This is a genomic window from Microbispora bryophytorum, from assembly GCF_043197435.1.
Lineage (GTDB): Bacteria > Actinomycetota > Actinomycetes > Streptosporangiales > Streptosporangiaceae > Microbispora > Microbispora bryophytorum.
This window is the reverse complement of record NZ_JBICTF010000002.1, coordinates 673347-730065: the sequence shown is the minus strand read 5'-3', so window position 1 is coordinate 730065 and position 56719 is coordinate 673347. Positions and strand designations below refer to the sequence as shown.

General features: G+C 71.9%; 47 protein-coding genes, 1 tRNA gene and 1 riboswitch (2 of these 49 only partly in view). Of the genes, 26 read left to right on the top strand and 22 right to left on the bottom strand.

Going from position 1 to position 56719, the window contains the following annotated elements:
• The 5 genes from ACGFIB_RS08360 to ACGFIB_RS08340 form a co-directional block, all read left to right on the top strand.
• Window positions 1-246, top strand: partial view of a PP2C family protein-serine/threonine phosphatase gene (locus tag ACGFIB_RS08360; protein WP_393369594.1) — the 3' end only. 1254 nt of this gene lie to the left of the window's left edge; the window shows 246 of its 1500 coding nt (coding positions 1255-1500); its start codon lies off the left edge, out of view; it ends in the stop codon at window positions 244-246.
• A complete protein-coding gene (locus ACGFIB_RS08355) occupies window positions 246-629 on the top strand; it encodes an STAS domain-containing protein (RefSeq protein WP_393369591.1) in 384 nt (127 codons plus the stop codon). The genes ACGFIB_RS08360 and ACGFIB_RS08355 overlap by 1 nt, the downstream gene beginning before the upstream one ends.
• Before the next feature lie 125 nt (window positions 630-754).
• Complete coding sequence (locus ACGFIB_RS08350; protein ID WP_393369588.1) at window positions 755-1228, top strand: hypothetical protein; 474 nt, start codon at window positions 755-757, stop codon at window positions 1226-1228.
• Complete coding sequence (locus tag ACGFIB_RS08345; RefSeq protein ID WP_357238166.1) at window positions 1225-2400, top strand: zinc-dependent alcohol dehydrogenase; 1176 nt, start codon at window positions 1225-1227, stop codon at window positions 2398-2400. The genes ACGFIB_RS08350 and ACGFIB_RS08345 overlap by 4 nt, the downstream gene beginning before the upstream one ends.
• A gap of 462 nt (window positions 2401-2862) precedes the next feature.
• The gene (locus tag ACGFIB_RS08340) at window positions 2863-5139 is read left to right on the top strand and encodes a HelD family protein (RefSeq protein ID WP_393369584.1); all 2277 of its coding nucleotides are present in this window, start codon (window positions 2863-2865) and stop codon (window positions 5137-5139) included.
• Between the two features lie 70 nt (window positions 5140-5209).
• Here ACGFIB_RS08340 and ACGFIB_RS08335 read toward each other — a convergent pair whose 3' ends face one another.
• Window positions 5210-5710: a hypothetical protein gene (locus ACGFIB_RS08335; RefSeq protein ID WP_393369582.1), complete on the bottom strand. Its 501-nt coding sequence runs from the start codon at window positions 5708-5710 to the stop codon at window positions 5210-5212.
• Between the two features lie 140 nt (window positions 5711-5850).
• On the opposite strand from ACGFIB_RS08335, the gene ACGFIB_RS08330 reads away from it, so the two are divergent.
• Together ACGFIB_RS08330 and ACGFIB_RS08325 are read left to right on the top strand one after the other, a co-directional pair.
• A complete protein-coding gene (locus ACGFIB_RS08330; RefSeq protein WP_142567956.1) occupies window positions 5851-6381 on the top strand; it encodes a peptidylprolyl isomerase in 531 nt (176 codons plus the stop codon).
• Between the two features lie 122 nt (window positions 6382-6503).
• Window positions 6504-7370: a rhomboid family intramembrane serine protease gene (locus ACGFIB_RS08325; protein ID WP_357238159.1), complete on the top strand. Its 867-nt coding sequence runs from the start codon at window positions 6504-6506 to the stop codon at window positions 7368-7370.
• Between the two features lie 144 nt (window positions 7371-7514).
• On the opposite strand, the gene ACGFIB_RS08320 is transcribed toward ACGFIB_RS08325, so the two are convergent.
• Complete coding sequence (locus ACGFIB_RS08320; RefSeq protein WP_142567954.1) at window positions 7515-7760, bottom strand: cell division protein CrgA; 246 nt, start codon at window positions 7758-7760, stop codon at window positions 7515-7517.
• 195 nt (window positions 7761-7955) lie between these two features.
• Here ACGFIB_RS08320 and ACGFIB_RS08315 point away from each other — a divergent pair, with 195 nt between their 5' ends.
• Entirely contained in the window at window positions 7956-8534 is a 579-nt protein-coding gene (locus tag ACGFIB_RS08315; protein WP_393369579.1) for an anthranilate synthase component II, read from the top strand.
• 266 nt (window positions 8535-8800) lie between these two features.
• Here ACGFIB_RS08315 and pknB read toward each other — a convergent pair whose 3' ends face one another.
• The 7 genes from pknB to ACGFIB_RS08280 form a co-directional block, all read right to left on the bottom strand.
• Window positions 8801-10717, bottom strand: coding sequence for a Stk1 family PASTA domain-containing Ser/Thr kinase (pknB, locus tag ACGFIB_RS08310; protein ID WP_393369576.1), 1917 nt, complete (start codon window positions 10715-10717; stop codon window positions 8801-8803).
• A 67-nt stretch (window positions 10718-10784) separates the two neighbouring features.
• Window positions 10785-12266 (bottom strand): serine/threonine-protein kinase, encoded by a 1482-nt coding sequence (locus ACGFIB_RS08305; protein WP_393369574.1) that lies wholly within the window; start codon window positions 12264-12266, stop codon window positions 10785-10787.
• 7 nt (window positions 12267-12273) lie between these two features.
• Window positions 12274-13731, bottom strand: a complete 1458-nt coding sequence (locus tag ACGFIB_RS08300) for a peptidoglycan D,D-transpeptidase FtsI family protein (protein ID WP_393369571.1) — start codon at window positions 13729-13731, stop codon at window positions 12274-12276.
• Window positions 13728-15077 carry an FtsW/RodA/SpoVE family cell cycle protein gene (locus ACGFIB_RS08295; RefSeq protein ID WP_357238769.1) on the bottom strand — a complete coding sequence of 450 codons (1350 nt, stop codon included), beginning with the start codon at window positions 15075-15077 and terminating at the stop codon, window positions 13728-13730. The genes ACGFIB_RS08300 and ACGFIB_RS08295 overlap by 4 nt, the downstream gene beginning before the upstream one ends.
• Before the next feature lie 26 nt (window positions 15078-15103).
• Window positions 15104-16378 carry a Stp1/IreP family PP2C-type Ser/Thr phosphatase gene (locus ACGFIB_RS08290; RefSeq protein ID WP_142567948.1) on the bottom strand — a complete coding sequence of 425 codons (1275 nt, stop codon included), beginning with the start codon at window positions 16376-16378 and terminating at the stop codon, window positions 15104-15106.
• Window positions 16375-16839, bottom strand: a complete 465-nt coding sequence (locus ACGFIB_RS08285; protein ID WP_142567947.1) for an FHA domain-containing protein FhaB/FipA — start codon at window positions 16837-16839, stop codon at window positions 16375-16377. Before ACGFIB_RS08285 ends, ACGFIB_RS08290 begins: the two co-directional genes overlap by 4 nt.
• Window positions 16840-16856: 17 nt before the next feature.
• On the bottom strand, window positions 16857-17597 hold the full coding sequence (locus ACGFIB_RS08280) for an FhaA domain-containing protein (protein WP_142567946.1): 741 nt from the start codon (window positions 17595-17597) through the stop codon (window positions 16857-16859).
• A 157-nt stretch (window positions 17598-17754) separates the two neighbouring features.
• On the opposite strand from ACGFIB_RS08280, the gene ACGFIB_RS08275 reads away from it, so the two are divergent.
• Window positions 17755-17840 (top strand) — tRNA-Leu (locus ACGFIB_RS08275).
• A gap of 506 nt (window positions 17841-18346) precedes the next feature.
• Here the strand turns inward: ACGFIB_RS08275 and ACGFIB_RS08270 are convergent.
• Both ACGFIB_RS08270 and ACGFIB_RS08265 read right to left on the bottom strand, forming a co-directional pair.
• Entirely contained in the window at window positions 18347-19363 is a 1017-nt protein-coding gene (locus tag ACGFIB_RS08270; protein WP_357238149.1) for a hemolysin family protein, read from the bottom strand.
• The gene (locus tag ACGFIB_RS08265; RefSeq protein WP_357238147.1) at window positions 19360-20829 is read right to left on the bottom strand and encodes a hemolysin family protein; all 1470 of its coding nucleotides are present in this window, start codon (window positions 20827-20829) and stop codon (window positions 19360-19362) included. Before ACGFIB_RS08265 ends, ACGFIB_RS08270 begins: the two co-directional genes overlap by 4 nt.
• Before the next feature lie 253 nt (window positions 20830-21082).
• Here ACGFIB_RS08265 and ACGFIB_RS08260 point away from each other — a divergent pair, with 253 nt between their 5' ends.
• The gene (locus ACGFIB_RS08260; RefSeq protein ID WP_393369566.1) at window positions 21083-22348 is read left to right on the top strand and encodes an LCP family protein; all 1266 of its coding nucleotides are present in this window, start codon (window positions 21083-21085) and stop codon (window positions 22346-22348) included.
• A 160-nt stretch (window positions 22349-22508) separates the two neighbouring features.
• Here ACGFIB_RS08260 and ACGFIB_RS08255 read toward each other — a convergent pair whose 3' ends face one another.
• Window positions 22509-23159, bottom strand: coding sequence for a GOLPH3/VPS74 family protein (locus ACGFIB_RS08255; protein WP_393369564.1), 651 nt, complete (start codon window positions 23157-23159; stop codon window positions 22509-22511).
• A gap of 43 nt (window positions 23160-23202) precedes the next feature.
• On the opposite strand from ACGFIB_RS08255, the gene ACGFIB_RS08250 reads away from it, so the two are divergent.
• The 4 genes from ACGFIB_RS08250 to ACGFIB_RS08235 all read left to right on the top strand — a co-directional run bounded on the left by ACGFIB_RS08250 (window position 23203) and on the right by ACGFIB_RS08235 (window position 26654).
• A complete protein-coding gene (locus ACGFIB_RS08250) occupies window positions 23203-23808 on the top strand; it encodes a TenA family protein (protein WP_393369562.1) in 606 nt (201 codons plus the stop codon).
• A gap of 21 nt (window positions 23809-23829) precedes the next feature.
• The gene (locus ACGFIB_RS08245; protein WP_393369561.1) at window positions 23830-24708 is read left to right on the top strand and encodes an Fpg/Nei family DNA glycosylase; all 879 of its coding nucleotides are present in this window, start codon (window positions 23830-23832) and stop codon (window positions 24706-24708) included.
• 105 nt (window positions 24709-24813) lie between these two features.
• The gene (locus ACGFIB_RS08240) at window positions 24814-25137 is read left to right on the top strand and encodes a rhodanese-like domain-containing protein (protein ID WP_142567940.1); all 324 of its coding nucleotides are present in this window, start codon (window positions 24814-24816) and stop codon (window positions 25135-25137) included.
• Window positions 25138-25206: 69 nt separating this feature from the next.
• A riboswitch (TPP riboswitch) is annotated at window positions 25207-25323 on the top strand.
• Window positions 25314-26654, top strand: coding sequence for a purine-cytosine permease family protein (locus tag ACGFIB_RS08235; RefSeq protein WP_142567939.1), 1341 nt, complete (start codon window positions 25314-25316; stop codon window positions 26652-26654). Its footprint overlaps the riboswitch before it by 10 nt.
• Before the next feature lie 55 nt (window positions 26655-26709).
• Here the strand turns inward: ACGFIB_RS08235 and ACGFIB_RS08230 are convergent, their stop codons facing one another.
• Window positions 26710-27270 carry a methylated-DNA--[protein]-cysteine S-methyltransferase gene (locus ACGFIB_RS08230; RefSeq protein ID WP_357258289.1) on the bottom strand — a complete coding sequence of 187 codons (561 nt, stop codon included), beginning with the start codon at window positions 27268-27270 and terminating at the stop codon, window positions 26710-26712.
• Window positions 27271-27512: 242 nt separating this feature from the next.
• Here ACGFIB_RS08230 and ACGFIB_RS08225 point away from each other — a divergent pair, with 242 nt between their 5' ends.
• Together ACGFIB_RS08225 and ACGFIB_RS08220 are read left to right on the top strand one after the other, a co-directional pair.
• On the top strand, window positions 27513-29363 hold the full coding sequence (locus ACGFIB_RS08225) for a PAS domain-containing sensor histidine kinase (RefSeq protein ID WP_357258964.1): 1851 nt from the start codon (window positions 27513-27515) through the stop codon (window positions 29361-29363).
• 148 nt (window positions 29364-29511) lie between these two features.
• On the top strand, window positions 29512-29964 hold the full coding sequence (locus ACGFIB_RS08220; RefSeq protein ID WP_357238141.1) for an ATP-binding protein: 453 nt from the start codon (window positions 29512-29514) through the stop codon (window positions 29962-29964).
• Window positions 29965-30072: 108 nt separating this feature from the next.
• Here the strand turns inward: ACGFIB_RS08220 and ACGFIB_RS08215 are convergent, their stop codons facing one another.
• The 6 genes from ACGFIB_RS08215 to ACGFIB_RS08190 all read right to left on the bottom strand — a co-directional run bounded on the left by ACGFIB_RS08215 (window position 30073) and on the right by ACGFIB_RS08190 (window position 34838).
• A complete protein-coding gene (locus tag ACGFIB_RS08215) occupies window positions 30073-30735 on the bottom strand; it encodes a YidC/Oxa1 family membrane protein insertase (protein WP_357258291.1) in 663 nt (220 codons plus the stop codon).
• 74 nt (window positions 30736-30809) lie between these two features.
• Window positions 30810-31091 (bottom strand): DUF6412 domain-containing protein, encoded by a 282-nt coding sequence (locus ACGFIB_RS08210; RefSeq protein WP_357238137.1) that lies wholly within the window; start codon window positions 31089-31091, stop codon window positions 30810-30812.
• A gap of 1 nt (window position 31092) precedes the next feature.
• Window positions 31093-31260, bottom strand: a complete 168-nt coding sequence (locus ACGFIB_RS08205) for a hypothetical protein (RefSeq protein WP_357238135.1) — start codon at window positions 31258-31260, stop codon at window positions 31093-31095.
• A gap of 136 nt (window positions 31261-31396) precedes the next feature.
• Complete coding sequence (locus ACGFIB_RS08200) at window positions 31397-32668, bottom strand: ATP-grasp domain-containing protein (protein ID WP_357238133.1); 1272 nt, start codon at window positions 32666-32668, stop codon at window positions 31397-31399.
• 32 nt (window positions 32669-32700) lie between these two features.
• Window positions 32701-33702: a proline dehydrogenase family protein gene (locus tag ACGFIB_RS08195; protein WP_357238131.1), complete on the bottom strand. Its 1002-nt coding sequence runs from the start codon at window positions 33700-33702 to the stop codon at window positions 32701-32703.
• 17 nt (window positions 33703-33719) lie between these two features.
• Window positions 33720-34838: a fatty acid desaturase family protein gene (locus tag ACGFIB_RS08190; protein WP_357238129.1), complete on the bottom strand. Its 1119-nt coding sequence runs from the start codon at window positions 34836-34838 to the stop codon at window positions 33720-33722.
• A 254-nt stretch (window positions 34839-35092) separates the two neighbouring features.
• On the opposite strand from ACGFIB_RS08190, the gene ACGFIB_RS08185 reads away from it, so the two are divergent.
• Together ACGFIB_RS08185 and ACGFIB_RS08180 are read left to right on the top strand one after the other, a co-directional pair.
• The gene (locus ACGFIB_RS08185; protein ID WP_393369555.1) at window positions 35093-36316 is read left to right on the top strand and encodes a helix-turn-helix domain-containing protein; all 1224 of its coding nucleotides are present in this window, start codon (window positions 35093-35095) and stop codon (window positions 36314-36316) included.
• Window positions 36317-36486: 170 nt separating this feature from the next.
• On the top strand, window positions 36487-37737 hold the full coding sequence (locus tag ACGFIB_RS08180) for an ATP-grasp domain-containing protein (protein WP_357238125.1): 1251 nt from the start codon (window positions 36487-36489) through the stop codon (window positions 37735-37737).
• A gap of 144 nt (window positions 37738-37881) precedes the next feature.
• Here the strand turns inward: ACGFIB_RS08180 and ACGFIB_RS08175 are convergent, their stop codons facing one another.
• Both ACGFIB_RS08175 and ACGFIB_RS08170 read right to left on the bottom strand, forming a co-directional pair.
• Complete coding sequence (locus ACGFIB_RS08175) at window positions 37882-39093, bottom strand: aminotransferase class V-fold PLP-dependent enzyme (RefSeq protein ID WP_393369552.1); 1212 nt, start codon at window positions 39091-39093, stop codon at window positions 37882-37884.
• Window positions 39090-41078, bottom strand: coding sequence for an alpha/beta hydrolase family protein (locus ACGFIB_RS08170; RefSeq protein ID WP_393369549.1), 1989 nt, complete (start codon window positions 41076-41078; stop codon window positions 39090-39092). Before ACGFIB_RS08170 ends, ACGFIB_RS08175 begins: the two co-directional genes overlap by 4 nt.
• Window positions 41079-41261: 183 nt before the next feature.
• Here ACGFIB_RS08170 and ACGFIB_RS08165 point away from each other — a divergent pair, with 183 nt between their 5' ends.
• The 5 genes from ACGFIB_RS08165 (at window position 41262) to ACGFIB_RS08145 (ending at window position 47785) form a co-directional block, all read left to right on the top strand.
• Entirely contained in the window at window positions 41262-42530 is a 1269-nt protein-coding gene (locus ACGFIB_RS08165) for an ATP-grasp domain-containing protein (RefSeq protein WP_357238119.1), read from the top strand.
• 1 nt (window position 42531) lies between these two features.
• The gene (locus ACGFIB_RS08160) at window positions 42532-43917 is read left to right on the top strand and encodes an MFS transporter (RefSeq protein WP_357238117.1); all 1386 of its coding nucleotides are present in this window, start codon (window positions 42532-42534) and stop codon (window positions 43915-43917) included.
• Window positions 43918-43952: 35 nt separating this feature from the next.
• Window positions 43953-44951: an enolase C-terminal domain-like protein gene (locus ACGFIB_RS08155; RefSeq protein ID WP_393369545.1), complete on the top strand. Its 999-nt coding sequence runs from the start codon at window positions 43953-43955 to the stop codon at window positions 44949-44951.
• Between the two features lie 117 nt (window positions 44952-45068).
• Entirely contained in the window at window positions 45069-47036 is a 1968-nt protein-coding gene (locus ACGFIB_RS08150) for a non-ribosomal peptide synthetase (RefSeq protein WP_357238113.1), read from the top strand.
• The gene (locus ACGFIB_RS08145; protein WP_393369541.1) at window positions 47033-47785 is read left to right on the top strand and encodes a thioesterase II family protein; all 753 of its coding nucleotides are present in this window, start codon (window positions 47033-47035) and stop codon (window positions 47783-47785) included. Before ACGFIB_RS08150 ends, ACGFIB_RS08145 begins: the two co-directional genes overlap by 4 nt.
• Before the next feature lie 166 nt (window positions 47786-47951).
• Here ACGFIB_RS08145 and ACGFIB_RS08140 read toward each other — a convergent pair whose 3' ends face one another.
• Entirely contained in the window at window positions 47952-51113 is a 3162-nt protein-coding gene (locus tag ACGFIB_RS08140) for a type I polyketide synthase (RefSeq protein ID WP_393369538.1), read from the bottom strand.
• A 131-nt stretch (window positions 51114-51244) separates the two neighbouring features.
• On the opposite strand from ACGFIB_RS08140, the gene ACGFIB_RS08135 reads away from it, so the two are divergent.
• The 3 genes from ACGFIB_RS08135 to ACGFIB_RS08125 all read left to right on the top strand — a co-directional run.
• Complete coding sequence (locus ACGFIB_RS08135; protein ID WP_357258298.1) at window positions 51245-54397, top strand: amino acid adenylation domain-containing protein; 3153 nt, start codon at window positions 51245-51247, stop codon at window positions 54395-54397.
• The gene (locus ACGFIB_RS08130; RefSeq protein ID WP_393369534.1) at window positions 54394-55575 is read left to right on the top strand and encodes a cytochrome P450; all 1182 of its coding nucleotides are present in this window, start codon (window positions 54394-54396) and stop codon (window positions 55573-55575) included. Before ACGFIB_RS08135 ends, ACGFIB_RS08130 begins: the two co-directional genes overlap by 4 nt.
• Before the next feature lie 73 nt (window positions 55576-55648).
• A protein-coding gene (locus ACGFIB_RS08125) for an ATP-grasp domain-containing protein (RefSeq protein WP_357258302.1) crosses the window boundary here: on the top strand, window positions 55649-56719 show its 5' portion. The gene runs 135 nt beyond the window's last position; the window shows 1071 of its 1206 coding nt (coding positions 1-1071); it begins with the start codon at window positions 55649-55651; its stop codon lies off the right edge, out of view.

Below are 56719 nucleotides of genomic sequence, written 5' to 3'. Positions count from 1 at the left end.
GCCGAGATCCAGCTGGAGCCGGACGATCTCCTCCTCATGTTCACCGACGGTCTCATCGAACGCCCGGGCCGGGACCTGTTCGAGGGCCTCGACATCCTCAGCGCGGCGATCGCCGAGACCGTGCCGAAGGTGCCACCGCAGGATCGGGTGGCGGCGGTCATGGAGACCCTGGCCCCGAGTAACACCGGCGACGACACCTGCATCCTGGTCGCGCGAATTCTGCCGAACTCCTTGGAAGTGTCCTGATGGCTGAGCGTCACAACATCTCGACAGCCGAGACCACGTTCGCCGCCGAGAGCAGCGGAAGCATGGGCGTGCTGACGGTGCGGGGAACGCTCGACTTCACCACGCACGAATCGGCCACCGAATTCTTCGACAAGGCATTCGCCCAGTTCGGGCCGCACCTCGTGGTGAACCTGCTCGGGCTCGACTTCCTCGACTCCAGAGCGACGGGGCTGCTGGTCACCTGCTGGAAGCGCGCGCTGGACGACGGAGGCTGGCTGGGCCTCGTCGCGGTCGAGCAGGGCGCGGCCCGCGCGTTGTGGATCACCGGGCTGGCGTCCCACGTCCCGATCTTCCCCACCGTCGCGGACGCCCTCGCCGCCGCGCCGTCTCCCGACGCCGAATAGCCCGCGACCGTCGTCCCGCGACCGTCACCTGGCGTCCAACTCCTCCTCACATGCCCGCCTTGGGCGGATAGAGCCCATGAGCGGGGGTAGCACCCGAGGAAGTCGGCCGTGGAGGGGGCGAAGCAATGAAACGTCTCGTTGCCGGAGCGGCGCTCGCGGCTGCCGGCCTGGCGGTGGCGCGATGGGTGGCCGCGCGTGGCCGGGTGCCGGCCGCGGCGAAGGACCCGCTGGAATCCAGCCGCTGGCTGGGCGTCACCGTCAACCGGCCGCCGGACGAGGTCGCCCCGGCCGGGCACCTGCCCGAGCCGCTGGCCCAGGTGGACGCCGAGGTGCGGATGAACCGGGCGCCCGGCGACCGGGGCACGGAGATCTACGCACGGCCGAGGGAGCACCGGACCGGCGCCGACGGCGTCCTCGCCCGGCTGCGGGGTGAGGATCCCCGCACGGGGATCCGTACGGCGCTGCGCGAGACGAAGTCACTGCTGGAGACCGGCGACGTGCTGCGCTCGGACGAGGAGATCGCGACGACCCGGCCGACGCTGCCGGGTAAGGTCCTCGACATGGCGCTGGGACGCGCGGCTGAAGGGGGGCGGCTGTGAAGGCGCTGTGCTGGCAGGGCGTGAACGACCTGTCGGTCGAGCAGGTGCCCGACCCCGCGATCCTCAACGCCCAGGACGCGATCGTGAAGGTGACGGCGAGCACCACCTGCGGTTCCGACCTCCACCTGCTCGGCGGCTACATCCCGGCCATGCGGGCCGGCGACGTCATCGGGCACGAGTTCATCGGCGAGATCGTCGACGTCGGCCCCGAGGTGAACCGGCACCGGCGGGGCGACCGGGTGGTGGTCTGCTCGATCATCGGATGCGGCCGCTGCTGGGCCTGCCGTCACGACGAGTGGTCGCTGTGCGAGAACAGCAACCCCAAGCCGGGCGTCACGGACCTGATGTGGGGTGGCACGACCGCGGGCATCTTCGGCTACTCCCACGCGATGGGCGGCTTCCGGGGCAGCCACGCCGAGTACATCCGGGTGCCCTTCGTGGACTACAACGCGTTCACCATCCCCGAGGGGGTCGCGGACCTCGACGCCCTGTTCGCCTCCGACGCGGCCCCGACGGGCTGGATGGGCGCCGAGCTCGGCGGCGTACGACCCGGAGACGTGGTCGCGGTGTGGGGATGCGGCGGCGTCGGCCAGATGGCCGCCCGGGCCGCCATGCTCCTCGGGGCCGAGCGGGTCATCGCGATCGACCGCTACCCGGAACGGCTGGCGATGACCGCCCGGCATGTCGGCTGCGAGGTGATCGACTACACGAGCACCGACGTCACCGCCGAGCTGCGCGAGCGCACCGGCGGCCGGGGCCCGGACGTGTGCGTCGAGGCCGTCGGCATGGAGGCCGACAGCACAGGGATCCAGCGCGTCTACGACGGCGTCAAACAGCAGCTGCGCCTGGAGCAGGACCGCCCGATCGCGGTGCGGGAGGCGATTCACGCCTGCCGCAAGGGCGGCTCGGTGTTCGTGCTGGGGGTCTTCGCCGGCTTCGTGGACAAGTTCCCGCTCGGTGCGCTGATGAACAAGGGCCTCACACTGCGCGGTGCGCAGCAGCACGGCCAGCGGTACATCCCGAAGCTCCTCGAACGCATCGCGAAGGGCGATCTGAAGACCTCCTACCTCGCGACGCACACGATGACGCTCGACGAGGGGCCCAAGGGCTACGACATGTTCAAGCACAAGAAGGACGGCTGCGTCCGCGCGGTCTTCCGCCCCTGGGCCTGACCTGCCGGGGGCTGACCCGTGGAGAGCGCCCGCCGCCCCCGTGTGAGGCGGCGGGCGGGTGATCTCAGCGGACGGCCGGGGCGGCCAGCCGTTCCGCCTCGTGGTGCAGCGCCTCGATGACGACGAGCTCCAGGCGGAGCTCGTCGTCCACGAGGCTTTCGAGGACGTCCATCCGGGCCTCCTTGTTTCCAAAGACGTTCCGCGGCGCGCGACGGTTGACCCTGGAGCGATGCGAATCGGGACGGAAATGTGGCGATGCGTCCCGGTGATCGCGCCGTACGGCGGCTACCCAGGACGGAGGCGACATCACTCACTTCAGTCACAGAAGTCTCGGAAAACAAAAAATCCACCCCGGAACGGAGTGGATGGAAGCGCGCCGCACCACAGAGGCGCGATGCCCTATAGTGAGAGATTCCCAGTTATCTGAAAAGCAGACGCTCTCACTAGGAGTTTATCACGGGAATGGGTGACCGTCAATCTGAATCCGCTCGCGCCGAGGCCCTGCGGATCGAGCAGTCACATGTCTCCATGCTGTACGGCCGTCTCGACATCGCCCGTGAACGGGCCGAGCGTGGCATGCGGGAAGTCCTGGCCCGTGGCGGCACGGGAACCCGGCAGGCCGTCGTGGAGCGCGAGGCGGCGGCGGCCGAGCACGCCCGCCGCCACGCGCAACTGTCGGCCGTCGAACGCGGCCTGTGCTTCGGCCGCATCGACGACGCCGGGGGCGAGACCCTCTACATCGGCCGCGTCGGGCTGCGCGACGACGACCACACGTCCGTGCTCATCGACTGGCGTGCCCCCGCCGCCCGGCCCTTCTACGTCGCCACCCCCAGCGACCCGGGCTCCCTCGTACGCCGCCGGCACCTGCACACGCGGCACCGCGACGTCGTGGGCATCGACGACGAGGTCTTCGACCTCGACCGGATGGCCGACGGAGACCGCCGTACGCTCGTCGGCGAGGCCGCGCTGCTCGCGGCGCTGCGCCGGGGGCGCACCGGACGCATGGGCGAGGTCGTCGCCACCATCCAACGCGAGCAGGACCGGGTGATCCGCGCCGGCCTGGCGGGGGCGCTCGTCGTGCAGGGCGGGCCGGGCACGGGCAAGACCGTCGCCGCCCTGCACCGGGCGGCGTACCTGCTCTACACCCACCGCGACACGCTGGAGCGGCGCGGCGTTCTCGTCGTCGGCCCCAACGCGACCTTCTCCCGCTACATCGGCCAGGTGCTGCCCGCGCTGGGTGAGACGCAGGTGGTGCTGACGAGCATGGGCGGGCTCCACCCCGGGGTGCGGGCCACCGCCGAGGACGAGCCGGCCGTCGCCGTCGTCAAGGGCGACCCGCGCATGGTCCGGGTGGTCGAGGAGGCGGTCCGCGACCGCGAGCGCGTGCCCGAGGGCGGCCTGGAGGTGAAGATCCCGATCCGCACGTCGGTGCGCGGCGGCGTGGAGGTCGTGGTCGAGGAGATGACGCTGCGGGTGGACCACGCCACCTGCCTGCGGGCCCGCGACCGCGCCCGCGGCCTGCGGCGGCAGCACAACATCGCCCGGTGGACGTTCATGGACCGGGTGCTGCTGGCGCTGGCCCGTGACGAGGCGGCACAACTCGACCGGCCGCTGGAGGACGGCGACCTGCGGTACGCCGCCACGACCCTGTGGGAGCACCGGTCGGTGCGCGACGCGCTCGACGCCCTGTGGACGGAGATCACCCCTGAGCGGCTCGTCCGCGAGCTTCTGTCGGACGAGGAGCGGCTGCGTACGGCGGCCGGGCCCTACCTGACGGAGGAGGAGCGCGCGCTCCTGCTGCGGCCCCGCGAGGCGCCGTGGACGGTCGGCGACGTCCCCCTGCTGGACGAGGCCGCCGAACTGCTCGGCGAGTACGACTACGGGGCCGGGGCCAGGCGGCGCCGTGCGGAGGACGAGCGCCGCGAGGAGGAACTGTACGCGCGGGAGGTCCTGACCATCACCGACGTCGATCCGGTGCTCGACGCGACCCTGCTGGCCGGCCGCAACCGCGACGACGGGCCGTACGTCACGACGGCCGACCGGGCCGGCCGCGACCGCACCTGGGCGTACGGGCACGTGATCGTGGATGAGGCGCAGGAGCTGTCGGCGATGGCCTGGCGGACGGTGATGCGGCGGGTCCCGGCCCGCTCCCTGACGGTCGTCGGCGACATCGCCCAGACCGGCTCGGCGGCGGGCGCGCGGTCGTGGGGCGAGATGCTCGACCCGTACGTGAAGGGACGCTGGCGGGAGGAGCGCCTGCTGGTCAACTACCGGACGCCGGCCGAGATCATGGAGGTCGCCGCCGACGTGCTGCGCGCCGTGGCGCCCGGGGAGGAGCCGCCCGAGTCGGTCCGGTTCGGCGGCGCCCGCCCCCGCGCCGTGCCCGCCGACGGCACCGACCTGCGCCGGCTCGTGGAGTCGGAGCTGCGCGAGATCGGGGAGGGGCGGGTCGGCGTCGTCACGCCGGACGCCCGGCACGCGGAGGTCGCCGCGCTGTTCCCCGAGGCCGTCGACCCCCTGGACAGCCCGGTGGCCGTCCTCACCGTGCGCGGCTCGAAGGGCCTGGAGTTCGACGCCGTGGTGGTCGTGGATCCCGAGGGCATCCTGCGTCAGTCGCCGAAGGGCGGCCAGGACCTGTACGTCGCCATCACCCGGGCGACCCGGCGGCTCACCGTGGTCTACGAGGACCGTCTCCCCGCCGTACTGCACCGCCTGGAGACCGCTCCAACACCCCTATGAGTGAAGCGGGAAACACAGTACGGCCGGCGTTGGGGGAACGCCGGCCGTACTGGTGGCTGTGAGGGATGTGTCAGGGCATTTTCCCCGAGATCTCGTCGGCGGCCTTGTCGGCCTTCTCGCCGGCTTCCCCGGCCTTGTCTCCGACCCACTTGCTGGCGTCGGAGCCGGTGTGACGCATGCTCTCCCGCATCGTCTCGGTCCAGCGCTGGGCGTTGTTGCGGTACATCGCCACACCCACCGCGCCGATCGCGACGCCGCCCAGCAGTGCGACAACCGGCCAGCGCCTGCGGGGCTTCCTGGTGCTGCCCACATCGATCCGGCGGGCCAGTTCGGCCAGGAACGCGCTCACGATCGGAGCGATCTGCTCCTCGACCGACTGCGCCGCCTGATCGAGCTTCGGCGCCGCCCAGACCCTGGCGTCCTCGATCCGGTGCGAGGCGAGATCTCGTGCGGTCTCCGCGACCGGACTCATCCGGCCGCCGGCCTTCGTCGCCTGGTCTCTCATCCTGCTCAGCCACGTTTGCGGGATGACCACCTCGGCACGCTGCCTTCTGTTCATTGTCAGGGACACGATCAACCTCCCCAATCGACGGGGCCCCGGAACGACCCCTTCCCGGATGGTTGTGCCTCAATCACGAGCGGTGCTTGAAGGCATGCTCGATACCCTGTTCCCCGGACAACTAACACGAGCTACCAAAGGGGGCGGCCCTCGTGGCTGACAACCTCATCGCGAATCTGCGCACGAACCACGGCACGATCCGTGTCCAGCTTTTCCCCAACAAGGCGCCGAAGACCGTGCGCAACTTCGTCGAACTCGCCGAGGGCACCCGGGAGTGGACCCACCCGGAGACCGGTGAGAAGACGAACGCCAAGCTCTACGACGGCACGATCTTCCACCGTGTCATCAGCGGCTTCATGATCCAGGGCGGCGACCCGCTCGGGCAGGGCGTCGGCGGCCCGGGCTACAGCTTCGACGACGAGATCCACCCGGAGAACCAGTTCAACCGGCCCTACCTGCTCGCCATGGCGAACGCGGGCAAGCGGTTCGGCAAGGGCACCAACGGCTCGCAGTTCTTCATCACCGTCGCGCCGACGCCCCACCTGAACCAGGGGCACACGATCTTCGGTGAGGTGATCGAGGGCGCCGAGGTGGTCGACGCGATCGCCAAGGCCCCCACCGGCCGCAACGACCGGCCGGTGAACGACGTGGTCATCGAAGAGGTCACCATCGAACGGTCCTGACGCCGCCCTTCCGGCGCTCCGGAGACGCCTCGGCCCCGCGAACACGCGGCCGGGGCGTTTCCGGCTTATAGGCTGGCTGGTGGATGCGCCCCCGCACAGGGACTCGCCCAGGAAAGGACCGCATGACCTCCCAGCCTCCGCCGCCCCCGCAGTCGGGGGCGCAAGCCGTGCCCACCTGCTACCGGCACCCCGACCGCGAGACCTACGTCCGCTGCCAGCGCTGTGAGCGCCCGATCTGCCCCGACTGCATGCGCGAGGCGGCCGTCGGTCACCAGTGCCCCGAGTGCGTCCGCGACGGCGGTCGCGAGGCGCCGCAGGCCCGAGCGACCTTCGGCGGCGCCGCCGTGGCCGTGCCCCGCGTCACGTGGACTCTGCTGATCCTCAACGTGCTCGCGTACGGGGCCGAGGTCCTGCGTCCCGACGAGGTCATCCAGCGGTTCGCGATGTGGTCGCTCGGGGTCCACATGGGCGAGTGGTGGCGGCTGATCACCAGTGCCTTCCTGCACTCTCCGCCGCCGTCGTTCTGGCACATCCTGTTCAACATGTGGGCGCTCTACGCGATCGGCCCGGAACTGGAGCGCAGGCTCGGCGCGGGCCGGTTCGCCGCGCTCTACCTCCTGTCGGCGCTGGGCGGCTCGGTCGCCATCTACCTGTTCGGCACGTCGGCCGTCGGCGCCTCCGGAGCCATCTACGGCCTGTTCGGCGCGTTGTTCGTCGTCGCCCGCAGGCTCGGCTACGATGCCCGCGGCGCTCTGTGGCTGATCGGCATCAACGTGGTGCTCACGTTCGTCGTGCCGGGCATCAGCTGGCAGGGGCATCTCGGCGGGCTCGTGACCGGCACGGTCGTCGCCGTCGGCTTCGCCTACGCTCCGCCGCGCAACCGCACCCTCGTGCAGGCCTGCGTCGCGGCCGTGGTGCTGGTGGCGCTGGTCCTGCTCGTCACCATGCTCCCGCCGTACGGCCTGCCCCTGGAGGGCGCCTTCACCTGACACCCCGCGCACCGGGCCGGGTGACGCGGTCGAGCCGGCCGGAGCCGGCTCGACCGGGCCGGCGTCTACCCCACCAGGGGGTCGCTCGGCGCCTGCTGCCCACAGGCTGTGGATAAAGGCTGTGGAAAGATTTCAGAAAGCAGCCTATCGCCACTTCGTCGAGAGCACGACGCCGACGATGATGAGCCCGAAACCGATCAGCAGGTTCCAGTTCGCCAGGGCGGAGATGACGGGAACGCTCGGCGCGATGTAGTAGATCGCGATCCAGACGATACCGATGATCCAGCAGGCCACCATGACGGGGGCGAGCCAACGGGGGCTGACCTTCACCGTCTGCGACTTCTGCGGCGGCGTGTAAACGGCCTTCTTGCGGGTCTTCGACTTGGGCACGGGAGTTTCTCCTGGTGGGTACCCGCGCGGTCGTGCGGGCTGGTGTCAATAGCGTAATCGCTGTGGCGGTGAAGTCCCGAGCAAGGATAGTCGTCGCGGACCCCAACGGGCGATCCCCCATGCGGGATTGCCGTACGCTGAAAGTCCGGTTTCCGCTCTGGACACCCAGCAACCCCCGTGAAGCGGGAGACATCTATGAGCCCGGTCCGGGTGCTCGTGGTCGACAATCACGACAGCTTCGTGCACACGATCGTGCAGTATCTACGCGGTCTGGGGGCGGACTGCGACGTACGGCCGCGCGATCACGTCGCCGTGGCCGACGCCGACGAATTCGACGCCGTGCTCGTGTCGCCGGGGCCCGGCACGCCGAAGGCCGCCGGGGTGTCGGTGTCCCTCGTGCGGCACTGCGCCGACCGCGGCCTGCCGCTGCTCGGGGTCTGTCTCGGCCACCAGGCCATCGCCGTGGCGTACGGGGCCGCGGTCGAGCGCGCGCCCGAGCTCATGCACGGCCGCACCAGCCTGATCTCCCACGACGGGCGGGGGGTGTTCCGGGAGCTCCCGTCGCCGGTCACGATGACGCGCTACCACTCGCTCGCCGTGGTCCCCGGCACCGTGCCGGACACGCTGGAGGTCACGGCCACCACGCCCGACGGCGTCATCATGGGTTTGCGCCACCGCGACGCCCCCATCGAGGGCGTGCAGTTCCACCCCGAGTCGGTCGTGTCCGAGCACGGCCATCGGCTGCTCGGAAACTGGCTCGCGCAGATTGTGTAACGCTTTCCGCTCTCGTTACGAATAGGAAAGTGAGGGCTTCCGCCATTGCCCCCGAGTGGCGGAAGCCCTTCTTCATGCCCGGCGACCTCCGGCAGGGTGAACGGGGGATGCCGGGCGGCCGCGGCCTCGCCGACGTCGATGCCCTATCCGGGCCGCTCGCCGGGGTGGAGGCAGCCGTTCACCGGCTGAAATCCCGGGAGAGACCTCGGTCGATGAAACGCCGACGGCGGCCACCGCCTCGCGGTGACCGCCGTCCGCTCGCTCGCCTAGTTGCCGAACGGGTTGTCCTCGCCCTCTCCGGGCGGCCCGATCTGCACGCCGCCGCCGCCGTCACCGCCGTCACCCATGTCGCCGCCGTCTCCGGTGTCGTCCCCGGTGCCGTCTCCGGTGCCGTCCGTCGGCGTGTCGGTGATGGGCTGGTCGGTCGGCTGCTGCTGCGGCTGCGGGCCGCTGGAGACCGTCAGCGTGATGGTGGTGCCGGGGTTGAGCTTCGCCCCCGCCTGCGGCGACTGGTCGATCACGTTGCCCTGCGCCACTACGTCGCTCGGCTGCTCCGACGTCTTGACCTTGAAGCCGGCGCCCTTCAGCGTCTGACTCGCGTCCTCGAGCGTGAGGCCGACGACGCTTGGGACCTCGGTCATCTCCTTGGGCACGTACAGCCGGACCAGGGCGCCCTTCTCGACCTTCTCGCCGCCCTTGGGGCTGCTGTCGAAGACCTTGCCCTGCTCCTTGGTCGAGGCCTTCGGCACGATGCTGACCTTCAGCTCCAGCGCCTCCAGCTCGGACCTGGCCTCCTCCGTCGTCTTGCCGATCAGGTCCTCGGGGACGGTGACCTTCTCCTCGCCCTTGGACACGACGACGGTGACCGCGCCCCCGCGGTCGGCCTGCTCGCCCCCGGCGGGGTCGGTGCTCACGACGGCGCCCTTGGGGACGTCGCTGTTGTACTCCTCCGGTCCGAAGGTGACCGTGAACCCGGCCGCCTTCAGCGCCTGCTCGGCCGCCGCCTTCGTCTGGTTCGTCACCCGCGGCACCTCGACCTTGTCGGACGCCGAGGATCCGCCGGACCCGAGGAACGCGTAGCCGACACCGATCATGGCGCCGATCACCGCCAGCGGGATCAGGATCCACAGGGCGGTCTTCAGCGCGGTGTTGCCGCCGCCGCTGCGCCGCCGTCCGTCGTACCGGCCCCCGCCGCGCTGCTCCTGGGCGTACTCGTAGTCGGGGATGGCGCGGGTGCTCTGCGTCATGGGGGCGCCGGAGGCGGCCATCGTCCGCGTGCGGTCCGCCGTGCCGTACCCGTTGTACTGCTGGGTGGCCATCGCCATCGTCTGCGGGTCGACCGGCATGCCCGACAGGGCCCGCTGGAGGTCGCCGCGCATCTCCGTGGCGCTCTGGTAGCGGTGGAGGGGGTCCTTGGCCATCGCCTTGAGCACGATCGCGTCAGCCCACTGCGGGATCTCGGGGTCGATCCGCGACGGCGGGATCGGGTCCTCCCGCACGTGCTGGTAGGCGATCGCCACGGGCGAGTCGCCGGTGAAGGGCGGCTGGCCGGTGAGCAACTCGTACAGCACGCAGCCGGTCGAGTAGATGTCGCTGCGGGCGTCCACGCGCTCGCCGCGGGCCTGCTCGGGAGACAGGTACTGCGCGGTGCCGATCACCTGCGCCGTCTGGGTCATCGTGGCGGCGGAGTCGGCCATCGCCCGGGCGATGCCGAAGTCCATCACCTTGACCTCGCCGTTGACCGTCAACATGATGTTGGCCGGCTTGATGTCCCGGTGGACGATGCCGCCCCGGTGGCTGTAGTCCAGCGCCCGCAGGATGCCGTCCACCAGCTCCACGGCCCGCTCGGGCAGCAGCCGCCGGTCGGCGCGCAGCAGGTCGCGCAGCGTCCGCCCGTCGACGAACTCCATCACGATGTACGGCACGGGCGTGCCGTCCATCATGTCCTCGCCGGTGTCGTACACAGCGATGATCGACGGGTGGTTGAGCGAGGCGGCGGACTGCGCCTCACGCCGGAAGCGCGCCTGGAACGTGTGGTCCCTGGCGAGGTCGGAGCGGAGCGTCTTGATGGCGACGATACGGTCCAGCCGGATGTCCCGGGCGCGATACACCTCGGCCATGCCGCCACGCCCCACGACGCCGTCCAGCTCGTAGCGTCCGCCGAGAAGTCGTGGCTGAGTCATTTCCTGCACTGTCCCTTGCCGTTCATCGTGGGGTGCCACCGGTCTCCATCATCGACCCCTGTGCTCATCACTCCCCCTCATCCGGAGGGTTCGTGTCGGGTGGGTCGTCCGCGGGGGGCGGAGTCTCACTGGGTTCCGTGGCCGGGGTGGACGTCGGAGTCGGGGTCGAGGTCGAGGTCGGGGACGAAGCCGGTGTAGGCGTCTGGGGGGTTGATGCCGACCTGCTTACGGTAGCCGACGGAACGGCGCTCGGCTCGTCCGACATTGCCGGAGCGGTCGGCCGATGCGTCCGTGGAATCTCTGACCTGTGCGTACGCGCCGGCGACGGCGATGGCGACGGCGAGGGGGACGGAGAGACGGGCGCGACCGTCTCACCCGGGGCCGGCGGTTCGCCGGTACGGGCGGCGGAGAAGGCCAGGACCCCGATGCCGACCGCAACGGCGCAGCCGGCCGTCACGAGGAGCAGGGTCGCGGGACGGGGGCGCCGTTCGCCGGCCGGCCCCCGACCTCCGGGCCGCCGCGTACGGGCGTCGGGGACTCCCACAGCCCGGCGCGAGGTGGCCGGGACCGGGCTCAGCGGCGCGGTGGCGCCGGAACCCGGGGTGCGAGCGCCGGGCTCGCCCAGGGGTGTCGTGAGGCCGGGCGCGACCGGAGGGATCGTGCGGCCGGGGCCGCCCGCCACGGGGAAGCCCCGGGGGTCGGTCAGCGAACCGAGGGCCGCCGGGGAGGCCGTGCCCGCGAGGGTCTCGCGCAGCGCCCGCACCCCGTCGAGGAGCACCGGCCCGGTCTCCGGCCGCACGGCGGGGTCCTTGGCGAGCATGGCCGTCACGAGGGCCGCCACCGGAGCGGGCACGTTCCCGGGCAGCGGCGGGGGCGTGTCGTTGAGGTGCCGCAGCGCGAGCGCCACCGGGTTGTCCGCCGTGAACGGCGGGCGGCCCGTGAGGCACTCGTAGGCCACCACTCCGAGCGAGTAGATGTCGCTCGCCGGGGTGAGGGTGGCGCCGGACGCCTGCTCCGGGCTTATGTACTGGGCGGTGCCGAGGATGGTGCCGGTCGCGGTCAGTGGCGCGGCCTCCAGCGCGCGGGCGATGCCGAAGTCGGTGATCTTCACCTGGCCGGTCTCGGTGACGAGCAGGTTGCCGGGCTTGACGTCGCGGTGGATGACCCCGGCCCGGTGGGCCGCGTGCAGGCCACGGGCGGTCTGCTCGACGAGGTCGAGCGTGACGTGCGGCCCGAGCACGCCGTTGCGGGCGAGGATGGCCGACAGCGGCTCGCCCCGCACCAGTTCCATCACGAGGTAGGCCACGCCGTCGGTCTCGCCGTAGTCGAAGACCTGGGCGATCCCGGGGTCGGTCAGCCCGGCGGTGATCCTGGCCTCGGAGCGGAACCGGTCGCGGAAGGTGGCGTCGCCCGCGACATGGCGCCCGAGCAGCTTGACCGCCACCTCCCGGCCGAGCAGCTCGTCCTCGGCCCGCCAGACCTCGCCCATGCCGCCCGCGGCGATGGGGGAGGTCAGCCGGTAGCGGCCGCCGAGCACGGTGTCGGTCATGTGTCGGTCACCGTCCGAGCACCGCCTGCATGACGTCGTGGGCGATCGGCGCGGCCACCGCGCCGCCGGTGGCGTCGTTGCCGGCGCTGCCGGACTCCACGAAGACCGCCACGGCGACCTTCGGGTCCTCCACCGGAGCGAAGGAGATGAACCACGCGTGCGACGGCTTGCCCGGCAGGGTCTCCGCCGTGCCGGTCTTGCCGGCCACGGTGATGCCCGGAAGCTTGGCCGCGCCGCCGGTGCCGTTCTCGATCACGCCGATCATCATCTTGGTCAGCTCGCCGGCCACCTCGGGCGTGACGGCCTCGTCCAGCTCCTCGGGGTCGGTCCCGTCGATCTCCGCGCCGTCCGGTCCCATGATCTTGTTGACCAGGTACGGCTTCATGACGGTGCCCTGGTTGGCGATGCCGGCCGCGACCATCGCCATCTGCAGCGGGGTCATCTGGTTGCTCTGCTGGCCGATCGCGGTCTTGGCGAGAGCCGCCTTGCCCTCGTCCGGGCCGATGTTGCTGGCCGCGACGTCGAGGGGGATCTCCAGCGGCTGGCCGACCCCGAACTTCTCGGCCTGCTCCTTGAGCTTGTCGTAGCCGAGTTCCATGCCCATCTTCGCGAACGGCGTGTTGCAGGAGATGGTCAGCGCCTCCACCAGCGTCGCCCGGCCGCCGCACGACTCTCCGTGGTAGTTGGGCAGCGAGATGCTCGTGCCCGGCAGCGGCAGCGAGTCGGGCGCGTCGACCTGCGTGTTCTCGTCGCGTGAGGTGTCGTCGCTGAGGTAGGCCGCCGAGGTGACCGTCTTGAACGTGGACCCCGGGGCGAACGTCAGGTCGATGGCCCGGTTGAGCAGCGGCTTGTTGTCGTCCTTGTTCAGCTTGTTGTACGCCTTGTTGACGGTTTCCTTGTTCGCCTTGGCCAGCGGGTTCGGGTCGTACGACGGCACCGACACCATCGCCAGGACCTTGCCCGTCTTCGGCTCGAGCGCGACGACCGCGCCGCGCTTGCCGGTGCCCGCCAGGTCCTTGTACGCGATCTCCTGCGCCTTGCTGTTCAGCGTGAGGTCGACGCTCGCGCCCTTGGCGGGCTTGCCGCTGACCATGTCGATGGCCCGGCGGACCACCAGTTCGGGGTGGCTGCCGTCGAGATAGCGGTTCATCGCGGCCTCGATGCCCGAGGCGCTCTCCGGCGCGAACCAGCCGACGACATGCGTGAACGGCTTGCCGAGGGGGTATTCGCGCTCGAAACGGAACGTCTTGTCCCCGCTGTCCACGGTCTTGGCGAGGGTCGTCTTGCCGTTGTCGGCCGTGATCCAGCCGCGGTCGACCGCATACCGGGCGTAGAAGCCCCTGACGTTGCGCGAGTCGGTCCGCAGCCCGTCGGCCTTCACCGTGCCGATGTAGGTCACGTTGGCCATGAGCAGGCCGAACATGAGCAGGCAGGCCACGGAGACGCGCTTGAGCGGGCTGTTCATCGCTGCATCACCTGGGTCATTCCCTCGTCCTGGATCGCCTGCGGCGGCGGCCGGCGGGCCGCGTCGGACATCCGTACGAGCAGGGCGATGAGCATCCAGTTGGCCAGCAGCGCCGAGCCTCCCGCGGACATGAACGGCGTCACGAGACCGGTCAGCGGGATCAGCCGGGTCACGCCGCCGACGATGATGAACACCTGCCAGGCGAGGATGAACGACAGGCCGCCCGCGAGCAGCTTGGTGAACGGGTCGCGAGCGGCCAGCGACGTGCGCAGCCCCCGCTGGACGATCAGCGCGTAGATCATCAGGATCGCCATCAGGCCGGTGAGACCCAGCTCCTCGCCCGTCGCCGAGAAGATGAAGTCGGAGAACGACAGCGGGATCAGCTTGGGGTAGCCCTGCCCGAGGCCGGTGCCGAGGATGCCGCCCGAGCCCATGGCGAACATGCCCTGCATGAGCTGGTAGCTGCCGCCGCCCGTGTCGTACAGCGCGGGGTCCTCGGCGTGCAGCCAGACGTTGAAGCGGGCCTCGACATGGCTGAAGACCTGCCCGGCGAGGAACGCGCCGCCGACGAACAACAGGATGCCGATGAGCACCCAGGACGTGCGCTGGGTGGCGATGTAGAGCATCGCGATGAACGCGCCGAACAGCAGCAGCGAGGTGCCGAGGTCCTTCTCCAGGACCAGCGTGGCGATCGCGAAGCCCCAGGTGATGAGCACCGGGCCGAGGTCGCGGGCGCGGGGCAGGTCGATGAACAGCAGCCGGCGGCCGGCGAGAGCGAGCACGTCGCGCTTGGCCACGAGATAGCCGGCGAAGAAGACGACGAGTGCCAGCTTGGCGAACTCGCCGGGCTGGATCGAGAACCCGCCGATGCGGATCCAGATCTTGGCGCCCTGGACCTCGCTCAGCGACCCGGGCAGCAGCGCCGGGATGGCCATCAGCACCACGCCGACGAACCCGGCGGTGTAGGTGAGGCGCTGCAAGGCGCGGTGGTCCTTCAACACGATCAGAGTCGCGGAGAACATCACCACGCCGAGCGCCGTCCACATGAGCTGGTTCGTGGCGGACGCGCCCGCCTGCCCGGCCAGCTCGATCCGGTAGATCATCACCAGACCGATGCCGTTGACCAGCGTCACGAGGGGAAGCAGAAGGGGATCGGCCCACGGCGCCCACTTGGCGAGCACCAGGTAGGCCGCGAGCATCAGACCGCCGAGGCCGAGGCCGTAGCCGAGCATGCCGGACGGGACCTTGCCGTTGATCCCGAGCCCGACGCTCGCGTACGCGCCCATCACGATCAGCACGGCGAAGGCGAGCATGCCCAGCTGGGCCCCCCGCCTCTTCGCGGTCATCGGTACGGGCGTGGCTTCGACAGCAGTCACTTACTGGACCTCGTGGGGGTCGGCGTCGACTTGGCGTCCGGCGGGGGTGTCGCCGAGTCGCCGAAGCTCTTGATCCTGGTTATCCCGGTCTGCAGGTTGTCGACCGGGATGCCGCTGCGGACCTGGTCCTGCTGCACCGCCGGCAGCGACGAGACGCGCATGTGGTCGGTGTAGGCGACCTTCTTGAAGGACACAGGGCCGACCTCCGCGTCGACGCCCTGGAAGACGACGAGCTCGTCTCCCTTGGCGCCTATGTAGAACTGGCTCTGGGTCCACTGGTAGCCGAGATAGCCGCCGACCCCGAGCGCGGCGGCGACGACCAGCACCCCGACGGCCACTTTCGGACCCGATCGGCTTTTGCGCGAACGCCGCGCGGAGGCCGGGGCCTCGCGCACGGGTTCGTCGTCCAGGTCGTCGTCGGTGAGCACGGGTTGGGGCGCGGTGACCGTGGTGGCCCGGCCCGCGGGTGTGTCGGGCGGCGCCGAGCGGGCCCGGCCGGAGCCGGCCGCACCGACGACCGCCGCCACCGCCGGGGGCGGCTGCAGGTCGTCCACCTCGATCACGTCGGCGAGCACGCAGGTGATGTTGTCCGGCCCGCCGCCCCGGTTGGCGAGGTCGATGAGCTGCCGGACGACGTCCTCGGGATCGTCGATCGTGGACAGGGTGTGGTGCAGGGTCTCGGCGCTGACCACCGTGGACAGGCCGTCCGAGCACAGCAGGTACCGGTCGCCCACCTGGGCCTCCCGGTCCTGCAGGTCGGGGTCGACCTCACCGCTCCCGTCCAGCGCGCGCAGCAGGATCGAGCGCTGGGGGTGGTTGGCGGCCTCCTCCTGGGTGATCCGCCCGTCGTCCACCAACGACTGCACGAGCGTGTGGTCGTGCGTGATCTGGTACAGCTCGCCGTTCCTGAGCAGGTACGCGCGGGAGTCGCCCACGTGGACCAGCGCGAAGCGTGAGCCGCTCCAGAGCATCGCGGTGAGGGTGGTGCCCATGCCTTTGAGACTCGGGTCCCGGCCCACCATCGCGTGCAACTGGTGGTTGGCGTCCCGGACCGCCGCCTCGATGGCGCTGAGCAGGTCATTGCCGAAGGCGTCCCGGTCGAGGGACGACAGTGCGGCGATGGCGACCGAACTGGCCACCTCGCCGTGGGCATGCCCGCCCATGCCGTCTGCGACGGCCAGCAGGCGGGCACTGGCGTACGCCGAGTCCTCGTTGCCTTCACGGAGGAGCCCGACGTCCGAGCGAGCGGCGTAGCGGAGTGCGATGGTCATTTGCGCAATTCGATGACGGTTTTGCCGATGCGGATCGGAACTCCGAGGGGCACCGGGGTCGGGCGGGTCACTTTGGAGCGTTCGAGGTACGTGCCATTGGTGGAGCCGAGATCCTCCACGATCCACTGGCCGTCCTGAGGGAAGAGCCGGGCGTGCCGGCTCGAAGCGTAGTCGTCGCTGAGAACCAGCGTGGCGTCGTTCGCCCGGCCGATGGTGATTGGCGTCTCCGTGAGGTTGATGATGGTCCCTTGCAGGGGGCCACCGGTGACGATCAGCTGGCGGGGTTCGCCCTTCTTGGGCTTGGAAACCGCTCGGGGCTGCTTGACCGGTTTGCGTGTGGGCGCGGGTGCCGTACGCGGACCGAACAGGTCTGTCCGGATGACGCCGACCGCGGCGATCACGAAGAACCACAGCACCGCCAGGAAGGCGAGCCGGATCAGCAGCAGCGTTAGCTCGGACATGGACCGTTTGTCTACCTCTAATCGCGCCTGAAAACCAGTGTCGTGCGGCCGAGCGTCACCCTCGTCCCGTCCTGCATCTCGATCCTGCGGATCGGCTGGCCGTTGATGAAGGTGCCGTTGGTCGACCCCAGGTCCACGAGCACGACCTGCGGCCCTTCCACTCTTAGCTCGGCATGATGCCGTGATACGCCGGGATCCACCAGCCGAAGATCACAATCGGTTCCGCGGCCCAGCAAAGTGACCGGCGTGGTCAGCTCGTACGAGCGCTGGCCCTGGGGGTCGTCCTGGGTGGAGACGAGCAGCCGGGGACGGCCCTGGAACGCGCTGGGCCGGCCGGTCGGCACGTCGCTCGGCGGCTGACGGATCTCGTCCTGCTCGACCGTGGCGCCCCGGATCACACCCGACCGGATGCGGAAGAGCCCGACCGCGAGGTCGTCTGCGGTCTCGAAACGCACCCGCACCGGCCCGACGAACGAATAGCCCTGCTCCTTGGCGTACTCCCGTGCGAGAGTGGCGAGCTCGTGGCTGATGCTGTCGGCGTACACCTCCAGCCGCTCGCTGTCGGTCGTCGACAGCTCCACCACGAAGTCGTTCGGCACGAGCGTGCGACCCTGAGCGACGATCGCGGCGCGCTCGTCCATCTCCCTCTGCACGGCGCTGGCGACCTCGACCGGCTGGAGATCGGACTTGAACGCCCGAGCGAAGGCACCTTCAACCAACCCTTCGAGCCTGCGCTCGAAGCGCTGAAGGACTCCCACCGGATCCCTCCCTTCCATTGCCACTATGGTCGCGACCGCTCCGGTGCTGCACTGAGCCCCTTCGCATCGTCGTTTAGAAGGATCGTATCCGGGTTCGTAAGCACGGGCGGTTACGTGCTAACCTTTCCAGGCACCCAGAGATGGGGACCAACCGCAAGGGCAAGTGGCGGAATGGCAGACGCGCACGGTTCAGGTCCGTGTGTCCGAAAGGACGTGGGGGTTCAACTCCCCCCTTGCCCACCAAGAACAGGCCTCGCTCGGCAGTAGCCCGGCGGGGCTTCTTCGTTGTGTGACCTAGGGGCACAATCCCGGGGAACTCCCGGGCGGACGAGCGGCCTCGCCCGGCCGGAAGGAAATCTCCGCCCCGGCGAATATTTTCCTCCGCACCGTCGAGGGGGACCGTCTCCTGCGGTCCCAGGGCGGGTGGGCGGCCTCGCCCGGTCGCAAGCGAAGCGTCCACGTCCGGCCTCCCGTTCCGTCCCGGCCCGTACGGCACGGGCCCTCCCTGGCGATGTCGCGGCGGGGGGTCCCGGACTCGGGGCCCCCCGCCGCGCACTGCACATTCTCAGGAGATCGCCTTTCAAACCACTTTCCCCGCGCTTGCAGGGGCGACCTTTACCTTCTGTCCTGGTTCATGAGCTCAGCGGCCTCGCTGAGGGAGATCCCCGGTGCGGCCGCGGGCGTGGGGCCGCGCCGTGACGTCCCAGGCCGGCGCGCCCGCTCACGGGAGGGGAGCGCCGCCTCGGTCGTCAGGCGACGAGCAGTTCGCCGACCAGAGTGGTGAGATCGATCACACCGACGGGCGTGCCGCCGGCGTCCGTGACGAGCCCGAGCTGCGCGCGGGCCTCCTGCAGCAGGGTCACGGCGTCGGAGATCGTGGTGTCCCTCGCCATGCGGGGGACGGGGGTCGCGAGCTCGGCGGCCCTGCGTCCCGGCTGGAGGACCGCGTCGCGCACGTGGAGCACGCCGACCACGTCGTCGGCGGTCGTCCTGTGCGCGAGGACCAGCATGCGCAGGCTCCCGCCGCCCGCGGCCGTCCGGCGCACGAGCAGGTCGTCGGCGTCGGACGGCACCGAAGGCGCCTCGCCGACGGGCACCATCAGCCGCTCGACCGGCTGGGAGTGGACCCGCAGCGCGCGGGTGAGCAGGTCGTGCTCGTCGCGGTCGAGCATGCCCATCCGGCCCGACTCGGCGACCAGCATGGCGAGCTGGCGCGGTGTCCGGGTGGTGGCCAGCTCGTCGCGGGGCCGCACGCCGGCCAGGCGCAGGATGCCGTTGGTCAGCGCGTTCAGCAGGGCCAGGATCGGGCGGACGACCCAGGCGAAGCCGCGGAACGGCAGCGCCAGCCCCATCGCGGCGCGCTCGGGGTGGGTGAGCGCCAGCGACTTGGGCGCCATCTCGCCGACGACCATGTGGAGGAACGTCACCAGGGCGAGCGCCACGACGTACGCCAGGGGCGTGCGCAGCGACTCCGGCAGCAGCGTGAGGACCGGCTCCATCAGATGCTCGATGGAGGGCTCGGCGACCATGCCGAGGCCCAGGGAGGCCAGCGTGATGCCGAGCTGCGCCCCGGCGAGCATGAGCGACAGCTCGCGCCCGCCCCTGACCGCGGCGCGGGCCGTGACCTTGGCCAGCCGGCCGCCGCTGACGGCGACCTCCTCCAGCCGGTGACGGCGGGCGGAGACCAGGGCGAACTCGGCCGCGACGAAGAACCCGTTGACGGCGAGCAGGACGACGCCGAGTAGGACACCCGTGAGAGAGCTCATGCGGGCCTGCCCTGGAACAGCGCGGAGAACAGCTCGGGGGCGTAGTCGGCGCCGCCCGCGCCGCGGGCGGCCGCGCGGGCCTTCTCCCGTTCCGGCCGCTCCTCCTCGTCCGCGCCGGCCGGCGCGTCCGCCGGCGGATGCGTCGACACCCGCACCCACTCGGGGACACGGCGGCGCACGCTCAGGACCGTGAGCGCGGCCCGCTCGGCGTCGTCCTCGTCGTCGAAGAGATGGGGCTCGGGCACGAGGGGGGAGACGACCTGGTCGCCCTCCTCGGCCATCCGGCCGAGGAGGGCGAGGACGAGGCCGGCCACGGTCTCGTAGTCCTCGCTCTCGGGCAGCCGGACGTGCGTGGCGCGCTCGACCTCGTCGAGGCGGAGGGTGCCCGGCACGTCCCAGACGCCGTCACCGTGTCGTACGACGCCGAGGGGTTCGGGGTCGTTCTCGTCCACCAGCTCGCCGACGAGCTCCTCGGCCAGGTCCTCCAGCGTCACCACGCCGGCCAGACCGCCGTACTCGTCGATCACGCAGGTGAACGTCTCACCGGCGGAGGTCATCCGCCGCAGCAGTTCGGGCAGCGGCAGGGTCGCGGGGACGAGCAGCGGCGCGTGGGTGATGCCGCCGACGAGCCCTCGGGAGGGAGAGCCGGCCTTCAGATACTCGGGCAGCCCGGCCACCCCGACGACGTCGTCGGCGTCGGTGCCCAGCACGGGGTAGCGGGAGTGCCCGTGCGTGCGCAGGGCGTCGAGGAACTCGCCGACCGGCCACTCGGCCCGCAGCGAGACCACGCGCGGGCGGGGGACCATGACGTCCTCGGCGGTGCGGTCGCCGAACTCCAGCGCGCGCTCCAGCATGTCGGCCAGCCGGGGCGGCAGCTCGCCGGCCGCGGCCGACTCCGTCACGATGCGCGACAGCTCCTCGGGGGTGGCGCCGTGTTCGAGTTCCTCCACGGGCTCGATGCCGAACAGGCGCACGAGCCGGGTGGCCGCGGCGTCGAACTGGCGGATGAGCGGCCCGGCGACCATGAGATACACGTGCGTCGGGCGGGAGAGGGACTTCGCGACGTCCTCGGGCCGCGCGATGCCGAGGTTCTTGGGGGCCAGTTCGCCGAGGATCATCTGCACGACCGTGGCGATCGCGACGCCGAGGGCGACCGCGACACCGGGGACGGCCGAGCCGGGCAGCCCGGCGGCCTCCAAGGGGCCGCGCAGCACGCCGGCGATCGCGGGCTGGGCGATGAAGCCCACCAGCAGGGTGGTGACGGTGATCCCGAGCTGCGCGCCGGAGAGCATGAACGACAGGCGTCCGGTGATGCCGAGGGCCCGTTGCGCCGCGTCGTCACCGGCGGCCGCCTGCTCGCGGAGGGCGCCCCGGTCGGCGGCCACGAAGGCGAATTCCTGCGCCACGAAGAATCCGGTGGCCAGGGTAAGAAGGAGGACGGCCAGGAGGCCGAGGGCGGCGCTCATCGGGCGCCCGCCGTGCGATCATGAGATCCCGTGCCGGTGCACGGGCAGGTACTCCAGGGGTCCGGAACGGACACGACGATCCTTTCGCGTGGTGGTATACCACCGTAACGGCTGGAATCTCTCCTGTGTTTCCCGGCAACCTTTACTGACTGCTTAGAAGGCGTCTGGGTACCGTGAAGTAGGGGACGCATCGGCAAAGACTTCGGCCGCTGCGATGAAAGCAGTAGCAAGACGCTGAGGGCTGGGGGATCAGGTGGCCGACGAGGACGAGGCGACCCGTGCGTACCGGCGTGCGGCCCAACCCCCCGCTGCCCCGCCCAGGGCGGCCCAACCCCCCGCTGCCCCGCCCAGGGCGGCACAGCCTCAGGCGGCGGCGCCGGGGTCCGGCAGGGAGGACACCGTCCCCCGCGCCCAGTCCAAGGTGTACGGCAAGCCGCGCTCCGGCAGCGCCCCGGTCCGCCCGCTCGGCGGGAGCAGGCACGAGGCCGGAGACCGGGCGGGCGCCCCGCACGGCGGGGGCGGCGGGCCGGCGGGCCGCGACGGGTCCGTGCGCGGCGGCGGACGCGGGCCGCGCCGGACCGGCAGGCTCGTCCTGCGGATCGTCCTCGTGGTGGTCGTGCTCCTGCTCGTCGCCGCCGTCGCCGGATATTTCTGGATCGGCTCCCGGCTCCGGCCGGTCGAGTCGCTGACCGACTACGACGGGCGGCCCGCCGAGACGCCGGGCCAGGACTGGCTGCTGGTCGGGTCCGACAGCCGGGCGGGCCTGACGGCCGCGCAGCGCAGGAAGCTGGCGACGGGAAAGGCGGTCGGCAAGCGCACCGACACGATGATGCTGCTGCACATCCCCGACAGCGGCCGGCCCACCCTGGTCAGCCTGCCCCGTGACTCGTACGTCCCGATCGAGGGGCACGGCAGCGGCAAGCTGAACGCGGCGTACGCCTTCGGCGGCCCGAAGCTGCTGGCCAAGACCGTCGAGCGGGTGACCGGCATCAGGATCGACCACTACATGGAGATCGGCTTCGGCGGGTTCGTCGGCATCGTGGACGCGGTCGGCGGGGTCAACATCTGCGTGAAGCAGGACATCAAGGACCCGAAGGCCGGGATCAACCTGAAGAAGGGCTGCCAGGACATGGACGGCGGCACCGCGCTCGGCTACGTGCGCACCCGTGCCACCGGCGCCATCCCCGACTTCGAGCGCACCCAGCGGCAGCGCCAGTTCTTCTCCGCCGTCGTGCAGAAGGCCGCGAGCCCGGGCACGCTGATCAACCCGTTCACCTCGGTCCCGCTGGCGCTGAGCGCGGCCGACTCGGTCGCCGTCGACCCCGGCACCGGCCTGTTCAACCTGTTGTCGGTCGGTCTCGCGATGCGCGAGGGACCCGTCGCCACCGCCGTGCCGATCGGCTCGCTGCCGACGATCGGGGGCCAGGCGGTGGTCAAGTGGGACACGCAGAAGGCGCTGCGCCTGTTCGAGGCGCTCGCCGCCGACAAGCCGGTGCCCAAGGACGTCATCACCAAGTAGGACGGCGTCACCGAGCAGGGCGTCATCACCGAGCAGGGCGTCGTCACCGAGCAGGACGTCATCACCGAGCAGGGCGTCGTCACCGAGCAGGACGTGGTCTCCACGTAGGGGCACCGCCGCTCGCGCGGGCGCACGACGCGCGCGGCACGAGCGGCAGGGCTCAGCTCGTCGCGGTGACGGCGACCGTCGCTGCGATGGTGGCGGCGGCCACGGCGGCGTGGATCGAGGCGATCGTCTTGCGGACCGCCTCGGCGGTCCACTCGCCCTCGGCGATCTCCTTGATCCGGCCCTTCGGCGCGTCGGGGAACGCCTTGCGGTCGAGCTTGGCCGCGTGCATGACCGCGATCAGGACCGCCGTCCGCTCGTCCGGCTCGGCTCCGGCCAGCACGTTCCGCACGCGCTCCCGTACGCCCTGCTCGTGGCTCGGGTCGAGCTCGGGATAGCGCGTCGTGGGGAAGATCCCCAGGACCTTGCCCTCCTGCTCGCTCAGCACGCCCCGGGCGGCCAGACGGGTCAGCAGCCGCTTGCGCAGCCTGCCCGCGCGGAGCTTGCCCACCCACCAGTCGGCCTTGCGCGGGCCGCGCTCCTCGGTGATGCGGGTGAGCGTCGCGTCCAGCTCCTCGTCGCCCACCCGGGTGGGGTCGACGGGCACGACCTTCGCGCCGTCGAAATCCACCCGGCGGCGCACCACCAGATCCGCGAGCAGGGCCCCGGCCAGGGCGCAGTCGAGCTCCACCGATCCGATGATCGGCTTGCCGGTGTCCTCCCGGTAGGCCAGAAGCAGCACTTCCTCGGCGATCGTCAGTGTCACGGAGTCGAGCCTAACTCGCGGATTACGGCCACAATGAGCCCTTATGGGAATCTCTGCGGACCTGCACGCCATCGGGCGGCCGATGCTGGACGCCCAGCTCGCGCACCCGACCGTACGCGGCATCGCGGCGGGCGACCTGCCCGAGGCGGTCTTCCGGTCATGGCTTGAGCAGGACTACCTGTACCTGCTCGACTACGTCCGGGTGTTCTCGCGGCTGGCCTGGCAGGCTCCGGACGCCCACCTCGGCGACCTGGTCGACTTGGCGCACTCGACGTGGCACGACGAGCTCGACCTGCACCGGACGCTGTCGGCCGGGTTCGGCGCCGACCTCGACGGCGCGGTGAAGGGCCCGGCCTGCGCGGCGTACACCGCGTTCCTGCTGGAGTCGGCGGCGGACTACGGCGAGGGGCTGGCGGCCCTCTACCCCTGCATGTGGGGCTACTCGACGCTCGGCCGGATCCTGGCCGCCGACCCGCCCGCCGAGCCTCGCTACAGGGCGTGGGTGGACACCTACGCCGACCCGGCGTTCGCCGCCCTGTCCGCGCGCGTCGCCGTCATGATCGACGAGGCGGCTCCGGACCCGGCGCGCGCCCGAGAGCTGTTCGTCCGCGGCATGGAGCACGAACTCGCGTTCTGGGACGTCCCCTGAACGCGGAGCTAGTGTGAGGACATGCCGGAGCTGCCCGAGGTCGAGGCGCTCGCCGAGTTCCTTCGCGAGCACGCCGTCGGCCATGCCGTCGTCGGGGTCGACGTAACCGCCTTCCAGGCGCTCAAGACCGTCGACCCGCCCGTCACCGCGCTCGCCGGACTGCTCGTCACCGGCGTGGCGCGGCACGGCAAGTTCCTCGACGTCGACTGCGACGGCCTGCACTTCGTCACCCATCTGGCCCGCGGCGGCTGGCTGCGCTGGCGCGACGACCTCACCGGAGCGAAACCGGTGCGGCCGGGCAAGGGCCCGCTGGCGGTGCGGGTGAGGCTGTCTCCGGACGAGGATGGCCGCGCCCCCGGGTTCGAGCTGACCGAGGCGGGCACGCAGAAACGCCTGGCCGTCTACGTGGTGCGCGATCCGGAGGACGTCCCCGGCATCGCCGGCCTCGGGCCGGACCCGCTGGCCGAGGGCTTCACGCCGGACCTGCTCAAGACGATCGTGGGCGGGAGCCGCACGCAGATCAAGGGCCTGCTGCGGGACCAGAAGGTGATCTCCGGCATCGGCAACGCCTACTCCGACGAGGTGTTGCACGTCGCGAGGATGTCCCCCTTCAAGATCGCCGGAACGCTGACGGACGGCCAGGTCGCCGACCTGCACGACGCGATCGTCAGCACGCTGCGGGACGCGGTCGGGCGGGCCAGGGGGCTGGCGGCCAAGGACCTCAAGTCGGAGAAGAAGTCGGGCCTGCGCGTGCACGGCCGTACGGGCGAGGCGTGTGAGGTGTGCGGCGACACGATCAGGGAGGTCTCGTTCGCCGACTCGTCGCTGCAGTACTGCCCGACCTGCCAGACCGGCGGCAAACCGCTGGCCGACCGCCGGATGTCCCGCCTGCTCAAGTAGGCCCCGCGAGGAGCGGCCGGACCTGCAGAGGGTTCTGCGCATCACCGTGGGTCACAGCTCGCCGCATGGGCCCGGGCACCGATGGTGTGCCGTCAGAATGGGCGCATGACATTGCCGGAAATCGCCCCCGACGCACTGCCCGAGGACGCGTACCTGCTGGACGTCCGCGAGAACGAGGAGTGGGTGGCGGGCCACGCCCCCGGCGCCGTCCACATCCCGCTCGGCGAGCTGCAGGTGCGGGTGGACGAGGTGCCGCACGACCGGCCGGTGTACGTGGTCTGCCGGGTCGGCGGACGTTCGGCGCACGCCGCGATGTGGCTCAACCACATCGGCCGGGACGCCGTGAACGTGGACGGCGGCATGCGGTCCTGGGCCGCGGCCGGACGTCCGATGGTGAGCGAGGGCGGTGAGGCGCCCTACGTCGCGTAGGGGCAGTCGCCTAGGGACCGGGGCGGCGTAGGAAAACGGTCAAAGAAGTGTCATAATCCCCAAGACATCATGAATACCCGCGGGAGCTCGGGCGTGACCGGGCTGAGAGGGCGGATCGAAGTCGTGCCGCCGACCGCATGAACCTGTCCGGATAATGCCGGCGTAGGGAGCGTGTGATGACTTCTGCCGTCGTCGACGACGTGCACGCGGAGGTTCCGCTCACCCTGGACGAGGAGGCTCCGAGGACTCTGGGCCTGCTCGACCAGGGTGCCTTCTGGGCCAACCTCGGCGTCAGCCTCCTCGGCTTCTCGGGGGCGCTGTTCCTGCTCGACCCGCTGGGCGGCAAGCCGCTCACCTTCACCGCGGCGGTGCTCGCCGCCGTCGTCGGCAGCCTGCTCGGGACGGCGATGGTCGGCCTGGCCGCGATCCCCGGCGTACGCACCGGGCGGCCCGCGATGGTGCTGCTGCGCGGCCTGTTCGGGGCCCGGCTCTCCTACATCCCGACCGTGCTGAACATCGTGCAGATGCTCGGCTGGGGCGCCTTCGAGCTGTGGGTCATCGCCAACGGCGCGCAGGCGCTGTTCGGCACGGCCGTGCCGTACGCGGTGTGGGCGGTCGCGGCGGGCGCGCTGACGATCGCGCTGACGATCCGGCCGCTCGGCGCGCTGCGGCTGCTGCGGCGGTACGTCACGGCGGGCGTGGTGATCGCGATGATCTGGCTGTCGATCGCCCTGTTCCGGCAGGGGCCGTCCGTGGGCGGCGGCAGCTGGGACGCCTTCGCCCCCGCCGTCGACTACGTCATCGCGCTGTCGGTGTCGTGGGTGCCGATGGCCGCCGACTACGCCAGGCACTCGCGGTCGAGCGGCGCGGCGTTCACCGGCGTCGTCGCCGGATACACGATCGCCCAGGTGGCCTGCCTGGCCCTCGGCATCGCCGCGCTCGCCCTGGTCGGCAACGACGGGGACAAGGTGTGGGACCCGTTCGTGGCCGCCCCTCTCGGGGTCGTGTTCTTCGGCATCCTGGTGCTGCGTGAGGCCGACCAGTCGTTCGCGAACGTCTACTCGACGACCGTCTCGATCCAGAACCTCGCGCCGCGCTGGGACCGCCGGGTGATCTCGGTCGTGATCGGCGTGCTCACCACGCTGATCGCGCTGTTCGCCGACGTGAACTCCTACGGCGCCTTCCTGAGCGTGATCGGGGCGGTGTTCGTGCCGATGTTCGCCGTGCTCGTGGTGGACTACTTCCTGCTCGGCGGGGCCGCCCGGTGGAACACGGCCAAGGACGCCCCCTCCCGCTGGCTCATGGTCGTGCCGTGGATCCTCGGGTTCGCGGCGTACTGGATCGTGACCTCCACCCCGACCGTCGGCTGGTGGGACGGGATCTGGACCGAGGTCCGCCTCGCCCTCGGGTTCGTCCACCAGCCCTGGATGAACGCCGCGCTCGCCGCGTTCCTCGTGGCCGCGCTGGCGACCGTGGTGCTGTCCCTTCCGGCGCGCCGCCTGCGGTCGCGCCGTTAGAGGCGCCCGGTCTGGCGCTCGGTCCGGCGCTTCGGTCTGGCGCTCGGTCTGGCGGTCAGAGGGCGCCTTCGAGGCGGAGCAGGTGCTCCTTGGCCGCCGGGCCGCCGGCGTACCCGCCGAGCGCGCCGGGGCCCTCCACCGCCCGATGGCACGGCAGGAGCAGGCAGACCGGGTTGCCGGCCAGGGCGTTGGCCACCGCGCGGGGCGCCTGCGGCCGCCCGATCCGCTCGGCGATCTCCTGGTAGGTGGTGACGCTGCCGTACGGCACGGCCGGCATGAGCTGGATCACCGTACGGCTGAAGCCGGTGACCAGGCGCAGGTCCACCGAGAGGGAGAAGGTGCGCAGCCTGCCGGTGAAGTACGCGTCCAGCTCCCTGCGCAGGGGATCGAGGCGGCGCGGGTCGGGCCCGATGAACGAGCCGACGGCGCGGGAGACCCGGGCGAAGACCTTGTGCTCGTCCTCGTAGGCGCAGGCCAGCACGCCACGTGCGGTCACCGCGAGGGCCAGGCGGCCCATCGGCGCGTCCATGGTGCCGAAGGCGACCTCGGGCGGGGCCACGCCGACGTAGCCCGGCGAGGTCACGCGGAGCAGGGCTTCGAGGTCCTCGGTGGACATGGGCGCCCCACTTTCTCTTCTCTGCGTGCAGGCAGCGTATCGGAGCGGTCGCGAGGTGACGGAAAACCCCAAGATCAAAAGGTGAAAGGGGGCACGATGGGGACGTGGGTGACAGCAGCGTGGACGGCCGGGCGGCGGACCTCGCGCCCGTAGTCCCGGACGTCACGGTCCCGGACGTCGCGCCCCTCGGTGACGCGGCGTTCGGCGATCTGGCCTTCGGCGATGCGCCTTTCGGCGACGCGGTGTTCGGTGACGCGGAGGAGGGCCTCGCACGGGCGGTCCTGGCCGGCTCCCCCGATGCGATCGTCGCGCTCGACCGCGACCTGGCCGTGCTGACCTGGAACGCGGCGGCCGAGCGGCTGTTCGGCTGGCCCGCGTCCGATCTGCTGGGCAGGCGGGCCCCGATCGTGCCCGACGAGCTGACGGCCGAGCACAACGCCGTGCTCGAACGCGTACGCGCGGGCGGCCGGGTGTCGTTGACCACCAAGCGCCTCCACCAGGACGGGCGGCTGCTCGACCTGCGGGTGGACACGAGCGCGTTGTGCTCGCCGGCCGGTGTCCTGCTCGGATACGTGAGCGTCTACCACGCCGCCGAGGACGACGACGCCGCGCACGGCAGAATGGTGCAGCGCGCCCGCCTGGTGCGGCGGCTGACCGACGTGGTCGGCGACATCAACGCCGAGCTCGACCTGCCCGTCGTGCTCGACCGCATCGCCGCGAGCCTGACCGAGCTGACCGGCGCCGACGCCGGCGGCTTCGTGTCCATCGAGGGGGAGCGGCTGCGCCTGGTCGGCGTTCACCAGTTGCCCGAAACGCTGCGTGGGGCGACCGCCGGGCTGCACACCAGCCTGGTCGCCAAGCTGCTGCGCACCGGCAAGACCGTGTTGCTCGAGACCGGCCCGGAGGGCTTCCAGGACCTGATCTGGGCGCGCCTGCCCGGCCTGCACACGATCGCCGTCGGCATCGCCGCCGTGGGCGGGCGTCCCTATGGAGCGCTCTACGCGCTGTTCGCCCGGCGCAAGGCGAGCCATCTGGAGCTCGAACTGCTCGAACTGCTCGCCGGACACGCCGGGATCGCGGTCGCCAACGCCATGGCGTACCAGGAAGCGGTGCGGCAGCGCGCCCACGAGCGGGCCGTCTTCGACGCCAGCGCCGACGGCATCGCGGTGCTCGACGGCTCGGGCGCGGTCGTGCGGTGGAACCCCGCGGCGGCCGAGCTGACCGGCCACCCGGAGGACCGGGTGATCGGAGGGCCGCCGCCCTTCCCGCTGCCGGCGCCGGGGGAGAAGCTCACCTTCCAGCTTCCGTCCGGCCGATGGCTCGACGTGCTGTGCGCGGAGATCCGGGAGACGGGGGAGACCGTCGTCGACTTCCGCGACGTGACCCGGGCCAAGGAGCTGGAGGAGGCGAAGGACCTGTTCCTCGCCACCACCAGCCACGAGCTGCGTACGCCGATCACGATCGTCCACGGCTTCGCCAGCACGCTCGACTCCCGCTGGGAGCACCTGGCGGACGAGGAGCGGCGGTCGGCGGTTCACACGATCGCCGAGCGCGCCCGCTCGCTCGGGCAGCTCATGGACCACCTGCTGCTCGGCGCGCGGGCGGGCGCGAAGGAGCTGAAGGTCAGGGTCGAGCCCTTCGACCTGGCCGCGCGGGTGCACGCGGCGACGCTCGGGCTGCCGGTCCTGTCCGACCGGCACCGGCTGGAGGTGGACATCCCGCCCGATCTCCCCTTCGTGTACGGGGACGCGCTGGCCACCGACATCCTTCTGGCCCAGCTCCTGGAGAACGCGTTCAAGTACTCCCCCGACGGCGGCCTGATCCGGGTCGAGGCGTGGCCGGAGGACGACCGGGTCGTGCTGGTGGTGGACGACGAGGGAGTGGGCATCGCGGCGGGCGACCGGGAGCGGATCTTCGAGCGCTTCGTCCAGGCCGACAGCGGCGACCGGCGCAGGTTCGGCGGGGTCGGGCTCGGGCTCTACATCGTGCGCAACCTCGCCCGCGCCCAGGGCGGAGACGTCGCCGCGCTGCCCCGATCCGGCGGGGGAACACGCATGTGGCTGGTGTTGAACTCGGCAGGATCTTCATCCTGATAAGACAGATCGGAGCGTGGCGTCACCACTTAAGGACTGAACTATTGTCCAATGTGCACAAGCTGTGATCCGGAGCACGGTTTCCCAGCCGAGTAAGCGGGGCATTTCGGTCGTACTGGCTCGTGCAGCAGGAACGGGGGAACGGGAGGTGAGTGCGTCGAGCGTCGTGATGCTGCCGTACGCACCGTCGAGCGTCGCCGTCGCACGTCAGCGCCTCAGCGCCGACCTTTCGAACGCGGGGCTGCTCGCCACCGCCGTGGACGACGTCGTTCTGATCATGAGCGAACTGCTGAGCAACGCGCTGCGCCACGCCCACCCCCTTCCGTCCGGCCAGCTCAAAGTGGCATGGCTCTGCTCGGACACCCAGGTCGAGGTGGCCGTGAGCGACGGCGGCGCGTACACGGAGCCCCGTGCCGGTCGCCCGACCCTGTCGTCCCTCGGCGGACGCGGGCTCGGCATCGTCGAATACCTGGCCGAGCGCTGGGGGGTCAGGCACGAGGAGGAGACGACCACTGTCTGGGCCGTCGTCCCCGCCTCATGGCCCGCCCGAAATGCGCATCCCGAGCTGTCCGAAACCCCGGTGCTGCGCGAGGTCGGCTGAGCGCTCCGCTACGCTCCGCGCCCGCAGGCCGTCCCCGCCGGTGTCCCCCGCCGCCCAGGTCATGATCGCGTGGTGACGGGTCCTGCCGTCAGCGTTCCAGGCACCTCGTCACGCGGCGCGCGGGTGGAGGACGGCCCGCTCGGCTGTCGTCCAGGCGCTGCTCACCAGCAGGTAGACGCCCGCCGCGAGCGGGAGGAAGGCCGCCACGGCCACGGTCCAGAACGGTGCGAGGAGTTGCAGGCGCCGCATCGGCGCCGTGGGCTCGACCCTGCGGGCGGCGACCACGGCCACGGCCACGAGCAGCGCGAGCAGCCCGGCGAAGACCAGGACCGGCGGGCCGGCCAGGCCCGCCCCGGCGACCGCGGCGGCGAGGTGCTCCCCCAGCGGCACGCCGAGCACGCTCTGCGCCAGCAGCAGGTTCGGGTGTCCCGCGATCACGGCGGCCGTGAACAGCCGGTAGGTCACCATGAAGAACGGCGACTGCGTGAACGCCGGAAGATAGCCGGTGAACCGGCCGACGCCCTCCTTGGCATGCAACGCGTTCACCTCACGCAGGAGCCGCTGCGGATCGTTCTTCCACCGCGTGCGCAGCCTGTCCACCTGGGGAGCGAGCCGCGTCCTGATCCGCTGGGCGCGGGCGACGCGGACGCTCAGCGGCAGCAGCGACAGCCGTACGGCGAGGGTGACCAGGACGATCGCGAGCCCAGCGCCGGTGACCTGACTGAGTGCCTCGACGAGGCGATAGGCGGGATCGAGCACGAAGTCGAACATGGGAAGCCTTTCGTCTGTGGCCTTCTGCCGATGGATGAGGGCATGACGAAAGCACTCGCGACCGGAGTGGCCGGTCAGACGAGCGCCGGGCTTCCTGATGGTGCGCGGGGACGGGGACGGCCGGGCGCGCCGGGATCGCGCAGCCTGACCATCGCCGTCTCGCCGTTGTACGACGGACTGCCCGGCCCCCGGCGTAGAACGGCGACGCCGGTCAGCCGGCACAGCATCCAGGCGAACACCAGGACGGTCACGCCGGCCAAGCCGACCGCGGTCAGCGCGCCGGGGCCCGAAGACCCGGCGGCCAACCCGGCCAGCAGCCAGACGAGCGATCCGATGGCGGCCTGGAGCGCGTGCACGTCAGCGGGACAGCTTCCCGACGACGGTGACCACGGCGACGACGACGAGGGCGATGATCCCGATGATGAGCAGGAACTTCAGCGTCGCGAACAGTGCGGGGATCACGAATCCGAACACCAGCCAGAGGGCCAGGAGGATCCCCAGTACGGTCAGTACGGTACGGGCCATGGCCCCAAGGTACGCGGTGGCACCGACAACTGCGAGCTTGATCCAGAATCGGTTCACATACCCGCGATCCATGAGGTTTCACGTGAATCATGCGGGGGAGCGCACCCGCGGCGAGGGCGCGCTCCCCCGCCGTCGATCAGCGCAGGACGTAGACGCGGTCCTTGAGCGTCTGGATCGCCTCGTGATCGGCACGCAGCGCCGCCAGGTCGGGACCGGTCATGAAGATGCGCAGCGGGCTGCTCAGCAGGTCGACCGTCGGCCGCATCCGCCGGCCCGGAGCCAGCTTCACGCTCACGAGGTGCACGGTCGGCAGTGAGGAGATCTTCTCGACCACGGTCTCGTCCACCGCCGCGACATCTCCCTCGCGGGTGGTCGCGGTGTTGTGCACGAACGCCTCCTGGCGCTTCGTGTAGACCCGCCCGCCGTAGGTCTCGGCGAACTCCCGGGGACGGAGGTAGGCGAGCGCGGTCAGGTCCGCCTGGTTCGTACCCAGGCAGACCTGGTGGAAGCCGGGGTTCAGGTTGCCGTTCAGGCGGGCCCCGATCTCCACCAGCGCCGGCCCGTCCGGCGTCATGACGACCTCGGCGTGGGCCGGCCCGTTGCGGATGCCCAGCGCGTCGAGGACCTCGTCGACGTATGCGATCAGCTCGGGGACGGGGTGATCGGCCGGGTCGCGCAGGACGTCGTTGTCGTAGATGTTGTTGCCGGTGGCGAGGATCTTCTTCTCGTACTCCCACACACCGCAGACGAAACGCCGTCCGTCCGCGCTGACGGTGTCGACGATGTACTCGGTGCCCGGCAGATAGGACTGGACGAGCGCCTCCCGGTTGGGCAGGTCGAAGATGTCGCGGGCGGACAGCACCCGCTCGGCCGCCCGTCGCACCTCCTCCTCGTTCCGGCAGACGAAGACGTGGTCGGTGGACGCCGAGCTCAGCGGCTTCACGACCACGGGGTAGTCACCGCGGCTTCTCGCCCAGGCCAGCAGTTCTCCGGGGTCGCCGCTCTTGAGCTGGTCGGCGCAGCGCAGTCCCCTCTGCCGCAGGGTTTCGATCATGCGGAACTTGTCGCGCCTGGCGGCCGACCGCGCGCTGCCGTTGGTCGCCAGGCCGAGGCGCTCGCTGAGGGCGTCCGCGAGCGGGACGCCGGGCTCCTGGCCCGCCACCACCGCAACGACCTCGTACTGCTCGCGCAGCACCTTCGCGACGGTGTCGATCTCGTCCTCGTCCCGGCAGATCACGTTGCCCTCGTACGCGGTGAGGTCGGGGGCCAGCATCGACGGCATCAACTCGGCGGTGCTCTGGACATGCACCACACGTGCCCCGAGCCGCCGGAACGCCTGGGGCAGGAAGTTGCCGGAGGAATAGCCGTCGACGATGGCCACGCAGGGGGTGGTGTCGGGTCCGGCCATGGAGGGCTCCTCTCTCTCGTCCACGGTCGTGGTCAGTACTCCTCGCCGAAGCGGACGCGCCCGGGGTCCGCCATGTCGGCCAGCGCGGTCAGCACGTTCGGCGGGTGCTCCGCCAGTCGGTGGAGGAAGTGGAGCCACCAGTTCTCGCCGTAGACCGTGGCCACCCGGCACGGGACGCCGCGCGTCCGGCAGGCGCGCAGGAGGGCCGGCTGTACGCCGTGCAACATCTCGATCTCAGCGAGTCTCCCGATGAGACCGCGTTCGTCGAGGAGGCTCAGGGTGGCCGCGTCGTGGGTCCCGCAGGCGAGCGGAACGCCGCGGTCGAGCAGCCGGGCGGCCAGGTCGGCGTAGCGTTCGTTCAGCTCCGCGCCGCGCGGAAGGGCGACGTGCGGACTCTCCCGGTACACGCCCTTCACCAGGCGGACCTTGCGGCCGTGTCCGGCGACCGCGTCGAGGTCTTCGGGGGTGCGGTGCAGGTGGGCCTGCAGGGTCAGTCCGACGTTGGGGTGCTCGGGCGCGAGCTCGTGGAACACCTTCAGGATGTCGTCGACGAATCCGCTGCGCTCCATGCTGATGACGACGGTGATGTTCTTGGCCTGGGCCGCGCGGAGGATGCGGGAGGTGTTCTCGCGGGCCAGGTCGGGGGAGATCAGGGAACCGACGTTGGACAGGTCGAACCCGAGCTGGACCGGCTCCGCGGTCCCGGGCGCGGCCTCGGCGATCAGCGCCAGGTACTCCTGGACGATCGCCTCGACCTCGGCGGGATCGGTGACCTCCTCACCCACGTACTCGACACCGGTGCGGTAGCCCTTCGCGGACAGCAGCGCCAGCCGGTCGCGCAGCCCGTCCCGGTCGTGGGCGACGACGTAGCGACCGGCGGGTACGGAGAACAGGTCCCTGAGCGCGGAGGACCGCAGGAAGGCGGCGCGAAGGCCGGGATTGGCGGCCATCGCCCTGAGCGCGGCTCCGGCGAGGGTCGATTCGTCACGGCTGCCGGTGCTGGTGACGGTGTCCTGAACTGTCGCGGTGGTCATGTGAGCGTCTCCCAGGGTCAGGCGGCGCGGGCCAGGGCCGCGGTCTCGGCGAAGCTGCGCCCGGCGGTGGCCGGGTCCCCTCCTCTCCGCCGCCACTCGCGGTATTTGGCGGCGTAGCTGATCAGGGTCTCCCGGTCCGCCTCGTCGTGGGAGCGGGTCAGGATCCCCGCCCACATGCGGTCCCAGCGGGCGTACGCCGGGTCTCCCAGCAGGACCCGGTGTGCCTTCTTCATGTTCCAGAACGGCACACCGGTGTTGAGGTGGTGGACCAGGTGGTAGTTGTCGTTGTGCCTGCCGAGCAGGAACCTCTCCACGGCCCAGCCGTGCCGGTTGCGGGTCATCAGGATCTGCTTGTCCTCGCTCTCCGGCAGCGGGTAGTGCTCGGCAAGCTCGGAGAGCCACCCGATGGCGGTCGCCGTCGTGAAGAGCGGAACGATCCAGAACAGGACGAACTCCGGCAGGGACCCGGTCAGTACAACCACGGCGGCCACCACGGTCCAGACGCCGGCCAGCAGGGCCTTCTCCGCCCTCAGGCTGATGGGCATCGACACGGCGACCTGGTCCTGGCGGAACAGCAGCCGGTCGCGCACGACGTACCGGACGTACTCGGCGGCGCGGAGGCCGAACAGCGCGCACAGGATGTTGCGGAGGAAGAAGCTCCGGTTGGAGGTTCGGGGGTCGTAGAGCCCGCACTGTACGTGGAAGTTGTAGTCGGGGTCCCTCTCCAGGTCGCCCAGGAAACGATGGTGGAAGCCGATGTGGGAGCTTCGGTACGGGTTGTACATGTGGAAGACGAGGTGCCCGGAGAAGACCGTCCCCAGGGCGAGGTTGAGGAACCCGTGTTTGGCGAGCACCTTGTGTGACGACTCGTGCAGGAGGTTGACGAACGCCCGCTGCGTCGACCCGATCAGGACCGCCGACAGGGGATAGAGCCAGTACGAGACGCCGACGCAGAGGTAGACGGACAGCGCGATCACCGCGTAGTCGAAGAGCAGCCCCAGGACGGCGTGATGGTTGTCGAGCCGGCACAGAGTCCGCAGTTCACGGCGGATCTCAGGGGCGAGCCGGCTGAAGTCGAGTTCGTTCGCGGGGCTCGGTCCCCGCTCGGCCTTCAGTGTGGATGTCTTGCTGTGCACGGTGAGCTCCTCAGATGGCGCCGGATGTCGGCGATACGTCGAGAGCGGGCCGGTGGGCACGGACAGCGCTTCAGGAGCGTAAAGCTCACAAGCCCGTCAGTCAACATGTTTCCCGATGTTTGGCAACAAAGTGCCTAGACGCCGTGGACCGGATGGCCAAAGCTGGCGGTCATGTCGGGTCGCTCGTTTGCCAAGCGAAGCCGGAGCATGACAATATGGCGCTGTAAACGTATGTGTGCGTCCATGGGGGCGAGATGCTTGAGCAGCCTTACTTCGGGCAGCGCCTCAAGTCTCTGCGGCTCCAGATGGGGCTGACACAGGCTGCTGTCGCAGGCGACAAGATGTCGACAGGTTACCTGTCCCGCCTCGAGGCCGGGTCGCGCGTGCCCTCGCCGCGGATCGTCAAGTACCTGGCCAGTCGGCTCTCCGTGCCGTTGTCGGCGTTCGACACCCTGCAACCGTCCCTGCACGCCCAGGTCCTCACCGCGATGACCATGAGTTCCACGGGCGAGGACGTCCTCGAGCCGCTGGACGCCGCGGTCCGCGCGGACAAGGGCAAGGACCTTCGGCTGCGCTGGCAGGCGTTGTGGCTGCTCGCCTCGCGCCGCGAGAGCGAGGGCAGGCACCGGGAGCGGCACGACCTGCTGGCCGAGCTGGTCGGTCTCAGCGAAGCCCTGGGCATCGCCGAACTCCAGGCGCGCACCCACACCCAGTTGTCCCGCTGCCTGCGCATCCTGGGGGACAACGCCGGGGCGCGTGAGCACGCCGCCGCGGCCGTCGAGCTGTCCCGCGACCTGTCGCTCACGGATCGCGCGATGGCGCTGCAGGAGCTGGTGGCCACCGAGGCGGAGGCGGGCCGGCTGATCGAGGCGCGCACCCACGCCGCCGACCTGTGCCGGCTCACCGAGGAAGCCCCCGCGCCCCTGTTCGCGAAGGCGTTGTGGGCGTCGGCGACGGTGCACAGCAGGCTGAACGACCATGCCGCGGCCCTGGACGCGCTCGAACGCGCGATGGACACCGTCAGCAGCGAGGACGATCTGCAACTGTGGATGCGCCTGCAGCTCGCCGCGGCCTCCCTGTATCTGCAGTCGGACCCGCCGCTGACCGGCAAGGCGCGAGCCCGGCTCGACGAGGTGGCCCCGGCCGTCAAGCTCGTGGGCGGGCTCCAGGGACAGCAGGAGCTGCTCGCCCTTCAGGCCCACCTGGCCTTCGCGGACAACCGCGTGGACGACGCCCGTGAGCTGTGCGAGCGGCTCGGCACCCAGGAGCTCACGCTCTCCTTCCGCGACCGCGTCCGCATCCAGGCCCTGTCGGCGAAGCTGCTGATCCTGGACGGCAAGGTCGACGACGGCATCGCCCGGCTGCGCGAGCTGGCGCAGCGCGCGGACGAGGCGCACAACATCGAGCTGGCCGTGGAGCTGTGGCGCGGAGTGGCCGAGACGCTGGCCCGCGCACACTCCTCTGTGGAACCGCAGTAGGAACCCGCCCTCCGCCCTCGGGCCGTCCCGTGGCGCCCTGCCGTGCCGCCGTGATCCTGACCTCGCGGGCAGATTGAGGCAACTGCTATTGCCAACAGGGCAATAATCGTGTCAATCTCTTCACGCCCATCATTATGCCGCACGATGACGAAGAAGCGAGGTAGCGCGTAATGGCCCATGAAAGCCGACCCGTCGCGGTGCTCGTCGACGCGTACACCACTGGCAACTTCTTGCCTCCGGCGTTCGACCGCCTGGGCGTGGACCTCATCCACGTACAGAGCACGCCGGAGCTGATGCAGTCGATGCTCGCTCCGGACCTGAGCGCCTACCGGGGGAACCTGGTCTGCGCGGACCCGGCGGTCACGGCCGGCGAACTGGCGGCGTACCGGCCCGTCGCGGTCGTGGCGGGCCAGGAGCCGGGCGTCCCCCTCGCGGACGAGCTCGCCGACCGGCTCGGGCTGCCCGGCAACGGCGCGGCGACCTCGGCGGCGCGACGCGACAAGTACGAGATGATCGAGGCACTCCGCCGCGCCGGCGTCCGCTGCGCCCGGCAGTTCCAGAGCGGCGACGTCGAGGAGATCGTCGGCTGGGCGGAGCGCAACGGCTATCCCGTCGTGGTCAAGCCGCTGGCGTCCGCCGCGACCGACAAGGTGGCCGTCTGCCACGGCGAGGCGGAGGTCCGCAAGTCGGCCGAGCAGATCCTGTCCGAGAAGACGATCTACAACGAGACCAACAGCGTGGTGCTGGTCCAGTCGTACCTCGCGGGCACCGAGTACGTCGTGGACACCGTCTCCTACGACGGCAAGCGGTACGTCTGCGGGGTGTGGCAGTACACCAAGCGGCTGCTGGGCACGCACAACATCTACGACATCGAGACGCTGCTGCCCGAGGACGCCCACCCCGTCCCGGAGCTGGTCTCCTACATCCACGACGCGCTCGACGCCGTGGGCATCCGCTTCGGCCCCGCCCACGCTGAGGTGATCATGACGGAGGACGGCCCCGCGCTCGTCGAGGTCGGCGCGCGGCTCGCGGGCAACATGCACCCGGGATTCCATGACGAGTGCCTGGGCGCGAACCAGGCGGACCTGACCGCGCTGGCCGCCACGCGTCCGGACGAGTTCCTCGGCCGCTGGGCCTCCCGGTGTTACACCAAGCGCCTGGAGGCGGCGGTTTACACGGCGCCCACGACCCTCGACGGTGTCGTCGACAGCATCGACCGGTCGGTGGTGGCCGAGATCGAGGCGCTGCCCTCGGTGTACGGCGTGAACGTGAAGATCAAGGAGGGCGGCCGGATCCGGCCGACGGTGGACCTCTACACCAGCACCCTCCGGGTCTTCCTGAGGGCGGACACCACCGAGGAGCTGATGCGCGACTACGAGCGGGTCCGGGAGCTCAAGGACCGCGTGTACCGGCTGCGCTGAGTCTCGACGCCGCGAGAAGATCCCCGGGCGCGGCATCCCCGGGGATCTTCTCGCCCGGACGGTAACGCGCGGGTGCCCGCGCGTGCCGCCGGCCTGCGCAGTCGTGCTCGTGGTTGCCGGCTTCTGCCGGTCCGGGCAGGACCCTCACGGGGCGACGGCCGACCGCAGGGCCCGGCCGAACACGGCGATCTCGTCCGGGGTGTTGTAGTAGTGCGCTGAGGCCCGCACCGCGGTCTCCACGCCCAGCTCGGCCATGTAGAGGGGAGTGTGGTGGCCGAGGATGCGCCAGACGTTGATCCGCTCGGCCGCCAGGCGCCGCACGACGACCTCGGGCGGCACGTCGGCGTGGCGGAAGGTGACGATCCCCGAGTGGGTCGTGCCGGGGCGAATGACCTCGACGCCCGGCGTCTGCGCCACGGCCGCGCACAACGCGTCGAAGACCTCCCGATGGGCGAACGGAGTGCCCGTCTCGAACACTTCGAGCGCCGCGTCCAGACCCGCCACGGCCGCCAGGTTCCGCTCGGCGAGTTCGAGTGAGCGCGCCGTGTCGTCCTCGACGCGGTAGGAGGACGGCGAGTCCACCCGCGCGACGTGCAGGTCGTGGAACTCCGGGACCAGGCTCTCCCGCACCCGGCGGGCGACGTAGGCGAAACCGGTGCCGCGCGGGCCGCGCAGGAACTTCCGGCCCGCGCCGGTGAGCACGTGACAGCCGATCCGCGCCACGCTCACCGGAAGCTGGCCGACGGACTGGCAGGCGTCCACCGCGTAGACGCACCTGTACGGCGCGAGCAGCCGGCCGATCTCCTCCACCGGGTTGACGATGCCGCAGCCCGTGGGCACGTGCGGCACCGAGACCAGGGCGACGGAATCCGAGATGTGCCTCGCCATCCACTCCAGGTCGAGGTCGCCGTCCGGCCGGGTGGGCACCACCTCGATGCGGCAGCCGGTGCGCGCACGCAGGGAGAGCAGTGAGACGAGGTTGCCTGCGTACTCGTAGGGGGTCGTCCATACGCGGTCGCCGGGGCGTAGCGGCAGCCGGAGCACGACCGCGCACCAGGCGCGCGTGGCGCTGTCGAACAGCGCGATGTCCTGCTCCGGAGCCTCCAGCACGCGCGCCAGGCGCCGGTAGACCTCCTCACGCAGGACCTCCCCCCGCAGTTCCTCCGCCTCGTAACAGCCGAGTGCCGCCTCCAGCTCGATGTGCTCGGTCATGGCTCTGCGGACGGCGTCGGGCATCAGCCCTGCGCCGGCCGTGTTGAGGTGGATGAGGTCGCCGGCCCGGCGGGTCGCCGCGTCCGCTGTCTCCGCCGCTCTTCGCCGCGCCTGCGTGGCCGGGTCGAGCACCGTGTCTCTCATTCGCTCCGTCCTCTCGTCCGCTCCGGCCTCTCCTCGTCCGGGGCGGGGGTGAAGCCCAGCGCCCGGCCGTACAGGTCCAGTTCGGCGCGCAGCGAGGCGACGACGCTCGGCGCGCGCCGGAATCCGTGGCCCTCGCCTTCGAAGGTCAGATAGCGGACGTCGAGCCCGCTCCCCTCCAGCCGCTTCAACAGCAGCGCGGCCTGGGCGGGCGGGCAGACCGTGTCGTCCAGTCCCTGCAGCAGTACGAAGGGCGAGCGGATCAGGTGCGCGCGGGCCACCGCGGAGCGTTCGTCATAGCGGTCCTTCGTCTGCGGCCAGGGGCCGATGAGTCCGTCCAGGTAGCGGGACTCGAAGTCGTGCGTGCCGTTGGCGCGCCAGCTCGCGGGGTCGAGGACGGGATAGTAGACGCCCGCGGCGCGGTAGAGGCCGGGCTCGGCGCAGATCGACAGCGCGGCCGTCCAGCCCCCGGCGCTGCCGCCGCGGATCGCGATGCGGTCCGGAGCGGCCAGCCCAGCCGCGGCCAGGCCGCGGGCCGCCGCGGCGCAGTCCTCCACGTCGGTCACCCCCCAGTTCTCGCGCAGCCGCTCCCGGTAGGCGCGGCCGTGTCCGGTGGACCCGCCGTACTGCACGTCGAGCACCCCGACGCCCCGGCTGGTGAAGAAGGTGATCTCCTGGTTGAGGATCATCGGGCTGCGGCTGGTCGGACCGCCGTGCACGAAGACGATCCACGGCGGCAGTTCGCCGTCCGGGCCGGTGCGGTCCGGGTGGTACGGCGGGTAGACGTGGGCGTGCACCTCACGGCCGTTCTCCCCTCGGAAGGTGTGCCGGTAAGGCGTGGTGGCCCACGTATCGAGGTCCTGGCCCGCCGGGGGCCGGACGATGTCGACCTCGCCGGTGGCGGGATCGGCGAGCACGATGTGACGGCCCCGCCGCGGCCCCGCGCAGACCACGGCGATCCGCCGGCCGTCCGTCGCGGGGGACAGCCACTCGGTGCCCGCCCGCGCGAAAGCCTCGGGATCGTCCAGGTCGCCGTCCGGGCCGAGAATCCCCAGCCGCCGCTCGCCACGGCCGTGCACCACCGCCAGCGAGCCGTTCCGCAACGGGAGGCACCAGCGCTGCCCGATGCGCCAGAGCGCCTCGCCGAACTCCTCCTCGCGCGGGCACAGGTTGCGCAGGCCCCCGTCCGGGAGCACCTCGTGCACGTTCCACCACCCGCCCGGGTCGGTGACCGCGTACAGCCTGCCCGAGCCGTCGGCGGCCCAGTCGACCTGGGTGACCGCCTGCCCGCCGCCCACCAGTACGGCGGGTTCGTCGAGCGTGCCGTCCGGGGCGACGGCGGCGACCACCAGCTCGGTGGCGTCCCAGGGCATGTCCGGGTGGTTCCAGCCGATCCACGCGACGCGGTTCCCACCGGGCTCGACGCGCGGGCCGGTCATGAAGTGGTGCGTCGCGGCCAGCACCCGCACCCGGGAAGGGTCCTCGGCGGCGCTGCCGTCCAGCGGCAGGGCCACCAGGTGCCGGCGCACCCGCGTGCCGGCGGCGTCGGCGACCTGCTCGCGCAGGCACCAGACCTCCCCGCCGCGGACGGCGAAGTCGGCGTAACGCAGTTCCGCCGCCCAGGCGCCCGGCGGGCTGAGCGGGATCGGCGCGGCGCCCGGGCGCCAGTGGTAGACGCGCTGGTCGGCGGCGTGCGTGAACACCACGCCGTCCTCGGCCCGGTGCGACAGGGCGGCCCAGGGGCGGCCGCCGTACTCGATGACGCGGGTGCGCACGTCCCAGCCGGGCGGCAGCGCCTCCGCCACGCCTTCGGGGCCGCGGCGCATCAGCGCCGCCCGACCCTCCTCCTCGGGCAGCGCCTCCGTCCACCACACTTCGTCACCCACGAAGCCGACCCATTCCAGCAGGGCCTCGCCCCTCGCGACGTCGACGGGCCGGATCGGAGACGGCCAGGTTCCGTACGGTGCGGTCCTTCGTGCCTGTGCCATGGTCAGCGGCCTCCCGGTCCTCGAAGTTTCCAGGCAAGACCTTGTCACGCTACGTCCGGGTTAGGCAAGAAATACTTTCTCGACGTGATAACCGCTAGTACTGTATGAGCAGTTGACGTCCGTTGCACTCGTGGCTGACGCCGTGGCAAGTAATTGCCAGAAGGTCTCTCCAAGGAGTCGTAGATGACGACGCGAACCTCCGGCTCCCGCCCGCCCGCGACGGTGCTCGTGGGCGGTGCCGGGGCGATCCCCCTCGGCGTGGACGTCGCGCGCACCGCGCTCGCCCAGGCCCGGGCACGCGGATTCGTCACCCACCAGACGAATCAGCCATCCACCCTCGAGCTGACCCCGCAGGTGGCCGAACTCGCCGACTTCTCCTGGGCAGTGGACTTCGCCGACCCCGAGGAGTCGGCCGCCTGGGCCCGCCGGCAGTACGCCGAGGGGCAGCGCTTCGACGTCGTCATCGGCGTGCGCGAGTACGCGCAGGTGGCGACGGCGGAGATCGCCGCCGCGGTGGGGGCGCCGGGCAACCCCCCAGAGGCGGTGCGCACGGTCCGCACTAAGGACCGCTGCCGGGCCGCGCTGGCCGCGGCCGGTCTGCCGCAGCCCGCCTTCCGCGTCTGCGCCGACCGCGCGGAGGCGGAGAGCTTCGTCGCGGCCACCAGCGGTCCGTGGGTCGTCAAACCGCGCGACGCCATGGGCAGCGAGGGCGTGCGCGAGGTCGGCGGACCCGGCGATCTCGACGCCGCCATCGCCGCCCTGCCCGCGCCCGCCGCCGGCGCGCCGCGCCCGCCCTTTCTGGTCGAGGAGTTCGTCGAAGGAGACGAGTTCAGCGTGGAGGGCGTGTTCCTGGGAGGCGCGCCGCACGTGCTCGCGGTGACGCGCAAACGGCTCGTGAACCCGCCGCTCTTCGTCGAGGCCGGGCACGTGCTCCCCGCCCCCCTCCCGGAGGACGTCCGCGCCCTGCTCGAACGCGAGACCGTACGGGCGCTGCGCGCGCTCGGGCTGCGCTTCGGCGTGTTCCACGTCGAGTTGTGGCACACCGCCGGCGGCGTGGTGCTGGGGGAGGTGCACGTGCGCAACGGCGGCGACTGGATCCACACACTCCTGGGCTACGCCATCCCGGGCCTGGAGCTGTTCGGGCTCGTTTACGACGACGCGCTCGGCAGGCTCGACGGTCCGCCGCCCGCGCCGAGCCGGGCGGCGGCGGTGCGTTTCCTCGTCCCGCCCCCGGGTGTGGTGGAGCGCGTCGAGGGCTGGGAGGCGATCCGGCGCCATCCGTCGGTGCTGCGCGCGGAGCTGAGCGTGGAGCCGGGCGCCCGGGTCCTGCCCGTGACCGACTCCCACGGCCGCGCCGGGGAGATCGTGGTGGGCGCCGAGACCCCCGAGCGGGCCGAGTCGCTCGCGGAGGAACTGGCCGAATCTGTGAAGTTCGTCATGGTGGAGGGCTGACATGTCACAGACGTCCCCCCGGTCAGGCGCCCCCGACGCCGGGCGCTCCGCCGCGCCCGTCCCCGAGCGGTCCGTCCCCGAGCGGTCCGTCCCCGAGACCGAGCCGTACGGAGGCCCCGGCGCGGATGGGCCCGCGCTCGGCCGGGCCGCCACCACCCCGGGCGAGGGACGGGAAGCGGCTCCGCGGTTGTTGCGGCCCGCCCTCGCCCTCGACCATCTGTTCGGCAGCCTGGGCCTGTTCAGCGTGTTTCCCGTGCTCGGACTGCTGCTCGCCGCACGGTCGCCCGCCTCGGGCACGGCCGTCGTCGGTGTCGGGCTGTTCTGCTACACGACGTCGGCGGGTCTGGCGGCGATGGCGATGAGCCGGCTGCTGCCACGGCTCACCTACACCACCGGGATGGTCGGCGGTGTGCTGTTGTCGGCCGTCGCCTTCGGCCTGCTGCCGTACGCCCACTCCCCGTGGACGCTGTGCGCGCTGCTCGTGCTGGCCGGCTGCGGCGTGAGCGTGCACTTCACGCTGTCGCGGGTGCTCATCGCCGAGGTGGTGAGCGACGACATCGGTCGCAACCGCATCTTCTCCCTGTTCCAGATCGCGGTGAACACCGCGGCGGCGCTCGGCCCGTTCGTCGCCAACCTGCTCTACTCCTCGTCCGACCCGCGAGCGCTCATGACCGTCGTGGCGGGGTGCTACGTGGTGGCCGGGGTGGTCATGCTGCCCGGCATCCCGCGCGACCGGCGGCCGCCCGCCACCACCGGCCGGTGGCCGGTGAGCAGCCGGACGCTGGTGCGCGTCGTACGGTCGCCGGAGATGTTGCGCCTGGTCGTGGTGAGCACGGTGGGCACCTTCATCTACGCCCAGTTCTATTCCGCCTTCGCCCTGCACGTGGGCGGCGAGTTCGACTCGGCGGCGCTGCGGTCCGCGCTGGTGGCCGGGCCCGCGGTGTCCATCGTGCTGCTGCAGGCCGTCGTGACCGGAGTGACCAGCAGGCTGATGAACTCGGGGACCACGCCGTTCACGATCCTCGGTTACGGCACCCTGCTGTTCGGCGCCTCCATGGTGATCCTCGGGCTGGGCCTGCCGCCCGTGCTCGGCGCTGCGCTGGGAGTGCTGGTGTTCTCGCTGGCGGAGATGATGTTCGCCCCCATGGTCAGCACGGCGTTCGCCGGGCTGCCGATCGGCTCTCACCTGGAGGCGTTCAACCTGCGGCAGGTGTGCTGGTCCTCGGGCGAGGCGCTGGGCTCGCTGGCGGGCGGAGCCCTGTTTCTCGCGCTCTATCGGGAGGGTGACGGCTGGCTCTACTGGGAGCTGCTCGGCGCCGTCACGCTCGCGTGTACGGGACTGCTGCTGTCGTCGGCCCGGCGCGCCGCGGTCCGCGCCGCCGCCTGATCACCCCTGTCGGCCTTTTCCCCGGAGGCATGCTCATGTCCGAAACAGCACCCGTCTCGGTCACCGTGGACGTCCACGCCCGGGCGCTCCTGCAGTCCTTTCAGGTCTCGCATCTGACCACTGAGACGGTCGACGTCGTACGGCTGCGGCTGACCGAACCCGGCGGGGCGGTGTCGGGCGAGGGCGAGATCTCCGCCGACGCCGGGTACGGCCAGGATGGCCAGGCCATCGCGCGTGAGGCACGCGGACTGGCCGCGGCCCTCGCCGCCGATCCCCGCATCGGCGACCCCGCCCACCTGGAGGGCCGGCTGGAGAAGGCGGCGGCGGAGGTGTCGGCGTGCGCGCTGACGCTCGTCGAGATGGCCTTCCTCGACCGGGCCGCCCGATGCGCCGGCGTGCCGGTGTGGCGGCTGGTCGGGTTGCCCGATCCGGGCGTCGTCAGGCTCATGACGACCGTGCCCATAGGGGCGGAGCCGCCTGCAGCGGGACCTATGAAGATCAAGCTCGGCGGCCCGGGTGACAGGGCGCTCCTGCGCCGTCTCACGCGGGTGACCGGGCCGGTCATCCTGGACGTCAACCTCGGCTGGGACCGCGCCGGTTGGCTGGCCGTCCGCGACCTGGTGGCCGAGGTCGCGCCCGCGGTGCTGGAGGACCCGGTCTCCGACCCGAGCCTGCTCGCCGAGGTGCGCGCGGCGCTGCCGCGTACCCGGGTGGTCCTCGACGAGGGCATCGGCTCGCAGGCCGACGTGGAGTACGCCGCCAGGGCCGCGCAGGGGGCGAACGTGAAGGTGATGAAGCTCGGCGGGCTGTTCCCGGCCCGGCGGGCCCTGGAATTCCTCGGCCGCCACGGCGCCACCCGCATGCTCGGCTGTTTCCTGGAACCGCCCACCGCCATCGCGTACGCCGCTCAGCTCAACGGCCTGGCCGACTGGACGGACCTCGACGGGCACTTCTGGCTGTCCCCCGACCACCCTCCGGTGCCGGAGTTCCGGCTCGACGACTCCGCGCCGGGGGTCCCGCGGATCGCCGCCTGAGAGCCGCCGGTCTTGTCTGAGCTTGCCAAAATATTGCCAAAACTTGCCTACCCCTCTAGGCTCGGTTCCGGTTCTGCCGTTGCGCGCTCATGACTCGAGATCAGCGGAGGATGCACCATGAATGCGTCGCACAGCCTCGACATGCCACCCGAGCAGGTTCTTCCCGACGGCGACGGGCTCGACGAGCTGCTCTCCCTCGGGCTCGGCACGCCCCTACCGGAGGAGGAGCGGCCACCGGTGCACGAACTGGTGGCCCGTCTCGCCCGTACGCGGCCGGACGGCATCGCCGTGCACAGCGGCGGAGAGGCACTCGCTTACCGAGACCTGCACGCCTGGTCGGGCCGGATCGCGGCCCGCCTGGCCGCGGCCGGCGTGGCTTCCGGCGACCGGGTCGCCGTGCTCGCCGAGCCCTCGACGGCCATGGTCGCCTCCGTGCTCGGCGTCCTCAGGGCCGGAGCCGCGTACGTCCCCCTGGACCTGGGACACCCGGACGGGCGCATCGCCGAGGTGCTGCGCGACGCCCGGGTCGCCGCGGCGGTGGTCACCCCCGTCACCGCGCCCCGGCTGCCGGGGCTCGGCGTTCCGCTCGTCGACGCCCGGGACGCCGCCGGGGACGGCGCGGGGGAGACGGAAACCGGGGTTCCCGCCGTGACCGTGACCGCCGGGGACGCGGCGTACGTCATCTACACCTCGGGCAGCACGGGCGAGCCCAAGGGGGTCGTGGTCGAGCACGGACAGCTGGCGGCCTCCACCCTGGCGCGCCGGCTCGTCTATCCCGGGCCGGCGGCCTTCCTGCTCGTGTCGCCGCTGGCCTTCGACTCCTCCGTCGCCGGCCTGTGGGGCACGCTGACGGCCGGAGGGCGGCTGGTCGTGGCCACTGCCGACGAGGTCCGCGATCCCGAGCGGCTGGCCGGGCTCATCGAGGAGCACCGGGTGACGCGGCTGCTGTGCGTGCCGTCGCTGTACCGGGTCCTGCTGGACGCCGCGGAACGCGCCGGACGGCACGTGCTGAGCTCGCTGGAGACGGTCGTCGTGGCCGGGGAGGCGCTGCCGGAGGAACTGGTGAAGCGCCACTTCCGGCTGCACCACCCGCGGCCCGTGACCCTGGTCAACGAGTACGGCCCGACCGAGGCCACCGTCTGGGCCAGTTACCGTCGCTTCGACGGCCCCGGTCCGGTGTCCATCGGCGTGCCGGTCCCCGGCGTGCGACTCTACGTGCTCGACGAGACGCTGCGGCCGGTGCCGCGGGGGACCGAGGGCGAGCTGTGCATCGGGGGCGCCGGCGTGTCGCGCGGCTACCTCGGGCGCCCCGACCAGACGGCCGCGGCGTTCGTCGAGGATCCGTTCGCCGGGTTTCCGGGGGCCCGGATGTACCGCACCGGCGACATCGTGCGCTGGAACGACGACGGCACGCTCGACTTCCGGGGCCGCCGGGACCACCAGGTGAAGATCCGCGGGCATCGGGTGGAGCTGGGCGCGGTGGAGGAGGCACTGCGCGGGCTGCCGGGCGTGCGGGACGCGGCGGTGGTGCCGGACGGCGCGCACACCCGGCTGACCGGGTTCGTCGTCGCGGTTCCGGGAACCCTTCCCGAGCCGTTGCGGGAACAGCTCACGCGGCGGCTGCCGGAGGTCATGGTCCCGGCCCGCATCGAGATGCTCGACGCCCTGCCCGTGACCGTCAACGGCAAGGTGGACCGCGCCGCGCTGAGCGCCGCCGCCGAGCGATCGTACGGCGGGGGCGAACCGGCGCAGGCCGTCGCGCGGGGCGACGACCTCACGTCGCGCGTCGCCGCGGCGTGGGCCGAGGTGTTGAAGCGGCGGCATGTACCCGCCGACGTGAACTTCTTCGACCTGGGCGGGAACTCGCTGGCCATGTTCCAGCTTCAGGACGCCCTGGAGCGCCACACCGGGACCCGGCCGTCGGTCGTCTCGCTGTTCCGCCGTACCACCGTGGCCGCCCAGGCCGCTCTGATCAGGGACGGCGGCGCGACGGCCGAGGCGGCCCGCCCGGGTGGCCGGCATCCGGCGGGCCTCGCGGCACGCGCCCGGCGGCAGCGCGCCCGGGGACAGGAGAGCGCGAGATGAGCGAGCGCACCGAACTCTGGCTGCAGTGCCTCCGGCCACGGCGCGAAGCCCGGCAGCGGCTCGTCTGCTTCCCCCACGCCGGAGGGTCGGCGTCCTTCTTCCGCGCGTGGGGCGACCACCTGCCCGGCAGCGAGGTCCACGCCGTCCGCTACCCGGGCCGGGCCGAGCGCATCCAGGAACCCGTCCCCACGGACCTGGTGCGGCTCGCTCGCGACGTCGCCGACGTCCTGGAATCCTTCGGCGACCGGCCGCTGGCGCTGTTCGGGCACAGCATGGGGGCCGTGGTGGCCCTCGAGACGGCCAGGGCGCTGGAAGCCCGGGGCGTCCGCGTGACGCACCTGTTCGCCTCCGGCTCCCGCGAGGGCGACTGCCCCCCGCCGGTGGCGGACGAGGACTTCCCCGAGGACTTCCCTGGGGACGACGCCGCCACGATCGCGCGGCTGATCGAGCTCGGCGGCACCGATCCCGAACTCGCCGCCGACCCGGACTTCCAGGAACTGGTCCTCCCCTACATCTGCGGCGACAGCAGGATGTTCCACGCGTACGAGTTCCGTCCTCTGCCCACCCTGCGATGCCCGGTGACCACGATCGTCGGAGACGCCGACGGCGATGCCGACCGGCGGCCGTGGAGCATGCTGACGGAGGGGGGCTTCCGGGAGCACGTCGTGCCCGGCGACCACTTCTACCTCATCGACGCGCCGCCGTACGCGTTGATCGCCGAGGTTCTGGACGGCGTGACGGTCCGGTGAGGCGCCCCTCCCGGTGAAGCGGGGGCGCGCGGACGAGGTGGCGTGGACGTGGTGACGCGCCGACGTGGTGGCGCGCCGACGTGGTGACGCGGTCGCGCCCCCGCTCCGCCTTCTCCGTGCACGGCCCCGGCCCGGGTTCTCGATCCCGGGCCGGGGCCGCGTGCCGTCAGCTCACGGCCTTCCCCGGCTCGCTCCCCGGCCGCCCGGTCAGGAGATCGCGGACCGCCTCGGCCTGACGGTCCAGTGTGCGGGCGGCCAGCAGGTCGCGGATCGGCACCTTGACTCCGAGCCGCAGGCCGGCCCGCCGCGCCAGGTGCGTGATCGCCAGTGAGTCCCCGCCGAGCTGGAAGAAGTCGGACTCACCGGTCAGCTCGGACGGTTTGAGCAGCTCTCTCCACAGGTCCGCCAGCACGTTGTACACGTCGGGGGCCGCGGTTTCCGAGGGGGCGTCCGCCGGGCGGCTCTCGTCGCCGGACTCCGCCTTCCGATCCGTGCCGGCCTGTACGAGCGCCGCCGGGGCGGCCGAGCGGGCCGCGTCGGGGGCCGGCGCCGCCTCCGGGGCCAGCCATCTCGGCCCGGCGAACGGGTAGCCGGGCAGGCGGACCCGGCGGCCTCCGCCGCACAGCGCGGTCAGGGAGATCGGCAGTCCCCGAGTCCAGAGCGTTCCCAGCGCCGTCAGCACCTCCTCAACCGCGTGCGTCGCGCGGGCAGGGGACAGCGGTACGGCGGACAGCCCCGCCTGCTCGGCGAGCGCCGACAGGACGCGGCCCGGGCCGACCTCCACGGCGGTCGCTCCCGGGACGCGTTCGGCGAGCGCCTCCATGGCGGCGGCGAAGCGGACCGTACGGCGGGCCTGATCGACGAGCAGGTCCGGCGCGATCGGCTCCCCGGCCGGGATGACACGCCCGGTGGCGTTGGCCGCGAGGGCCACGGCAGGCGGGCGCAGGACGGTCCCCGCCAGGTGCGCGGACAGCCGGGGCACGGCGGGCTCGACGAGGGCGGAGTGGAACGCGCGGGAGGTCCGCAGCCGGCGGGAGAAGACGCGGTCCCCCAGCCATTCCTGGAACGCCGCCACGTTCTCGGCCGTGCCCGCCACCGTGCAGCTGCCGGGACCGTTGTCCGCGGCGAGGTCCAGCCGCAGGCCCGACTCACGGACGAGATCCTCGCCGCGCGAGGCGTCGCAGCCCAGGGCGAGCATCGCCCCGGGCGGGCACTGCTGCATGGCCCGTCCGCGGGCGGCCACGAACCCGGCGGCGTCGGCGAGGTCGAGCACCCCGGCGAGGCAGGCCGCGGTGATCTCGCCGAGGCTGTGCCCGGCCACGGCCGCGGGGGTGACGCCCAGCGCGACCAGGGCGGCGGCGGCCGCGTACTCCACCGCGAACAGGGCGGGCTGGGCGAGCTCGGTCTCCTCCAACTCCGCCGCGGGGAAGGCCGGATCCAGCAGGGCGCGGCGCGTCCGCTCGGCCAGGTCGGGCGGGAAGGCGGCGAGGCAACGCTCCAGCCCGGAGGAGAAGCCCGGCAGGGTCGTCGCGAAGGGCACGGCCATGCCCGGGTGCTGGGTGCCCTGGCCGGGGAACAGGAAGACGCACGCGGGCGGCCCGTCCGCGGGACGGCGGCCGCGGACCGCGCCGTCCTTCAGGCGGGCGGCGATCTCGGCTGGAGTGCGTCCCGCGACGGCCAGCCGCTCGGGCAGCTCCGCCCGTCCGGCGGCGAGGGTGAAGGCCACGTCGGCCAGGGCGGGGCCGTCACCGGCCCCGTGTCCCTGAGCGCCGTGTCCCTGAGCGCCGTGTCCCTGAGCGCCGTGTCCCTGAGTGCCGTGCCCGTGAGTGCCGTGCCCGTGAGTCAGATACTCGCGCAGCCGCTCCGTCGAGCGGGACAGGGCCTCAGGGCCGGCGGCGGACAGCACCACCAGCCGCGCCCGCTCCGGCGCGTCCTTGCCACCCCCAGCCTCGTGGACACCCCCAGCCTTCTCGGCACCTAGAGCCTCGTGCACACCTCCAGCCTTCTGGGCACCCGTCGCGTCCGCCGCGGACCGCGGGGCCTCCTCCACGATGACGTGGGCGTTCGTGCCGCCGATGCCGAACGAGCTGACACCCGCTCTACGGGGGCTCGGGCCGGTCCAGGGGCCCGCTTCCACGGGCACGTAGAGCGGCGATCCCGCGGTCTCCAGCAGGGGATTGAGCCGGGTGAACCCGGCCACCGGCGGCACCACGCCCTCCCGGACCACCAGCGTCGCCTTGATGAGGCCGGCGAGACCGCTGGCGTTGTCGAGATGGCCGACGTTCGCCTTGAGCGCGCCCACGGCCACCTGCCCGAGGCGGGCGCCCGTCCCGGCGAGTGCGGCGGACGCGGCGGACCACTCGATGGGGTCGCCGAGCCGTGTCCCGGTGCCGTGCGTCTCCAGGTATCCCAGTGAGGAGGCGTCCACGTCGGCCGCCCGCAGGGCCGCCTGGATGACCGCTTCCTGGCCCTCCGCCGACGGCGCGTAGTAGCCGGCCTTCATGGCCCCGTCGTTGTTGATCGCCGTGCCCAGGATCACCGCGTACGGCTCGGGGCCGTCCTCGAGCGCGTCGGCGAGGCGGCGGAGCACCACACAGGCGACGCCGGAGCCGGCGACCACGCCGTCGGCGCCCGCGTCGAAGGGGCGGCAGCGCCCGGACGGCGAGTGGACGCCCCCGGGCACGGCGAGGTGGCCCGCCTGGGGGAAGGCGACGCCCGCCGCGACCACCAGGGCCTGGTCGCAGTCGCCGTTGAGGAGCGCCTGCACGGCCATGTGCACGGCGACCAGGGAAGAGGAGCACGCCGTCTGAACGGCCACCGCCGGACCGGTCAGGCCGAGCCTGTAGGAGATGTGACTCGCCATGAAATCCGGCTCGTTCCCGTGCACGGCGTCCTCAAGGGTCAGCGGGTCGAGCATGCCCCCGGCGAGCATGCGGTGGAGGTAGCCGCTACCGCTCGCGGAGGCGTACACGCCGGTGACGGGCCCCACAGACGACGGTGCGATCCCGGCGTCCTCCAGCGCCGCCCACGCGGTCTCCAGCATCAGGCGGTGCTGCGGGTCCATCATCTCGGCCTCGCGCGGGCTGATCTGGAACACCTCGTTGTCGAAGCGGTCGGCGTCGGCCAGGTGCCCGCGGACCGGGACGTAGTCGGGGTCGTCGAGCAGGGACTTCGGCAGGCCGGCGTCGAGAAGCTCCTGTCTGTCGTACCGCTTTGTCAGCACCCGTCCCGCCGTCAGGGCCGACCACCATTCGGTGAGGCCGGAGACGCCGGGGAACCGGGCGGACATGCCTGTTACGGCGATGTCGAGAGAACGATCGCGGGTCATGTCACCAACCTTCGGAAGAGGTGCACCGCTTTCCGTGCAGCAGGTTGCCTCAGGAGGCATCCTTGTGACAACTTATTGCCTACAGCTGGCAATTAATGTCCGCGGTATCCCGCCGAGAGGAGAGGGTCATCATGCGACCGGATCCGCAGTGGACGGCAGGGCGTCCCCACACGGCGCCGGATGAGGGGCTGCACCAGACCGTCGCCCGGCTCGCCTCGTCACGGCCGGAGGCGGTCGCGCTCGTGGCGGGCCCGTGCCGCGTGACGTACGGGGAACTGGACCGCACCGCCGACGCCTGGGCCGCACTACTGGCGCACGCCGGGGTCGCACCCGGAGATCTGGTGCCGATCCTGCTGCCCAGGAGCGCGGAACTGGTCACCGCGCTGCTCGCGGTCCTGAAGACCGGCGCCGCCTACGCGCTGCTCGACCCCCGCTGGCCGGAACGCCGTCTGCGGGAGGTCGTCGCGCTGCTCAAGGCGCCGCTCCTGGTCGCCGCGGACGAGGCGGGGAGCCGCCTGGGCATGCCGGTGTGGCGCCCTCCGGCCGGGCCGGTCGCGCCTGCGCCGGACTTCCGGCCCGTCCCGGTCCGCGGCGAGCACCCGTGCTGCGTCTTCTTCACCTCGGGGACCACCGGCGAGCCCAAGGGCGTGCTCACGCCCCACCGGGCCACGGCCCGCCTCTTCCGGCCCGGGGGCTTCGCCCGTTTCACCGCCGGGACCGTTGTGCCGCTGGCCGCGCCGACGCCGTGGGACGCCTTCTCGCTGGAGCTGTGGTCCGTGCTGCTCAACGGCGGCGTCTCGGTCGTCGTGTCGGAGCCGTACCTGTCCGCCCAGGCGCTGCGGGACGCCGTACGGTCGCACGGGGCGGACACCGTCTGGCTCACCGCCGGCCTCTTCAACACCCTGGTGGACGAGGACCCGGAAGCCTTCACGGGCCTGAGCCAGGTCATGACCGGAGGGGAGCGACTGTCGGTCCCGCACGTCCGGGCGTTCCTGAACAGGCACCCGCGGGTCGCCTTGCTGAACGGGTACGGCCCGGTGGAGAACACGGTCTTCGCCACAACCCATGTGATCGGCGAGGCCGACTGCGACCTTCCCGGCGGCATCCCCCTGGGCCGGCCGGTCCCCGGGACGGAGGTGCACGTCCTGGACGGCGACCGGCCGTGCGCGGTGGGCGAGGTCGGAGAGATCTGCGTCGCGGGAGACGGCCTGGCCCTGCGCTACCTGGGGGACCCGGCGCTCACCCGGGCGAAGTTCGCCGACGTGCGCGTCGAGGACGGCAGGCTCCTGCGCGTTTACCGCACCGGCGACCTGGGCGAATGGGGACCCGACGGCCTGCTCCACTTCCGGGGTCGGGCCGACCGGCAGGTGAAGATCCGCGGGCACCGCGTCGAACCCTCGGAGGTCGAGCGCCAGGTGGAGCGGCTGCTGCCGTCCGTGCGGTCGTGCCGGGTGCTGCCCCGCAGGGACGCGTCCGGAGCCGTACGGGACCTGGTCGCGTTCTGCGTGCCCGCCGAGCTGGGGGACCCGCTGGAGGACGCGCTGCCGGTCCTGCGTTCCGCCCTCGTCGCCTACCAGTGCCCGGCCGCGGTGGTCGGTGTCGAGTCCTTCCCGGTCACCGACCGCGGCAAGCTCGACGAGCGCGCGCTGATGGCGCTGGTCCCGCCTGCCACGACGTCCTCTCCCCGCAGCGCCCTCACCCCGGCCGGGGAGATCCCGCAGGACCCGATCCTCGGCGCGGTGGCGGAGACGTTCGGCACGGTCCTCGGCAGGGCGGGGGTGCCGCTCGACGTGCCGTTCACCGAACTCGGCGGCGACTCCCTCGGCGCCGGCCGGGTCTGCGCACGACTGGCGGCCCGGCTGTCCCGCCCGGTCCCGGTCTCCGGGCTGTACGAGCACCCCACGGCGACCGCCTTCGCCCAGTGGCTGCGCGCCACCCGGGCGGCCGGCGGCATCGCCACGGCGACGCCCCCCGCCGCGTCCGCCGCGTCCGCCGGTTCCGTCCCGCACGGGCCCTCCGGCCCGGTCCCCCTGACACCCATGCAGGTCGTGTACCTCACCCGGCACCTGATGGACCCCGCGGACCGGACGTCGCACTGCCTGCTGACCTGGGTGATCGAGGGGCCGCTCGACCTGGCGGCGCTCGAGGCCGCCGTGGCCGCGGCGCACCGGAGGCATGAGCCGCTGCGTGCGGCATACCTGCCCGATCCCCGGCCCTCCGCGACGCCGGTGGACATCCCGCCTCCCCCGCTCCAGCGGTTGCCGTCGCGCCCGACGGTAGACCAGGCCGTACAGGCGCTGCGAGAGGAACTCTCCCTCGACCTCGACCCGGCCGAGGGCGAGGTGTGGCGGGTGGCGGTGGTTCCCGTGGGCACGGGACATACCGCGGTCTTCGGCTGCGTGGTGCACCACATCGCGTTCGACGGATGGTCGGAGGCCGTCCTCGCGCGCGATCTCGGTGCGGCGTACAACGCGGCACGGGGCGCGGACGCACCGGCGGAACCGCCGCCGCCGTCACTCGCGGAGATCCACGCCGGGCGCGCGGCGTACGCGGAGCACGCCGAGACCGGCCGTCACCGGGACCGCCTGGTCGCGGAGCTGGCCGGCGTGCCCGATCTGCGCTGGCCGCTCGACCCCGGTGAAGCGAGGCCGGGGCCGCCGGGGCACGTCGAGGTCACGCTGGATGTCGCCGTCGTGCGGCGGGTGGACGCCCTGGCCGCGCGGCTCGGCGTCACCCGGTTCGCCGTCCTGCTGTCCCAGTGGGCGGCGACTATGGCCGAGGTCACCGGGCAGCGCGACTTCGCGGTGGGCGTGCCCGTGGCCCGGCGGGACGGCCCGGAGCTGGAGCGGGCCGTCGGCTGCCACATCGCCGTGCTGTGCCTGCGCATGCGCGGCTCGGCGCTGGACGGCGGCACGCGGGCGGTCAGGGAGACCGCGCGCATCGCGGGACGCGCCCTCGCCGCGCAGGACGTGCCGTTCACCGACGTGCTGCGGGTGCTCGACCCGCCGCGCACCGGCCGGCCACCGCTGTACCAGACCCTCTTCGCCCTGCAGGACAACACACGGCCGCGGCTCGACCTGGCCGGGCTCACGACCACGTTCGTACGGCAGCCGTACCTCGACCTTCCCCTCGAACTGCACGCGGAACTGTGGCCGGACGACGGCGGGGGGATCACCCTGGTGGTGGGCTTCCGTCCGGACGCCGTCGGGCAGCCGACCGCCCGCGAGCTGGCCAAGAGGTTCACCGACCGCCTGAGCACCCTTCCGGAGGAAGGCCGGCCATGACCGTCTCGACCACGAGCTTCACCGACCTCACCGACCCCGGCCTGCACGCCACCGGCGACCCGCACGCAGTGTGGCGGTGGATGCGGGCGGAGGCCCCGGTCTGCTGGCACCCGCCCGCGGAGATGCCGGGCTTCTGGTCACTCACCAGGCACGAGGACGTCCGCGCCGTCTACCGGGATCCGGCGACGTTCAGTTCGGCGCGGGGGGTCCTGCTCCGCCCCGTCAGGCTGGGCGACGATCCCGGCGGAGGCCTGACGCTGGCGCTGAGCGACCCGCCGCGCCACAAGCGCCTGCGTTCCCTGATGGCGGAATGGTTCAGCACCCGGGGAGTGCGCCGGCTGGAGGAGTACATCCGGTCGGCGACGAGCGCGGTGCTGGCACGGGCCGCCGAGACGGGTGAGTGCGACTTCGTGCACGACGTGGCGGGCCGGCTGTCGATCTCGGTCATCTGCCACATCATCGGCGTGCCGGCCGAGGACCACGAGGACCTGTTCCGCTGGACCAATGAGGCGTTCGAGGCGCACACGTCGCTCGCCGCGCACCAGCGGTTCATGGCGTACTTCATCGACCTGATGGATCGGCGGGAGGCCGAACCGGCCGACGACCTCATGAGCGCGCTGGTCCACGGGGAGGTGGACGGCGAGCCGCTCACCGAGGAGGAGATCCTCCTCAACTGCGAGAACCTGGTGGGCGCCACGGAGAACGGGCGGCTCGCACTGGCCGGCGGCATGCTCGCGTTCCTTGAGCACCCCGACCAGTGGCGGCTGCTGCGGGAGAACCGGGAACTGCTGCCCGGGGCCGGGGAGGAGATCCTGCGCTGGACCTCCAGCGCCACGCACAGCATGCGCACCGCCACCAGGCACACGGTGGTCAGGGGACAGGAGATACGGGCGGGCGACCGCGTGGTGCTGTGGCTGCCGTCGGCCAACCGCGACGAGAACGTCTTCGCCGAGCCGTACCGCTTCGACATCACCCGGACCCCGAACCGGCACATCGCCCTCGCGGCGGGCGAGCACGTCTGCATCGGCGGCACGCTCGCGCGAGCGGAGATGAGGATCCTCTTCTCCGAGATCCTCGACACCGTGCGCGGGATCGAACAGACCGGTCCCGCGGTCCGCCTCCGGTCCATCGCGGTCACCGGGGCGCAGAGCATCCCGGTGCGGATCGCGGCCCGATGACGTCCTCGCCCGGTCGCCGGCGCCGAGCCTTTCGCGGTGACAGGGCCCAGCCTTTTCCCAGGAGGAACGTGAGATGGCGAAGCGGAAAGTCCTGCTGATCGGATGGCGCCCCGAGGCGGTCGCCGCCCTGCGCCGGCTCGGCGCCGAGGTCACGTGCGTGCTCGCCGCGGGCGACGACGCGCTGCGGGCCGGGCTGCTCGACGACGCGCGGGCGATCGCGGTGCCGGATGCGAGCAGCGCCGAGTCCGTGCTCGCCGGTCTGACCCGGTACGACCTGCGCCCCCAGGACTTCGACGTGGTCTGCAGCGAGTTCGAGTTCACGCTGGTCACCGCGGCCGTGCTCGGAGGGTCCCGCAGCCCGATGACGCCCGGGGACGCGCTGGCGCTGCGGGACAAGGACCTGCAGAAGCGGCGGATCCGGTCCGCCGGGATCCCCGTCGCGGACACCCGGTTCGTGGTCCGTCCCGGCGACCTCGCGCGGGTGCCGTACGAACGGGGAGTGGTCAAGCCGCTGGCGAACTCGGCCACCCGCGGGGTGCACGCCTGGCACGGCGAGGAGGAACGCGCGGAGCTCACGCGCCGGCTCCGGGCGGAGGACGGCCCCTGGCTCGCCGAGGCGTGGGTGGACGGGGCCGAACTGCACATCGACGGGGTCGTCAGGCACGGGGACGTGGTGTTCGTCTCGGTCGGGCGCTACCTGCAGAACGTCCTGTCGATCAGGGACGGCGGGGTGGTGGCGTCCGTCGTCCGCCACCCCGGGCGGTTCCCCGGCCTGTACGGCAGGGCGCGCGAGTTCGCGGCGCACGCCATGAAGGCGCTCGGGCACCACGACGGCGTGTTCCACATGGAGGTCTTCGATCAGGGCGACCGGCTGGTGTTCGGCGAGTGCGGCGGCCGCATCCCCGGCGGTTCCTTCGACGAGATGATCCGGCTGCAGCACGGGGTGGACCTGCACGAGGAGTGGGCGCGTGCGGTGCTCGACCTGGAGCCGGGGGTCGCGCCGTCGGTCGCCGAGTCGAGCTTCGGAGACGTCTTCCTGACCACCGCGCCGGGAACGCTGCGGTCCTGCCCGAGCGAGCCGGAAGTGGCGGCTCAGGAGGGCGTCTGGTATGTGTCGGTGCGGGCGCGGCCGGGCGACCGCATG

What these genes read in the sequence shown, in the direction of transcription:
- ACGFIB_RS08355 (WP_393369591.1), top strand. Translation starts at nt 246, where the DNA reads ATGGCTGAGCGTCACAACATCTCGACAGCCGAGACCACGTTCGCCGCC.
- ACGFIB_RS08350 (WP_393369588.1), top strand. Translation starts at nt 755, where the DNA reads ATGAAACGTCTCGTTGCCGGAGCGGCGCTCGCGGCTGCCGGCCTGGCG.
- ACGFIB_RS08340 (WP_393369584.1), top strand. Translation starts at nt 2,863, where the DNA reads ATGGGTGACCGTCAATCTGAATCCGCTCGCGCCGAGGCCCTGCGGATC.
- ACGFIB_RS08325 (WP_357238159.1), top strand. Translation starts at nt 6,504, where the DNA reads ATGACCTCCCAGCCTCCGCCGCCCCCGCAGTCGGGGGCGCAAGCCGTG.
- ACGFIB_RS08315 (WP_393369579.1), top strand. Translation starts at nt 7,956, where the DNA reads ATGAGCCCGGTCCGGGTGCTCGTGGTCGACAATCACGACAGCTTCGTG.
- pknB (WP_393369576.1), bottom strand. Translation starts at nt 10,717, where the DNA reads ATGACTCAGCCACGACTTCTCGGCGGACGCTACGAGCTGGACGGCGTC.
- ACGFIB_RS08305 (WP_393369574.1), bottom strand. Translation starts at nt 12,266, where the DNA reads ATGACCGACACCGTGCTCGGCGGCCGCTACCGGCTGACCTCCCCCATC.
- ACGFIB_RS08300 (WP_393369571.1), bottom strand. Translation starts at nt 13,731, where the DNA reads ATGAACAGCCCGCTCAAGCGCGTCTCCGTGGCCTGCCTGCTCATGTTC.
- ACGFIB_RS08295 (WP_357238769.1), bottom strand. Translation starts at nt 15,077, where the DNA reads ATGACCGCGAAGAGGCGGGGGGCCCAGCTGGGCATGCTCGCCTTCGCC.
- ACGFIB_RS08290 (WP_142567948.1), bottom strand. Translation starts at nt 16,378, where the DNA reads ATGACCATCGCACTCCGCTACGCCGCTCGCTCGGACGTCGGGCTCCTC.
- ACGFIB_RS08285 (WP_142567947.1), bottom strand. Translation starts at nt 16,839, where the DNA reads ATGTCCGAGCTAACGCTGCTGCTGATCCGGCTCGCCTTCCTGGCGGTG.
- ACGFIB_RS08270 (WP_357238149.1), bottom strand. Translation starts at nt 19,363, where the DNA reads ATGAGCTCTCTCACGGGTGTCCTACTCGGCGTCGTCCTGCTCGCCGTC.
- ACGFIB_RS08265 (WP_357238147.1), bottom strand. Translation starts at nt 20,829, where the DNA reads ATGAGCGCCGCCCTCGGCCTCCTGGCCGTCCTCCTTCTTACCCTGGCC.
- ACGFIB_RS08250 (WP_393369562.1), top strand. Translation starts at nt 23,203, where the DNA reads ATGGGAATCTCTGCGGACCTGCACGCCATCGGGCGGCCGATGCTGGAC.
- ACGFIB_RS08245 (WP_393369561.1), top strand. Translation starts at nt 23,830, where the DNA reads ATGCCGGAGCTGCCCGAGGTCGAGGCGCTCGCCGAGTTCCTTCGCGAG.
- ACGFIB_RS08240 (WP_142567940.1), top strand. Translation starts at nt 24,814, where the DNA reads ATGACATTGCCGGAAATCGCCCCCGACGCACTGCCCGAGGACGCGTAC.
- ACGFIB_RS08235 (WP_142567939.1), top strand. Translation starts at nt 25,314, where the DNA reads ATGACTTCTGCCGTCGTCGACGACGTGCACGCGGAGGTTCCGCTCACC.
- ACGFIB_RS08230 (WP_357258289.1), bottom strand. Translation starts at nt 27,270, where the DNA reads ATGTCCACCGAGGACCTCGAAGCCCTGCTCCGCGTGACCTCGCCGGGC.
- ACGFIB_RS08215 (WP_357258291.1), bottom strand. Translation starts at nt 30,735, where the DNA reads ATGTTCGACTTCGTGCTCGATCCCGCCTATCGCCTCGTCGAGGCACTC.
- ACGFIB_RS08205 (WP_357238135.1), bottom strand. Translation starts at nt 31,260, where the DNA reads ATGGCCCGTACCGTACTGACCGTACTGGGGATCCTCCTGGCCCTCTGG.
- ACGFIB_RS08200 (WP_357238133.1), bottom strand. Translation starts at nt 32,668, where the DNA reads ATGGCCGGACCCGACACCACCCCCTGCGTGGCCATCGTCGACGGCTAT.
- ACGFIB_RS08195 (WP_357238131.1), bottom strand. Translation starts at nt 33,702, where the DNA reads ATGACCACCGCGACAGTTCAGGACACCGTCACCAGCACCGGCAGCCGT.
- ACGFIB_RS08185 (WP_393369555.1), top strand. Translation starts at nt 35,093, where the DNA reads ATGCTTGAGCAGCCTTACTTCGGGCAGCGCCTCAAGTCTCTGCGGCTC.
- ACGFIB_RS08180 (WP_357238125.1), top strand. Translation starts at nt 36,487, where the DNA reads ATGGCCCATGAAAGCCGACCCGTCGCGGTGCTCGTCGACGCGTACACC.
- ACGFIB_RS08175 (WP_393369552.1), bottom strand. Translation starts at nt 39,093, where the DNA reads ATGAGAGACACGGTGCTCGACCCGGCCACGCAGGCGCGGCGAAGAGCG.
- ACGFIB_RS08170 (WP_393369549.1), bottom strand. Translation starts at nt 41,078, where the DNA reads ATGGCACAGGCACGAAGGACCGCACCGTACGGAACCTGGCCGTCTCCG.
- ACGFIB_RS08165 (WP_357238119.1), top strand. Translation starts at nt 41,262, where the DNA reads ATGACGACGCGAACCTCCGGCTCCCGCCCGCCCGCGACGGTGCTCGTG.
- ACGFIB_RS08160 (WP_357238117.1), top strand. Translation starts at nt 42,532, where the DNA reads ATGTCACAGACGTCCCCCCGGTCAGGCGCCCCCGACGCCGGGCGCTCC.
- ACGFIB_RS08155 (WP_393369545.1), top strand. Translation starts at nt 43,953, where the DNA reads ATGTCCGAAACAGCACCCGTCTCGGTCACCGTGGACGTCCACGCCCGG.
- ACGFIB_RS08150 (WP_357238113.1), top strand. Translation starts at nt 45,069, where the DNA reads ATGAATGCGTCGCACAGCCTCGACATGCCACCCGAGCAGGTTCTTCCC.
- ACGFIB_RS08145 (WP_393369541.1), top strand. Translation starts at nt 47,033, where the DNA reads ATGAGCGAGCGCACCGAACTCTGGCTGCAGTGCCTCCGGCCACGGCGC.
- ACGFIB_RS08140 (WP_393369538.1), bottom strand. Translation starts at nt 51,113, where the DNA reads ATGACCCGCGATCGTTCTCTCGACATCGCCGTAACAGGCATGTCCGCC.
- ACGFIB_RS08135 (WP_357258298.1), top strand. Translation starts at nt 51,245, where the DNA reads ATGCGACCGGATCCGCAGTGGACGGCAGGGCGTCCCCACACGGCGCCG.
- ACGFIB_RS08130 (WP_393369534.1), top strand. Translation starts at nt 54,394, where the DNA reads ATGACCGTCTCGACCACGAGCTTCACCGACCTCACCGACCCCGGCCTG.